General features: G+C 52.4%; 43 protein-coding genes, 1 tRNA gene and 5 pseudogenes (2 of these 49 cut by a window edge). 9 read left to right on the forward strand and 40 right to left on the reverse strand.

Features of this window, described 5'->3' with window-relative positions:
* The 8 genes and pseudogenes from larC (PCH05_RS28075) to uxaC form a co-directional block, all read right to left on the reverse strand.
* Positions 1-979 (reverse strand): annotated as a pseudogene (larC, locus tag PCH05_RS28075) (nickel pincer cofactor biosynthesis protein LarC) (it extends 245 nt beyond the left edge of the window).
* Positions 980-1090: 111 nt separating this feature from the next.
* Positions 1091-1333 (reverse strand): annotated as a pseudogene (larC, locus tag PCH05_RS28210) (nickel insertion protein); the annotation flags it as partial.
* Positions 1314-2087 (reverse strand): nickel pincer cofactor biosynthesis protein LarB, encoded by a 774-nt coding sequence (gene larB, locus PCH05_RS02050; RefSeq protein ID WP_127600159.1) that lies wholly within the window; start codon positions 2085-2087, stop codon positions 1314-1316. The gene larB and the pseudogene larC (PCH05_RS28210), both read right to left, overlap by 20 nt.
* 27 nt (positions 2088-2114) lie before the next feature.
* Positions 2115-3604 (reverse strand): annotated as a pseudogene (locus PCH05_RS02055) (gluconokinase).
* Between the two features lie 28 nt (positions 3605-3632).
* Positions 3633-4436, reverse strand: a complete 804-nt coding sequence (gene larE, locus PCH05_RS02060; RefSeq protein ID WP_127600161.1) for an ATP-dependent sacrificial sulfur transferase LarE — start codon at positions 4434-4436, stop codon at positions 3633-3635.
* 26 nt (positions 4437-4462) lie between these two features.
* Positions 4463-5233 (reverse strand): annotated as a pseudogene (locus tag PCH05_RS02065) (SDR family oxidoreductase).
* Between the two features lie 3 nt (positions 5234-5236).
* Positions 5237-6520 carry a nickel pincer cofactor-dependent isomerase, group 22 gene (locus PCH05_RS02070; RefSeq protein ID WP_127600163.1) on the reverse strand — a complete coding sequence of 428 codons (1284 nt, stop codon included), beginning with the start codon at positions 6518-6520 and terminating at the stop codon, positions 5237-5239.
* 17 nt (positions 6521-6537) lie between these two features.
* Positions 6538-7944, reverse strand: coding sequence for a glucuronate isomerase (uxaC, locus tag PCH05_RS02075; RefSeq protein WP_127600165.1), 1407 nt, complete (start codon positions 7942-7944; stop codon positions 6538-6540).
* Between the two features lie 218 nt (positions 7945-8162).
* Between uxaC and PCH05_RS02080 the strand changes: the two genes are divergently transcribed.
* A complete protein-coding gene (locus PCH05_RS02080; RefSeq protein ID WP_127600167.1) occupies positions 8163-9332 on the forward strand; it encodes an ROK family transcriptional regulator in 1170 nt (389 codons plus the stop codon).
* A gap of 99 nt (positions 9333-9431) precedes the next feature.
* Positions 9432-10319, forward strand: coding sequence for a fructose bisphosphate aldolase (locus tag PCH05_RS02085; RefSeq protein WP_127600170.1), 888 nt, complete (start codon positions 9432-9434; stop codon positions 10317-10319).
* 237 nt (positions 10320-10556) lie between these two features.
* Here the strand turns inward: PCH05_RS02085 and PCH05_RS02090 are convergent, their stop codons facing one another.
* From PCH05_RS02090 to zwf, 6 genes and pseudogenes are all read right to left on the reverse strand, one after another.
* The gene (locus PCH05_RS02090; protein WP_127600172.1) at positions 10557-11471 is read right to left on the reverse strand and encodes an NAD(P)-dependent alcohol dehydrogenase; all 915 of its coding nucleotides are present in this window, start codon (positions 11469-11471) and stop codon (positions 10557-10559) included.
* A 114-nt stretch (positions 11472-11585) separates the two neighbouring features.
* Positions 11586-11927, reverse strand: a complete 342-nt coding sequence (locus PCH05_RS28080) for a response regulator transcription factor (RefSeq protein ID WP_371860504.1) — start codon at positions 11925-11927, stop codon at positions 11586-11588.
* A gap of 30 nt (positions 11928-11957) precedes the next feature.
* A pseudogene (locus PCH05_RS02095) lies at positions 11958-14278 on the reverse strand (winged helix-turn-helix domain-containing protein); the annotation flags it as partial.
* A 155-nt stretch (positions 14279-14433) separates the two neighbouring features.
* Positions 14434-15852 (reverse strand): NADP-dependent phosphogluconate dehydrogenase, encoded by a 1419-nt coding sequence (gene gnd, locus PCH05_RS02100; protein WP_127600175.1) that lies wholly within the window; start codon positions 15850-15852, stop codon positions 14434-14436.
* A gap of 33 nt (positions 15853-15885) precedes the next feature.
* A complete protein-coding gene (fsa, locus tag PCH05_RS02105) occupies positions 15886-16551 on the reverse strand; it encodes a fructose-6-phosphate aldolase (protein WP_127600177.1) in 666 nt (221 codons plus the stop codon).
* Between the two features lie 67 nt (positions 16552-16618).
* Positions 16619-18166 (reverse strand): glucose-6-phosphate dehydrogenase, encoded by a 1548-nt coding sequence (gene zwf / locus PCH05_RS02110; protein WP_127600179.1) that lies wholly within the window; start codon positions 18164-18166, stop codon positions 16619-16621.
* 150 nt (positions 18167-18316) lie between these two features.
* On the opposite strand from zwf, the gene PCH05_RS02115 reads away from it, so the two are divergent.
* A complete protein-coding gene (locus PCH05_RS02115; RefSeq protein ID WP_127600181.1) occupies positions 18317-19195 on the forward strand; it encodes a LysR family transcriptional regulator in 879 nt (292 codons plus the stop codon).
* 93 nt (positions 19196-19288) lie between these two features.
* Here PCH05_RS02115 and PCH05_RS02120 read toward each other — a convergent pair whose 3' ends face one another.
* The gene (locus PCH05_RS02120) at positions 19289-21154 is read right to left on the reverse strand and encodes a beta-L-arabinofuranosidase domain-containing protein (protein WP_127600306.1); all 1866 of its coding nucleotides are present in this window, start codon (positions 21152-21154) and stop codon (positions 19289-19291) included.
* Positions 21155-21318: 164 nt separating this feature from the next.
* Entirely contained in the window at positions 21319-23073 is a 1755-nt protein-coding gene (locus tag PCH05_RS02125) for a glycoside hydrolase family 2 protein (protein ID WP_127600183.1), read from the reverse strand.
* Positions 23074-23237: 164 nt separating this feature from the next.
* On the opposite strand from PCH05_RS02125, the gene PCH05_RS02130 reads away from it, so the two are divergent.
* On the forward strand, positions 23238-24155 hold the full coding sequence (locus PCH05_RS02130; protein WP_127600185.1) for an ArsR/SmtB family transcription factor: 918 nt from the start codon (positions 23238-23240) through the stop codon (positions 24153-24155).
* A 120-nt stretch (positions 24156-24275) separates the two neighbouring features.
* Here the strand turns inward: PCH05_RS02130 and PCH05_RS02135 are convergent, their stop codons facing one another.
* From PCH05_RS02135 to PCH05_RS02185, 11 genes are all read right to left on the reverse strand, one after another.
* Complete coding sequence (locus tag PCH05_RS02135; protein ID WP_246049327.1) at positions 24276-24434, reverse strand: hypothetical protein; 159 nt, start codon at positions 24432-24434, stop codon at positions 24276-24278.
* Positions 24424-25860: a PAS domain S-box protein gene (locus PCH05_RS02140; protein WP_164766511.1), complete on the reverse strand. Its 1437-nt coding sequence runs from the start codon at positions 25858-25860 to the stop codon at positions 24424-24426. Before PCH05_RS02140 ends, PCH05_RS02135 begins: the two co-directional genes overlap by 11 nt.
* A 233-nt stretch (positions 25861-26093) precedes the next feature.
* Positions 26094-27899, reverse strand: a complete 1806-nt coding sequence (locus PCH05_RS02145) for a glycoside hydrolase family 30 protein (protein WP_164766512.1) — start codon at positions 27897-27899, stop codon at positions 26094-26096.
* 362 nt (positions 27900-28261) lie between these two features.
* On the reverse strand, positions 28262-28666 hold the full coding sequence (locus tag PCH05_RS02150; protein ID WP_127600191.1) for a PH domain-containing protein: 405 nt from the start codon (positions 28664-28666) through the stop codon (positions 28262-28264).
* A gap of 147 nt (positions 28667-28813) precedes the next feature.
* Positions 28814-29362, reverse strand: coding sequence for a GNAT family N-acetyltransferase (locus PCH05_RS02155; RefSeq protein ID WP_127600193.1), 549 nt, complete (start codon positions 29360-29362; stop codon positions 28814-28816).
* 57 nt (positions 29363-29419) lie between these two features.
* Entirely contained in the window at positions 29420-30289 is an 870-nt protein-coding gene (locus PCH05_RS02160) for an MBL fold metallo-hydrolase (RefSeq protein WP_127600195.1), read from the reverse strand.
* 206 nt (positions 30290-30495) lie between these two features.
* A complete protein-coding gene (locus tag PCH05_RS02165) occupies positions 30496-32643 on the reverse strand; it encodes an alpha-amylase family glycosyl hydrolase (protein ID WP_127600197.1) in 2148 nt (715 codons plus the stop codon).
* 357 nt (positions 32644-33000) lie between these two features.
* Entirely contained in the window at positions 33001-34410 is a 1410-nt protein-coding gene (locus PCH05_RS02170) for an S-layer homology domain-containing protein (protein WP_127600199.1), read from the reverse strand.
* Complete coding sequence (locus PCH05_RS02175) at positions 34355-35533, reverse strand: Ig-like domain-containing protein (protein WP_127600201.1); 1179 nt, start codon at positions 35531-35533, stop codon at positions 34355-34357. Before PCH05_RS02175 ends, PCH05_RS02170 begins: the two co-directional genes overlap by 56 nt.
* A gap of 21 nt (positions 35534-35554) precedes the next feature.
* Positions 35555-36688 carry a response regulator gene (locus PCH05_RS02180; RefSeq protein WP_127600203.1) on the reverse strand — a complete coding sequence of 378 codons (1134 nt, stop codon included), beginning with the start codon at positions 36686-36688 and terminating at the stop codon, positions 35555-35557.
* Positions 36685-39786 (reverse strand): hybrid sensor histidine kinase/response regulator, encoded by a 3102-nt coding sequence (locus tag PCH05_RS02185; RefSeq protein WP_164766513.1) that lies wholly within the window; start codon positions 39784-39786, stop codon positions 36685-36687. The genes PCH05_RS02180 and PCH05_RS02185 overlap by 4 nt, the downstream gene beginning before the upstream one ends.
* Positions 39787-39977: 191 nt before the next feature.
* Between PCH05_RS02185 and PCH05_RS02190 the strand changes: the two genes are divergently transcribed.
* The 3 genes from PCH05_RS02190 to PCH05_RS02200 all read left to right on the forward strand — a co-directional run bounded on the left by PCH05_RS02190 (position 39978) and on the right by PCH05_RS02200 (position 43074).
* Entirely contained in the window at positions 39978-40940 is a 963-nt protein-coding gene (locus tag PCH05_RS02190) for an iron-hydroxamate ABC transporter substrate-binding protein (RefSeq protein WP_127600207.1), read from the forward strand.
* A 110-nt stretch (positions 40941-41050) separates the two neighbouring features.
* Positions 41051-42064 (forward strand): FecCD family ABC transporter permease, encoded by a 1014-nt coding sequence (locus PCH05_RS02195; RefSeq protein WP_127600209.1) that lies wholly within the window; start codon positions 41051-41053, stop codon positions 42062-42064.
* Entirely contained in the window at positions 42061-43074 is a 1014-nt protein-coding gene (locus PCH05_RS02200; RefSeq protein WP_127600211.1) for a FecCD family ABC transporter permease, read from the forward strand. Before PCH05_RS02195 ends, PCH05_RS02200 begins: the two co-directional genes overlap by 4 nt.
* Before the next feature lie 235 nt (positions 43075-43309).
* Here PCH05_RS02200 and ptsP read toward each other — a convergent pair whose 3' ends face one another.
* From ptsP to PCH05_RS02230, 6 genes are all read right to left on the reverse strand, one after another.
* The gene (gene ptsP, locus PCH05_RS02205; RefSeq protein WP_127600213.1) at positions 43310-45022 is read right to left on the reverse strand and encodes a phosphoenolpyruvate--protein phosphotransferase; all 1713 of its coding nucleotides are present in this window, start codon (positions 45020-45022) and stop codon (positions 43310-43312) included.
* The gene (locus tag PCH05_RS02210; protein WP_127600215.1) at positions 45015-45287 is read right to left on the reverse strand and encodes an HPr family phosphocarrier protein; all 273 of its coding nucleotides are present in this window, start codon (positions 45285-45287) and stop codon (positions 45015-45017) included. Before PCH05_RS02210 ends, ptsP begins: the two co-directional genes overlap by 8 nt.
* 74 nt (positions 45288-45361) lie before the next feature.
* On the reverse strand, positions 45362-46813 hold the full coding sequence (locus PCH05_RS02215; protein ID WP_127600217.1) for a glycoside hydrolase family 1 protein: 1452 nt from the start codon (positions 46811-46813) through the stop codon (positions 45362-45364).
* A 5-nt stretch (positions 46814-46818) separates the two neighbouring features.
* A complete protein-coding gene (locus PCH05_RS02220; protein ID WP_127600219.1) occupies positions 46819-48066 on the reverse strand; it encodes a PTS sugar transporter subunit IIC in 1248 nt (415 codons plus the stop codon).
* A gap of 12 nt (positions 48067-48078) precedes the next feature.
* Positions 48079-48399: a PTS sugar transporter subunit IIA gene (locus PCH05_RS02225; RefSeq protein ID WP_127600221.1), complete on the reverse strand. Its 321-nt coding sequence runs from the start codon at positions 48397-48399 to the stop codon at positions 48079-48081.
* A gap of 2 nt (positions 48400-48401) precedes the next feature.
* Positions 48402-48719, reverse strand: a complete 318-nt coding sequence (locus tag PCH05_RS02230; protein WP_127600223.1) for a PTS sugar transporter subunit IIB — start codon at positions 48717-48719, stop codon at positions 48402-48404.
* Between the two features lie 252 nt (positions 48720-48971).
* Between PCH05_RS02230 and PCH05_RS02235 the strand changes: the two genes are divergently transcribed.
* Positions 48972-50882: a BglG family transcription antiterminator gene (locus PCH05_RS02235; protein ID WP_127600225.1), complete on the forward strand. Its 1911-nt coding sequence runs from the start codon at positions 48972-48974 to the stop codon at positions 50880-50882.
* Positions 50883-50956: 74 nt separating this feature from the next.
* On the opposite strand, the gene PCH05_RS02240 is transcribed toward PCH05_RS02235, so the two are convergent.
* Positions 50957-51029 (reverse strand) — tRNA-Ala (locus PCH05_RS02240).
* 263 nt (positions 51030-51292) lie between these two features.
* A complete protein-coding gene (gene nrdR / locus PCH05_RS02245) occupies positions 51293-51766 on the reverse strand; it encodes a transcriptional regulator NrdR (RefSeq protein ID WP_127600227.1) in 474 nt (157 codons plus the stop codon).
* A 194-nt stretch (positions 51767-51960) separates the two neighbouring features.
* On the opposite strand from nrdR, the gene PCH05_RS02250 reads away from it, so the two are divergent.
* Positions 51961-52179: an alpha/beta-type small acid-soluble spore protein gene (locus PCH05_RS02250; RefSeq protein ID WP_127600229.1), complete on the forward strand. Its 219-nt coding sequence runs from the start codon at positions 51961-51963 to the stop codon at positions 52177-52179.
* 72 nt (positions 52180-52251) lie between these two features.
* On the opposite strand, the gene PCH05_RS02255 is transcribed toward PCH05_RS02250, so the two are convergent.
* From PCH05_RS02255 to polA, 5 genes are all read right to left on the reverse strand, one after another.
* Positions 52252-52815 carry a lytic transglycosylase domain-containing protein gene (locus PCH05_RS02255; protein ID WP_127600308.1) on the reverse strand — a complete coding sequence of 188 codons (564 nt, stop codon included), beginning with the start codon at positions 52813-52815 and terminating at the stop codon, positions 52252-52254.
* 5 nt (positions 52816-52820) lie between these two features.
* On the reverse strand, positions 52821-53417 hold the full coding sequence (coaE, locus tag PCH05_RS02260) for a dephospho-CoA kinase (protein WP_127600231.1): 597 nt from the start codon (positions 53415-53417) through the stop codon (positions 52821-52823).
* Between the two features lie 14 nt (positions 53418-53431).
* Entirely contained in the window at positions 53432-54121 is a 690-nt protein-coding gene (ytaF, locus tag PCH05_RS02265; protein WP_127600233.1) for a sporulation membrane protein YtaF, read from the reverse strand.
* Between the two features lie 198 nt (positions 54122-54319).
* A complete protein-coding gene (gene mutM, locus PCH05_RS02270; RefSeq protein WP_127600235.1) occupies positions 54320-55150 on the reverse strand; it encodes a DNA-formamidopyrimidine glycosylase in 831 nt (276 codons plus the stop codon).
* A 51-nt stretch (positions 55151-55201) separates the two neighbouring features.
* A protein-coding gene (gene polA, locus PCH05_RS02275; RefSeq protein ID WP_127600237.1) for a DNA polymerase I crosses the window boundary here: on the reverse strand, positions 55202-57671 show its 3' portion. 197 nt of this gene lie beyond the right edge of the window; only the last 2470 of its 2667 coding nucleotides appear in the window; its start codon lies beyond the right edge, outside the window; the stop codon is at positions 55202-55204.

Genomic DNA, 57671 nt, shown 5'->3' on the forward strand with positions numbered 1-57671 from the left:
TGGTCGTCTCGCGGAAAATGATCTCCTTCATCCGTTCGACCAAATCGTTTGGGCAAAGGAGCTGCAGCAGCGTTCCCGGCCTGTTTTTTTTCATATAAATCGGGGTATAGTACACGTCATTCGCTCCGCTTTCAAACAGCAGATCCATGACATATCCGAGCCACTCTCCAGGAATATCGTCAAAATTCACTTCCATCTTGATCATGTTTTCGTCGATATGCTCATGATTCGGAGGTCGTTTGGCGTTCATATGCATCCTCTCCTTCGAAGGAATATCAAAGCGGCGCTTGTGCTTCGGTCATTTAACGGGTTATTCGCCAATAATTACCCGCAGTACATTCGGATGCTCCGCAAAGGTTTTGGTGCCCGCCCCGTATCCGATCGCATTCACTTTCATGGAAGGAATCGGGCCGTACGCCTCGGCAAGCACGGATACAATCGCCGCCCCTGTCGGAGTCGTCAGTTCCCCGCGGATATCCGATTGCTCCAGCGGCGTTCCTCTGAGAATTTCGAGCGTGGCCGGGGCGGGGACAGGATATACGCCATGGTCGATTCGTATTTTCCCCTTGCCAACGGGGACCGGCGAGGATTGAACGGATTCAATGCCCAACTGGCGGAGCAGGATCGCAGCGCCTACGATATCGATAATGGAATCCACGGCACCGACCTCATGAAAATGAACGTCCTCCACAGGAACGCCATGAATTTTCCCTTCCGCTTCCGCGATTTTCTTAAATATTCGAAGGGCGAGCGCCTCAACGGGCTGTTCAAACCCGGCATGCTCAATGAGCCTGGCAATATCCTTGTAAGATCGGTGTTCATGATGATGGTGATGCGAATGTCCATGATCGTGACTATGACTATGGCTGTGGCTGTGATCATGCACATGCACATGTCCGTGCGTATGTTCGTCATGCGTGTGGTCATGGGCATGCTCATTTATATGTGCGTGGTCATGTTCATGGACATGGCTATACATACGTTCATGGTCATGGGCATGCGTATGTTCATGCCTGTGCTCTTGATGTAAGTGACTATGACTATGGCTTTGTTCCTGAGCATGTTCGTGCTCATGACTATGTTCATGATCATGCGCTTGATTGTGTTGATGTTCATGCGTGTGCGCGCCGCCATCTTTCAGCAGCACATCGAATTTGGTGGAAGTGATGCCGTTTTTGTTGACCTTTCCCCATTTCAATTCATATTCCTTATCCATCTGAAGCTTTTTCAGCTCTTCCCCAAGCTTGCCCGGATCCGCTCCCGCATCGATCAATGCGCCGATGAACATGTCTCCGCTGATGCCGGAAAAACAGTCAAGGTATAGTGTTTTCATGCCGGTTTCCCCCTTTATGTACAAGCTGATGTATCAGTGCCGCATTGTAGCCCCCGCCGAATCCGTTATCGATATTGACCACGCTGATTCCGGACGCGCAGGAATTCAGCATCGTCAATAACGCCGAAAGGCCGTTGAAGCTGGCCCCATATCCGATGCTCGTCGGAACGGCAATGACCGGATGGGAGACCAGTCCCCCGACGACGCTGGGCAGCGCGCCCTCCATGCCGGCCACCACCACGGAGACGGTCGCGTTTTGAATGTCTTCCGCATGGCTCAGCAGTCGGTGGATCCCCGCAACGCCGACGTCATAGATGCGCCGTACCGGGCATCCCAGCACTTCTGCGGTGACCGCGGCTTCCTCTGCGACGCTCAGATCGGACGTACCCGCAGCAATGACGGCAATATATCCTTGCGGAGCTTCTGCGTCACCTGCTTCCTTTTTCCAAAACAATATGCGCGCCGTTTCATCGTAAAGGTAATCAGGACACGCCTTCTGAACGGCCGCAGCCTTCTCCTTCGAAATTCTGGTGACCAGAACGCTCTGGTTTCGGGCCTGAAGCGACTGCGCAATCGAAATAATGTGATCGGCGGTTTTGCCTTCCCCATATACGATTTCGGGGAATCCTTGGCGTTTGCTCCGGTGATGATCCACTTTCGCAAACCCGAGATCCTCGAAGGTAGCCAGCTTTTCTTTGGCATCCGCCACACTCAGGGTCCCGTTTTGAACCTGCTCCAAAATGTGCTCCAGCACTTGCCCTCATCCCCTGTCAGCCTGTATTTAAAACAGTCCGGTGACCGCTTTCACTGTTTTTTCGTATTGTTCATACACATGCTTATACCGTTTGCGATTCTCCGGATTCGGCTTGACGGCCTCACCCATCGGGATATTCCGTTTGATTTCTTCGAACGAGCTTACTTTCCCTGTAGCTACCAGTGCCGTCCAAGCCGCGCCCCATGCGGCACTGTGATGATTCTCGGAAACATAGATATCCGCTCCGAACACGTCTGCCATCATTTGCAGCCAGACTATGGACCTGGACAAGCCCCGTTCACGTAGATTTTTTCCGGTTCGCCCGCGATGCTTTCCAGCGCTTTACCGATTTGATAAAGATTGAAGGTGATGCCTTCGAGCACGGCACGGACAAAATGCTCCTTCTGGTGCGTCATGGCAATGCCGTAAAAATTACCTTTCGCTCTCTGATTCCAGATCGGTGCCCGCTCGCCATTGAGATAAGGCAGGAAAAGAAGCCCCTCCGAGCCTGGCTCCACCTGCTCCGCCGCCTTCAGAAATTCCGTGAAGCTGCCCCGGTCCTGGAGCAGGTCCTTGAGCCACTGCAGGGCAATGCCGCCGTTGTTCGTCGGGCCCCCGATGATAGCCGTATCCTTGGTAAAGGAGTAGCAGAAGGTTTCCTGGGTTTCGCTGACCTTCATGTGGCTCGTTAATTGTCTGATGGCCCCGCTTGTGCCCACGGACACGGCGACTTCGCCCGGCAAAATCGCGCCGATCCCGAGGTTGGCCAGCTGCCCGTCCGCCGCTCCGATCACAAACGGGACATCGCCTTGGATTCCTGTTTGCGCCGCGATATCCGCGGCGAGACCATGCAAAACCGTCGTGGGAGGGACCAGCTCCGAGAGCTGCGCTTCCGTAATCCCCGTCATGTCCAGCAGCTCCCGGTCCCATGTCAGCGACGCCGGATTAAACAGACCCGTGGCCGATGCCATCGAATAATCGATCATCCGCTCGCCGAACCAGCTGTAGATCAGATACTCCTTGACCGACATGAAGTAAGCGGCGTTCCGGTAAGGCTCAAACCCTGTTTCCTTCATCCACAGCAGCTTCATGAACGGCGTCATCGGATGAATCGGCGTCCCCGTTCTGGCGTATATATCGCTTTTCGCTTGCGCGGTCATCCGATCCGCCTGTGCTGCACTTCTTCCATCGGCCCAGATCAGGGCCGGCGACAAAGGCTTCACCTGCTCATCTACGGCGACTAGCGAATGCATGGCCGCCGAGAATCCGAGCGCTATGAGCTCATCCTTGCCGATATCCGCTTTCCGGACCGCCTCCCGAACCGCCAGCACGGCTGATCTTTCGATGGCGGCCGGGTCCTGCTCGACCCAGCCCTGCTGCGGATAGTGAAAGGCGTTCATCTCCTCGGCCTCCGCGATCAGCTTGCCGTGAAGGTTAAATACGCATGCTTTCACGCTTGTCGTTCCGATATCCAGTCCCATGACAAGCTCTCTTGGCATTTTCATCTTCCTTTTCATTTTCGTGATGAGAATTTATCTTTAACTTTTAAAGGGATAGAACTTTATTCATGCTGCCGCTCTGGTATCCGACCAGATCCATCGTCACGTATTTGTATCCGTACTCCTGCAGCCTGCGGACGATCGCTTCATGATGGGCAAGCACGGTCTGCATATCCTTCGGCTCCACTTCGATGCGCGCCGTTTCCTGATGCGTGCGCACCCGGACCTGGCGAATCTGAAGGGATTTCAGATAGGCTTCCGCTTTTTCAACCTTGTTCAGCTTCTCTTTGGTGATATATTCGCCGTAAGCGATCCTGGAAGACAGGCAGGCAAAGGATGGCTTCTCCCAGGTAGGAAGGCCGAATGCCTTGGACAGCTCGCGGATCTCCTCTTTAAACAGCCCCGCCTCCAGCAGCGGACCGCGAATGCCGCGCTCTTTGGCCGCCTGCATGCCGGGGCGGAATTCATTCATGTCGTCGGCGATAACCCCGTAGACGATATTTTCGAACGAATGCTCGCTGAGCACAGGCGCCAAATGGTCAAACAGGCTGCTTTTGCAAAAGTAACAGCGGTTTTTCGTATTTTCCGCGTATCCCGGGATGGCAAGCTCGGAGGTTTCGATCACCTGATGCCTGGCGCCAATCAACGCTGCGAGCTCCTTCGCCTCTTCCAGCTCCGTGGTGGGATACGTTTCCGAATCCGCGGTGACCGCAAGCACGTGGTCCGTTCCCAGCGTAACGACGGCAGCCTTCAGCAAAAAGGTGCTGTCCACCCCTCCCGAAAACGCCACGACAACCGTGTTCATTTCTCGAAGGATGGACTGTAATTTTTCGTATTTTTCGGCTAGCACGGTGTTTCCCTCCTTCCGCTTCCGCGTTAAATCGTCATGCTTCCGAATCCGCCGTCCACGCGCAGCAGCGTGCCTGTAACGAAGCTTGAAGCCTGGTCCGAAGCGAGGAAAACAGCGGCGCCCTTCAGCTCCTCCGGCGTACCGAAGCGGTTCATCGGGGTATGCTTCATAATGGACTCGATCCGGTCCGGACTCAGTATTTTACGATTTTGTTCCGCCGGGAAGAACCCCGGAATGATAGCGTTCACACGAATGCCTTCAGACGCGAACTCCCGCGCCAAAAACTGCGTCACGCTGTTCAGTCCCGCTTTGGAGACGGAGTACGTGAACACTTTGGACAGCGGCGTGGTGGAAGATACCGAAGAAATATTGATGATGCTTCCGTTTCGTTTTTGCTCGATCATGCGCCCCGCAAAGATTTGGCAGGTGATGACGATGCCCTTCAGGTTCACGTCCATGATGTCATCCCATTCCTCCATGCCGAGCTCGAAAAAAGGAGTGGAGCTATTTTTGCCCGGCGCGTTCAACAGAATATCCCATCCCCCGGACTAGGCCTCGATTTCCGAGGCGACCTGAACCAGCGAATCCCTGGAGCTTACATCCGCCTGAAAAGCTTTTGCCTCGCCGCCGCTGCTTTGAATGGCCTTCACTACGTCCTGGGCCTTCTCAAGATTGCGTCCCACGATGGCCACTCTGGCCCCATGCTCGGCAAAGCCCATGGCGATGGATGATCCCAGTACGCTGTTCCCTCCGATCGCAACCGCCGTTTTTCCCGTCAAATCAAATAGATTCGCCATCGTTTACTCTCCTTTGTGTGGTATCAAGTTCCCTTGTTCATTAAAGGTAAAATCATAAGGCTCGGAGCACAGCTCCATCTGGGGATGACCCTTTACGTATTCGAATAATGCCTCTGACACTTCGATTTCGCTGAGTACCAGCGTATTTTGGATGCGTACTACCTTGGCCTTGTTAAAATCGAGCACGTTGCTCGTTTTGATCGCCGCCTGAATCGCTTCGCGGTCGTTCGGCAGCGTGGTGGCGATCTTCGTCGGCGCGACGACGGTCGATGTTAAGCCGTTGGCGTACGTCACTTCCCGGTCCATTTTGTCCACCAGCCGCTGTGTCGTAAAATCCGCCGTCCCTACGCCGTTCGCATTGCCTTCGGTTTGCGGAGTCAAATCGAGGACCACCATTTTATTGACGTCCGGACCTCCATGCGCATAGGGCGTCGGATAGCGGCCTGTAATATTCGGGTCCATGCCGTCACCGCTAATATTTTTACCGATCTGATCGATGACGAGCACTTCGAGCTGGTCGAAAAACAGCTTCGGCAGCAGCTCCTTTGCTTTCATCTGCAGCTCCGGTTCTTTCTCGATGATCTCATCCGGCGTGAGCACTTCGACCACAGCGATTTTGTCAAAAGCGTTCTCCACAGTGGCGACGCCGAACAGCACAGGCTTCTGCTCCATGATCATCTTGGCCATCGCGGGGACATTTTCAGCCATATACTTAAAGCCCAGCTGATGGCACGCCTCCGCCCCTTTTTGTTTGCCGAGGCCGATGCTGATCATCTTCATGATGCCGCTTTCCACCGGTCCCCGAAAAGCCGTATGCGGCTTCACGCGGTTAATGACGACGATGCCGTCCGCTTCCGAAGCGTATTTGTCCAAGTAAACCGGAAGTCCGTTCGGGAGCTCGCCCAGCTTTACGACTTCCATCGAGGAACGAATCTCGCAGCCGGCGCTTTCTTCCGTAACGCCAAGATGCGCCAGAACTTCACGCTGCCCTTCCGCCGTAGCGCCGCCGTGGCTTCCCATGCTGGGAACGATGAACGGCTCCGCTCCCGCATCCTTCAAAGCCTTCACGGTCACGGCCGTGAGCTCCACGATCCGGTCCAGTCCCCTGCTGCCGACCGCAATCGCGATCTTCATGCCGGGCTTGATCTTTTGCCGAATCCGTTCCTGCCGCAGCTTTGCCGAAAGCGCGCTCCCCAGATCATCAATCTGTCGATCGTCAAAATTCACTTTCACTTTGGCCATCTTCGGAATCGGAATATCTTTTAACAGCTCCTGCAGAATGCCCATGACTCATTCTCCCTTCCTTAAGGCCGATCCAGAAAAAATTTCTCGGCATTACCGTAGCCGATATTTCGAACCATCCGCTCCAGAGATTTCATGTCGTCCGGTACGAGACCTTGTTCCGCCCATTCCCCGAGAAGATTGCACAGGATACGGCGGAAATACTCATGACGGGCATAGGACAGGAAGCTGCGCGAGTCCGTCAGCATTCCGATAAAATGACTCAGCAAACCGACGTTTGCCAGATCCTTCATCTGCTTCTCCATGCCATCGATATGGTCGTTGAACCACCAGCCCGAGCCGAATTGGATTTTCCCTGGAATGCCTTCCTCGTAATAATTCCCCATCATACCGGCGAGAACGGCATTGTCCTTTGGATTCAAGTTGAACAGCACGGTTCTGGGCAGCGCTTCCTCCTGATCCAGCGCATCCAGGAAACGGGCAAGCCCCGGCGCGAAATTCGTTTCACCAACAGAATCAAAGCCGGTATCCGGGCCGATCCGCTCCTTCATTTTCGTATTGGTATTGCGAAGCGCGCCCATATGCAGCTGCATGACCCACCCTTTGCCTGCGTACATCTTGCCAAGCTCTTTGAGCATAAATGACCGGTAGGCCGCAATTTCGGCGTCCGTGAGTTGATGGCCCTCCATGCGTATGTTGAAAATCTCCGCGACCTCTTCCTGGGAAGCAAGAACGTAATCAAGCTGCGGAATGTCATGATCGGAAGCACGGCCGCCATGCTCGGCAAAATAATCTACCCGGCTTTGCAGCGCCTTCAAAAAAGCATCCAGGGAACGGATGGCCTGACCGCTGACCTCCTCCAATTTCCCGATCCATTCGGCGTACGTAGGCCGTTCAATGAACAGAGCGCCGTCCGGACGGAACGTCGGGGCAATGATGGCTTTAAAGGATTCATCGCGTTCCAGCTTCTGATGGTATTCGAGGTTGGATAACGGATCGTCCGTTGTGCCGATGAACGCTACCCGGGCTCTTTCGATCAGCGATCTCGGCAAAAATTCAGGTTCCTGCAGCTTCCGGTTGCACGCCTCCCAAATTTCGCCCGCCGTGTCCGGACTCAGGATCTTTTCGATGCCAAATACGTTTTTCAGCTCCAAATGCGTCCAGTGATACAGCGGATTGCCGATCAGATAGGGCATCGTTTTGGCCCAAGCCCGGAACTTATCCCGGTCATCCGCATCCCCTGTGATATAACGCTCGCCAATACCATGCATGCGCATCACGCGCCACTTATAATGGTCCCCGCCCAGCCACAGCTGCGTAATGTTCCGGTAAGGCTGGTTCTCCCACACCTCTTTGGGATCCAGGTGGCAGTGGAAATCGAAGATTGGCAGCTCCGCCGCCACATTCTCATACAATCGGACGGCCGTATCGGTGTTTAACAGAAAGTGCTCATCCATGAAGCGTTTCATCATCCATACTCTCCTCTCACAAGAGCCGATTTGAAATTGTAACCCTTTACAATTATTAATTTGTTTAATAAACTAACTAATTATAAGGGTAACTTACCAACTGCCAACGCATTTGTCAATCGACAATATGGAGCCGCTCCAAGGCTCTTTTTACCCGCGTTAAAATGATATAATATCGGAATACTATATTCGATTCGTTTGCTATTAGGAGGATATGAATGATTACGGGTGACGCCTCATATATCAAAAAAATCAACCGGGCGCTGATTATTCGCGAGATTCTGAAGGAAGGTATGATCTCCAGAGCAGACCTCTCGAAAATAACGGCTCTTACGAAAGCAACCATTTCGGCCCAAGCGGCCGATTTGCTGGAGGAGGAGCTGATCGTTGAAACCCAGCTTGAGCACAGCGCCGTGGGACGCAAGCCCATCATGCTTTCCTTGAATGCCGAGGCCGGTTATGCCCTCGGGATCGATCTGGATTTTGGACAAGTATCGTTTATGCTCTCCAATCTGTCAGGCGTCCCGGTATTCACGGAAACGATTCCTCTGGACACGGAAGACTATACGGAAATTTTGCAGCTGCTGATTCAATATATAACGACCTGCCAAGCAAAATATTCGGACAGCCGTTACGGCATCATCGGCATCGTCATTGCCATTCACGGTCTGGTGACGACGGACGAGACCATCCAATACGTTCCCCGCTTCCAATGGGCGAGCGTCGATTTAAAGGCTGATCTGGAGAAGGCTGTCGGCACCCGCATCCATCTGGAAAACAACGCGAATCTCAGCGCTTTTGCCGAGCGGGCGTTCATTCATCATCAGACCGATAATCTGCTGTGCGTAACCCTGTACTCCGGGATCGGTCTGGGCATGATGACGGACAATAAATTTTTCCGCGGCCATGACGGCTTCGCCGGTGAAATCGGCCATATGATCGTTGTCCCAAGCGGCATCCCCTGCGCCTGCGGCAATCAAGGCTGCTGGGAAAAGTATGCTTCCGAGACGAGCGTATTCGAACAATTATCCGAGCGTAAGCAAGTCGAGCCGGTCACCTATGAACATGTAAGGGATTGGCTGGAGGAGCAAGACGCAGATACGCAGGAAACGATGGAGCAATTCATCTATTACCTGGCGATCGGATTAAATAATATGATCAATATGTATAATCCCGACGTGGTCGTGATCGAGAGCGAGCTGCTGCGGCTCTATCCGGCATCGCTGCCCAAAATCCACAGCCACCTTCACTCCAAAATCAGCCATTACCGTGAGCTGACGCTGTCCGGCATGGGACACAGCTCCTGTGTGATGGGAGCCTGCGCGCTGGCCATATCCCGCTTCCTCGATGTGCCGGTGCTGAATTTGCCGTATGGGGACGAAGCGTGATTCGCTGCACAGCCTCGATTATATGTCTGGAAATAAAAGTGCTATAATGAGAGGGTTCAAGATGTCATTTCAGTCCACAACGAGGAAGGAGAAGCATTCATGAATACAACGCAGCTCAATCGAATCCGTACGGGAAAAGGTTTCATCGCAGCTTTGGACCAAAGCGGCGGCAGTACGCCTAAAGCTCTGCTGCAATATGGCGTTCAAGAGGACAGCTACTCGAATGAAGAAGAAATGTATGCCATGGTACATGAGATGAGAACGCGCATTATCAAAAGCCCGGCGTTTAGCTCCGAGCACATTTTGGGTGCGATTCTGTTCGAAAACACCATGGACCGTACCATTGACGGGCAATTCACCGCCGATTACCTGTGGGAACAGAAAGGCATTGTGCCTTTTCTCAAGGTGGATAAGGGTCTCGCCGAACTGGAAGACGGCGTTCAGCTCATGAAGCCCATGCCGGATCTGGACGATCTGCTGAAGCGCGCGAACGAAAGACATATTTTCGGTACGAAAATGCGCTCGGTCATTCAAGAAGCCCATCCCGCCGGCATCCAAAAAGTCGTGGAGCAGCAGTTTGCCGTCGGCAAACAAATTGCCGCGATGGGTCTGGTACCGATTATCGAGCCTGAGGTCGATATCCACAGCGCGGATAAGGAAGCTTCGGAGAAACTGCTTAAGGAAGCCATTTCCGCCCAACTATCGGCTCTGGATCCCGATGTGAAAATCATGCTGAAGCTCTCCATCCCGACTGTCAACGACTTCTACAGCGATCTTATGGAAGATCCGCATGTCGTGCGTATCGTGGCGTTATCGGGCGGCTATTCGCAAGCGGAAGCGAATGACAAGCTCGCGCACAACCATGGACTCATTGCCAGCTTCTCCCGTGCCTTGTCGCAGGGACTGACTGCCGCTCAAACCGACGAAGAATTCAATGCCATGCTCTCGGAATCCGTCCAAGCGATCTATGAGGCATCGATACTATAACCATTGCAGGATGATAACTCTATCAACATATAAGCAGCCTGTCATGCTTCATTCAAGCAGGACTCTCATTGATCTGAACCCTAATATCGTACGCTTCTAAAATGAAGAAACCCTGACCTTGAATACGGCAGGGTTTCTTTGACATACGGACTCGGATTTGTTGTTATGAGCGTAAGAGGTCATGTAGAAGAGGATATTTCATGCTCAAAGGCAGCAACTGTACTTCACATCGCTTCCTTAGCTCACGGTGATGATTACGGATCCTACCTTATGCCCTTCATCCACATACCTGTGCGCTTCCGGGATATCCTCCAACCGGTAGCGCCGATCGATGACCGGCTTAAATCGACCTTCCTCCATCAGCGTTTTCAGCAGCTTCAAATCATCTCTGCGTACTTTTGCTACTTCCAGGCCCTCCACCGTAACGAATGTTCCGTTTGGCGCCAGCGCCTTGCTGCACTTGGATTTTGAAATTTTACCGACGGCATCAAAAATGATATCGTACTGCTCTCCGCTTTTCGTAAAATCCTCTTTGGTGTAATCCGTCACCCGGTCGGCCCCCAGTGATCGGATCAAATCCACATTTTTAGGCCCGCAAACTCCGGTCACTTCAGTCCCGTAGTACTTGGCAAGCTGAACCGCGGCAGTCCCTACCGCTCCGGAAGCTCCGTAAATGAGCACCTTTTGCCCCTTTCCAATGCCAGCCTTCCGGAAAAAATGCAGCGCCGTTGTACTCCCGAAAGAAAGGGCCGCGCCATCCTCGTAGGACACACCATCCGGCAGCAAGAGCGTAAATCCGTTTTCGGGCAAGCTGACATATTCGGTGTACGTTCCACCAGAATTCATTCCCATGAATGCAAACACCCGATCACCTGCCTTAAATCCCTTTACGTCTTTTCCAGTCGCCTCGATTTCCCCAGCCAGCTCCACCCCAAGTATGGGCTGCTTCGGCCTCCGGAAACCTAGGATGAACCGCATCGGAATCTGGAGTAAAAGAGGTGCTCTCAAACCTCTGATTCTGCAATCCCCCGAATTTACCGTCGTTGCCGCTATTTTCACGAGAACTTCATGATCTCGGGGAACAGGCTTAGCGATCTCTTTCAGCTTCAGCACATCCGGTGCCCCATATTTCGTGCATACGATTGCTTTCATGGGCTTCCTCCACAACTCATTTTGTAATGAGTATAACTGGAGCGAGGGATGAACTTGAAGATACTAAAGTATGGTTTTCTCTATTCAAGTCCTAGCTTGGCGGTCCAAAGAAGCTTACAGCAGCCCCAGCTTACGGGCATGGGCGACGGCTTCGGTCCGCCGCTTGACCTGCAGCTTGTCGAATATATTGCGGTTATGTCCCTTCACCGTACTCAGCGCAAGGTAAAGCCGTTCACTGATGTCCTGGTTGGAAAGCCCTTGGGCGATCAACCGCAAAATTTCAAACTCCCGGTCGCTCAAGGGTTCAATGAGCGTGTCCGAAAGACGCCCAGCCGAGTGCTCACGACAGCCTTGTTCTTCATCATTCGCGTCTTGGCTGACAAAGGCTTTCAGCAGCCGGTTTAGATACTCCGGCATAAGTCCTTGGGCGGCTGCGTCCCGAAGCAGCCTTTCCATCGGGTTGCCCCCATCGAGGAAGGTTCTGATAAAGCCGCCAGGGCAGGCAACCGCAAGCACATCGGATAGCAACTTCCGCGCTTTATCCTTTTCGCCGTCGGCGTACAGCGCAGCGGATTGTAAAACCATTATTCGGACCCGCTCATCTTCCCAGCCTCGCTCTTCCGCTTGGCCCCGCAACGAATTCAAGATTGCTATAGCCGCAGACGTTTCCCCTTTTTTCAAAAGGACCCGTGCTTGAATGATCCCCAAACCGTGGTTTTGCGCCAGTTCCGCAGCTGCTGCCAGATTCCCCTGGCGTAGGAGCGCAAGCGCTTGAATTTCAGCAATACCGGGAATTTGGTTCAGAAAGTGCTGCTGACGGGCGGAATGCTCGGTCTCAGACAGCAGAAGACTTGCGGTACCGAAGTCTCCCTGCACCAGTTTCAACCTGGCAAGAAACACCTCTGCCGCGACGGCACGGTCCAAATGTTCAAACTGCCGTGCCAGCTCACCGCGAACTGAGCATGGTGCTCTGCGGCCATCAAGTCATTCCATTCGTAGTTGATCCAGGCCAGACCCAAGTGTGCGTCGCAAGCTGCCGGCAGCGGCGGATCTCCCGCCAAATCCAGCACGCCACGATAGGTATCAGCCGCCGCAGCTAGCCGATTGGCTGCCCGCTGCATGTTTCCCTGCCCAAGCATGGCCATGATGGTAATCATAAGATGTCCAATTTTCCGGCTCTCCGATAAGGCATCCGCGTAAGCTTTGCCGGCCGCAGCTCGATCTCCCTGCAATTCATACGCATATCCCAGCGCCCATGTCGTCGCGGTACGGACAGGAAGGTTATCCGGATACAGGTATTCCAGTGCACGGAGGGATTCGGCCATGATCGTGTCCGCCTCATGCCTGCTGACCGCAAGGGTCGCGCGGATGGAGGCGATATGCCCGATGAGATCCCGGGCCTTGTCGTCCTGCCTTGATGATTGAAGCGCTTTTTCGGCAGCTTGCAGCCGGGGTTCGACGCCGCTGATTCGCCCCACCATCAGAAGTGCCGAAGCATGCATGACGCCAAGCGAGGGCCGGGCGTCCACTTCCTCCCCGGGCAAGGAATCCAGCCATTGCACGATCGGAAGGACGGCACCGCGGAAAAGCAGGGGCATCCCGTTCCCCTCCAGTAAACGACCGGCCCGGTCCAGATCATGCGCAGCGGCAGCGTGGCGGAACGCCTCCAAATCAAGTCCTTGGTCTTCAAGCCATTCACTTGCGCGTACATGTAATTCGGCGATCCCCTCATGCCCGTCCCTGGAGCCGCTCATGCTTTGACGTAAGCGCTGCTGCAGCAATTCAGCAAACAGATGATGATATCGGTACCACTGCCGGTCATGATCCAGAGGAACGATGAACAAATGGGCTCGTTCGAGAGCCTCCAGCATTTCCTGCCCCGAGGGGGCGGATTCCGCTGTCATTCGATCCTTATGCCTATTGAAAAGGGCATCGCACAGCGGACCGCACAACCGGTCAACAATAGATGTGCGCAGCAGAAACGCCTGTATGTCCGCAGGCTGCTGCCGTAATACTTCATCGACCAAATAATCCAGAACATAGCGGTGGCTGCCATGAAAGGATGGAACGAAGCTCGAAGCATCCTCTTGCCCCTGCATGGACAGCGCGGCCAACTGCAAGCCGGCAATCCAGCCTTCCGTTTGAAAATGAAGCACGGATATATCTTCTTCCGAAAGGCGGAGGCCCATGACCTCGCGCAAAAATTCGGATGCTTCGGAAGAAGTGAACCGTAAATCGGCAATTCTCGTCTCCGTGATTTGATCACGGACCCGCAGCCGGGCAATGGGCAGTTCCGGCTCCTCGCGGGACGCGATAACCAGATGCATCTGCGGCGGCATATGCTTCAGCAGAAGAGCTACGGCTTCGCGAATCAGCCTGGATTCGATCACGTGGTAATCATCAAGAACAAGAACGAAGGGGTCTCGGATCGTGCAGATCTCATTGATGATAAAGGTCATCATAGGCTCAGGTTGAAACGGCTGCAGAGCCGAAAGTCTCCCCGGCATCCGGGCGCCCCAATCGGCTCCGACATTCTCCAGAGCAGCGCAAAGATATGTCATGAAACGCTCCGGGTCGTTATCCCCTGCGTCCAGCGACAACCAGGCGGCCGGTCGGGGGCAGCCGGTAAGCCACTCGCTGACAAGCGTCGTTTTTCCGCAGCCCGCAGATGCGGCAACGAGCGTGAGCTTGCGGTGCAGCCCCTCGTTCAGTCGAGCGATCAAGCGGGAGCGCTGCACGATTTTGGCCCGCAGAGGAGGAATCGTTAGTTTGGTGTACAATAGGGACTCCGTCATGGGTACCACCATTTCTGCGCCGGTCTCGGCAGCGGTATAATATGTACAAGTATGTTCGACGGCTTAAGGAAATTCTCCTGTCGATTCGCCTGCTACCCGCTGCCGGGAGGCAGACGAAAAAGAGCGCCCAGACCTGTAAAGTCTGAACGCCCCAAGCTTAGAATCGGTTATTCGCCGGATTCCATCCATTGAAAATGGAAGGTGCCTTCCTTGTCCACGCGCTGAAACGTATGCGCGCCGAAATAATCGCGCTGTGCCTGCAGCAGGTTGGCCGGCAGCCGCTCCGTGCGGTAGCTGTCGTAGTATGCCAGGGCCGACGCAAACGCCGGTACCGGAATGCCGCGCTGAATAGCGATCGATACGACGTTTCTCCACGCTTCCTGATGGTTCCCCAGTACCCAGCCGAAATAATCGTCGAGCAGCAGGTTGGACAGCTCCGGATTTTTGTCGTAGGCTTCCTTGATTTTTTCGAGGAAACGAGCCCGAATGATGCAGCCGCCCCTGAAAATCATCGCGATGCCGCCGAAATTCAGATTCCAGCCGTACGCCTCGGAAGCGGCTTTGAGCTGGGCGAAGCCTTGCGCGTACGAAGCGATTTTGCTCGCATACAGCGCTTTGCGCACCGCTTCGACGAATGCCTTCGCATCCCCCTCGAACGGCTCTGCTTGCGGTCCGCTGAGGACCCGGCTAGCGTGCACGCGCTCTTCTTTCATTGCGGACAAGAAGCGGGCAAATACCGATTCCGTCACGATGGACAGCGGCACGCCGAGATCCAGCGAGCTTTGGCTCGTCCATTTTCCCGTTCCCTTCTGCCCTGCGGCATCCAGGATCACATCAACCATCGGGCGTCCGGTTTCCGGGTCCTTCTTGGAGAAAATATCGGCCGTGATTTCGATCAGGTAGCTGTCAAGCTCGCCCCGGTTCCATTCCGTAAAAATGTCATGAAGCTCCTCTGCTCCAAGATTCAGTACATCCTTGAGCAGATGGTAAGCTTCCCCGATCAGCTGCATATCGCCGTATTCAATGCCGTTATGCACCATTTTGACGTAGTGGCCGGAACCGCCTTCCCCGATGTACGTCGAGCAAGGATCGCCGTTGACTTTGGCGGAAATCGCCGTAAGAATCGGTTCGACAAGCTCATAAGCATCTCTTTGTCCGCCCGGCATGATGGCAGGTCCTTTGAGCGCGCCTTCCTCGCCGCCGGATACGCCCGCACCGATAAAGCGAATACCTTTGGCCTGAAGCTCCTTGTATCTGCGCTCGGTGTCAGGGAAATAGGCGTTTCCGCCATCAATCAGGATATCCCCCTCCTGCAGATGGGGTACCAGCTGCTCAATCAGCGCATCGGTCGGCTCACCGGCTTTGACCATCATCATGATTTTACGCGGCGATTCAAGAGATTGTACAAATTCATCGATGCTGTACGTGCCGACCACGTTTTTGCCTTCGGCCTCGGCCACAAGCTCTCTCGTTTTTTCGGGTGAACGGTTATATAAAGCGACGGAGAAGCCCTTGCTTTCCATGTTTAGCGCCAGGTTCTTCCCCATGACCGCGAGTCCGGCCACGCCGATTTGTTGTCTGCTCATTGCTCTTCTTCTCCTCCCGGATTCCTATGCTGATTACTTGATGCTCTTTTGCCAGTCGGCCGCGAACTTCTCCAGTCCTTGGTCGGTCAGCGGATGTTTGGCCAGCTGGGCAATGACGGAGAAAGGTACCGTCGCAATATGGGCCCCTGCCATCGCTACGCGTGTTACATGGTCCGGATGGCGGACGGATGCGGCGATGATTTGCGTATCCAGCCCGTGCGTGCGGAACAGCTGCGCAATTTTGTCCACCAGCAGCACTCCGTCTTCGGAAATGTCATCCAGCCGTCCGAGGAAAGGCGAAACATAGGTTGCGCCGGCGCGGGCTGCGAGCAGCGCCTGATTAACGGTGAAAATTAACGTGACGTTGGTTTTGACGCCTTTGCGGGACAAGTAACGGCATGCTTCCAGTCCTGCCAGGGTCATCGGCAGCTTGATCGTGATTTTATCGTCATGGTTGTTGATTTTGATGAGCTCATTGGCCTGCGCGATCATTTCTTCCGCGGTTTCGGCATCCGGTGTCACTTCTGCGGAAACCGACTCGACCTCCGGCACGAGCTGCAAAATTTCGGCAATGCGGTCCTCGAATTTTACGCCCTCTTTGGCGACAAGGGACGGATTCGTGGTAACGCCCGACAGCACACCGATTTTATAAGCGGACTCAATATCCTTTACGTTAGCGGTATCAATAAAAAACTTCATTGATCATAACCTCCCGAAAGTATGATTTTGGTCTTAATTCCTCTTCAATCTTGAGTAACATGGAACATCAGACGACGGTCACTTCTTCCACATTTGCAGCCTGTTCCGGCTCCGCTGCGTTTGCCGATGCAGAAGCTGCGGATTCGGACGGTTCATCAAACCACCAGTGGTATCCGTCCCTGGCCAGCAGCGCAGCGGCCGCATCCGGCCCGTGAGATCCCGCCTCATACGGATAAAGCGGCACTTCATTTGCGGCAAAGGCTTCGAGAATCGGCTGAACCCACTGCCAGGACAGCTCAACCTCATCCCAATGCACGAAGAAGGTGGAGTCGCCGTCAAGCGCATCCTGGATCAGCGTTTCGTAAGCCTCCGGCGCTTCCGCCCGGTCCGGGTATATGTCGATGTGAACCGGCTTAAACTCTCCTTTGCGCTCAGGGTCTTTGGTATTCAGCTGGAGCGTGATGCCTTCGTTCGGACCGATCTCGATCACGAGCAGATTCGGAACATACGTATGATCCGCAGGAGCGCTCGAGCTGAGCGGTTCCTTAAATTCGATCACGATTCGGGTGCTTTTCGCCTTCAGGCGTTTCCCCGTCCGGATATAGATAGGAACGCCGCGCCAGTGATAATTATCGATATGTAGTCTGCCGGCGATAAACGTATCGTTCATCGAACCTGGCGCAATGCCGGGCTCCGAAGCATACCCTTGAACCGGTTTGCCCTGAACTTGTCCGGCCGCATATTGTCCACGCACGATTTGCTCGTGCACATCCGGGCGGTGCAGCGGATCCAGCGCCTCAAGAATCTGCTTTTTCTTCAGGCGGATGTCCTCCGCTGAGGCCATGTTATGCGGCGCATGGATCGTCAGCATCATCAGCAGCTGAAGCATGTGGTTCTGGAACATGTCGCGAACGGCTCCGGCTTGATCGTAATAACCGGCGCGTTCCTCTACACCGACGGTTTCATCCGCGGTAATCTGGACGTTGGCGATATTTTTGTTCGTCCACAGCGCCTGAAGGACCGGATTCGCTTCCTTTAGCGCCTCCAGCTGCTGCACCATCGATTTGCCGAGATAGTGGTCGATCCGGTAAATCTCTTCCTCGCGGAACGCCTGACTGAGCTGACTGTTGAGCTCCCGCGCGGAAGCGAGATCATGGCCGAAGGGCTTCTCGATGACGAGTCTTTTCCATCCCGATACGGTGCCAAGTCCGCTTTTCTCGATCTGGGATGCGATCATGCCGAAGAAATTCGGTGCCACGGACAGGTAGAACAATCGGTTGGCCTGGCCGTCGATTCCCCGCTCCCAGCCTTCCACCCGCTCCTTCAACCGGACAAAATCCCCGGTATGATCAATATTGAGAATGTTATAGCCGAACAGTTCCGCAAAAGCCTGCAGGGTGTCGTCCTCTTGGACCTCCAGCCGGTAAAAATCGCGCAGAGACTGCTTCACATGAGCCTGAAACGTCTCGTCGGTAAATTCCTTGCGTCCAAGTCCGATCACGGAAAAAGACTCCGGCAGCTGGTTATGGATATATAGATGATAGAGGGCAGGGTAGATTTTGCGCTTGGCCAAATCCCCGGTTGCTCCAAACAATACAAATGTTGTAGGGTTCATTCGATTTGCTCCTTCCTTCCGATTCGCGATGGCGGAAAAGAGTGGTTTTCCTCCCGCGAAACTCTGGTATCTACTTATGGATTTCACTATAATACAAATATGAGCCATGCATGTAATTAATATATTTTCGAGGAGCTATAGACTGCATCTATGACTAATAATTACGAACTATATAAAGTTTTCTATTGGGCCGCCAAAATGGGAAGTTTGACGCAGGCCGCCAAGGAGCTGTATCTGACCCAGCCGAGTGTCAGCCATGCGATCAAGCAGCTGGAGGAACGGCTTGGCATCACGCTATTTTACCGCAATGCCAAGGGTGTGGAGCTGACCCAGGAAGGCAAAGTGCTGTTCTCGTATATCGAGCAGTCGCAAATTCTCATTGCCTTGGCGGAAGAAAAAATGGTCGAACTGAAAAAGCTGGACAGCGGCGAACTGCGGATCGGCGGCAGCGATTCCTTGTTCAAGCATTACCTGCTCCCGTTCCTGGAGGAATTCCATACCCGCTATCCGGGCATCAAGCTCCATCTGCATCACGGCACGACGCCGGAAGTGATTACCTACCTCAAGGAAGGCCGGATCGATCTTGGCGTCGTACGGATGCCGCTCGTGGATTCGCTGCTGGAAGTGTCCGAGAGCATTCAGCTCCAGGATTGCTTTGTTGCCGGTGAGCATTACGCGCAGCTGAAGGGGCAGACCTTGACCATGGAACAGCTGATGGAGTATCCCGTGGTTCTATTCTCGCGAAATAGCCGGGTGCGGATGGCCATCACGGAGCTGTTCGAAAAATACGGTTACGAGCTGAAGCCGGATATCGAGGTGGGAAGCGTGGATCTGCTTATCGAATGTGCCCGCAGAGGTCTTGGTATTGCATTCGTCACGCGCGAATTCGTGTCCAAGGAGCTCAAGGAGGGTTCCCTTTTCGAAATTAAGCTGGATATCGACATCCCGCCTTCCAAGGTCGGTCTCATGATTATGCGCAACATGCCGATTTCCACCGCCGCCACGAAGTTCATCGAAATGGTTCATTGACCGAAAGTCCGACGTATCTTGAAACAGGTTTTGAAATCTAAAAAAGCTGTCCCCTCGTCTAGTCAGAATTAGACGGAGGACAGCTTTTGTTATTCACGGATAATCTCTTAGCGGAACCAGCGGAAATTCGGCGATTCTCAATTTGGCGCTGCCATAAGGAACGAGCTCCAGCGGTTCGAGCGGCGAACCGTTCACGTCCGGGTTCAGCGGCGGCGCGTCCGCATTGTTACCCGCCATCCGCCAATTCCGCACCAGCCGTCCTTTCGTCAGCAGCCGTACCGGAGCGTCCGCAGCCTTGAACGGCTGCGCCGGCATAACGGACAGCTTAACTTCAAAGCCAGCCCCTTCCTGCAGGCCATACTTCCATGGCGTGGCGGGATACACCTCCCAGTCATGAAACCGCTCGCGTTTGAGATGCAGCTGCCAGTTCTCGCCGACCGGAAGCGCGAACAGCAGAGGCCCCCTTTCAATGCTTGCCGCATGAGAACCCCTGGAATGCATTTGGGGTATCATCGGCAGATGGAGACGGATTTGATCCCCATCCCTCCATTCTCTCCGGATCGCGGCATACCCGCTCGTTGCCGTGATTTCCACTTCCTTACCGTTCACCTGAAGGACGGGGGCTGCGCACCACTGCGGAATGCGAAGCCTAATCGCAAAGGTCTCTGGACGCTCCATCTTCACTTCGATGGATATGGTATCCCGGAACGGATAATCCCCGCTCACGGTCAGCTCCGCCCTTACGCCTTCACCGACCCGGGCATTCACGCGGCAGGGGGCATAGGAAACGGCAGCAAGACCGCCGCTTCCGTCTCCCATCCACAGATGCGAGACAAACTTGGGCCAGCCTTGATGCATATTGGCCGTGCAGCAGCCGAAATTCGGCTCGAGCCCGAACAGGTTCGCATCGTCGCCGTTGCTCCAATCCCTCTCGGCAACATTGCACAGAATCTGATTGACCTGCTGATCGTACTGATGCGAGTTCCAATCCGCGGCAATCGCGGCTGGCAATGCGTTAAAGGCAGTCTTTTCCAGCATGTCTCCATAGGCGCCGTCACCGAAAATGCGAACAAGCTGCTCCATCGTGAACATGTATTCGACAACGGCGCACAGCTCAACCCCCTGGCTCGGATGCGTGCCTGACAGCCATTCATCCCCCGAGAAAAGCCCGTGCGCCTGCCCATGGTAGGTCATCAGGCTGCGGATGCCCCGCTGAACCGCTTCCCGATGCCGTGAATCTCCGGTTATTTCATAGAGGACGCCAGGCGTCTTGATACCCATCGCCACATTCACGACATGCGTTCGGTGATCCCATTGCTCCACTTTGCGCCAAAACGGAAAATCATACAGTATGCCGCTCCAATCCATAGTCTGGGACGCCACTTCCTCCGCGAGCTCAAGCAGGAATTCATCGCCGGTACGGCGATGCAGCCAGTGCAGGCTCAGGAGCATATCCGCTCCGCGCGCCTGCGCCCAATCCCGCAGCGGGTTGGCTTGAATATGCTCGCTGACGAAGCGGAAGAATCCGGTCATGAAAGGGATCACTCTGGCATCGCCGGTCGCCTCTTCATACTGCGTCATGACCTTAAGCATGATCATGTAATGCCACCAATCAAAACGCTTATCGATATCGTTATTGACGGTTACGATGCGTTCCGGCCCGAACAAGCCGTTCTCCTTCTGGCTGGCAAGCGCCCATTCGATCCAGCGTTCCGCTTTGGATATCAGGCGTTCATCCTCCAGCAGATAAGCGAGAGGAATCAGTCCGTCCAGATAATAGGGACCGCGCTCCCAGCTTTCGCCTTTTCCCCCGAGCCAGCCATTGTCCGGACCGACATCAGGCCAATGCTCCTCCAAATGCCCGGTCAAACCGTCCGCTTGGATCCGCAGCTGATCCTTCAGCCATGCGAGCGGTTTGATGCTGCCGAGCGGCAAGGCTTGGAATACGCTATGATGCATTGTCAAAAGGAACAACCCCCTTATATAGGCAAAAAATGGCTGACTTTAGATGATTTTACGGCTGCTATTATTCCTGCAGCACGTGAACCACACGGACAAATGAGATCCTTTTGGTTATCCGTTCATCTCGTTGACAACAGGCTTGATATCAAAAAAATCCTGCCTTAATCTTCAATCGCTGCCTTGCGGGAATTGATGCGGCGAATGACTTCAGGATCGAATTTTGGACGTCTGTCATAAGTGTACAGACCGTTCACTTCCTGCTCGACGTCATAGAGCTGGGTGTAGCAAAATCCGAACATCATCGGATGATCCAGCAGCGTGCTCGTGAGTCCCTCATAACGCGTAATAAACGCTTCTTCCGATGCCGGCCGGTCGCCGTAACCCCAAGCTTTGTCGTCCTTCTGGTCGGGATTCCACCATATGCCGCCATACTCGCTGATAAAATAAGGCTGCCCTCCGTAGGTCTGACGGTCCGGGAAGGTGTTATACACCTCGCCGCCGCTTTTCATCGCGTCGTATCTCGCCCGGAAGGTTTCCGGATTCTGATCATAGTCATGCAGATCGAAAATATCCGTTACGACATGAAAGTTGCCGCTGGTGTCAATCACCGGACGCGTCGGATCCATCCGTTTCGTCATTTCGTATACGATGCGCAGCACCTCGTTATTTTGCTTGGCGCCGTCCCGGTCCCAAGTCTCATTGAATGGGCACCAGCCGATAAGCGCAGGATGATTGTAGTCGCGCTCCATTCCCTCCATCCATTCCGGCAAGAACCGCGCCAGACTTTCCGTGGTGGTAATGTCCAGCCCCCAGTTCGCATGCTCTCCCCATACGAGGTACCCCAGCCGGTCAGCCCAATACAAAAACCGGGGTTCGAACATCTTCTCGTGCAGTCTTGCTCCGTTAAAGCCAAGCCCCAGCGAAATTTCGATATCCTTCCGGAGATCCTCGTCACTTGGAGCCGTATAGATGCCGTCCGGATAAAAGCCCTGATCCAGCACAAGACGCTGGAATACGGACTTTTCATTGATCCTGAACGCCATCCCGTCCAGCCGGACCGTCCGCAATCCGAAATATGAATCCACGGTGTCGCTTGCCTGATCCTGCTTGCTCAGGGTCAGCTTCAGATCATACAGCCGGCCATGCCCTGCTTCCCATAAATGCGTCTCCGACAACGGAACGGTCAATTGGACGGAGGGGCCTTGGATGAGCGCTTGGGCATCCCCAACGGGTTTTCCGTCATAGAAGGCAGAGGCTGTCAGCTTCGCTCCCGAGACGTTCCCGACTGTTTTCACCTCCAGATGCACGCATGCATTGCCAGGATCAGCCACTAATTTCATGTCCGAGAGATAGGCTTCAGGCACCTGCTCGAGCCATACGGTTTGCCAGATCCCCGTTGTCCGCGTGTAATCGCAGCCATGCGAGTAGAATCTTTCGCTTTGCTTTCCGCGCGGCTGACCGCCTGACCGGACGTCGTCCTCCGCGTAGACAGTTACCACGTTCGTGCCTGCCACAACATGCGCAGTTACGTCAAAGCTGAACGAGGAATAGCCTCCGCGATGCGTGCCGACGGACGTCCCGTTAACCCACACCTCGGTGTCGTAGTCCACGGCGCCGAAATGCAGCAGAACTCTTCCATTCATCCAAAGCTCCGGGACGGTAAATTCGCGTTTATACCATACGGCTGCCATAAAATCCTTGTACTCTACGCCGGACAGCTTGCTTTCCGGACAGAAGGGAACCGTGATCGTTCCCGAGAGGTCGTGCTCAGGCTGTTGATAGCCGCGCTGCTTTCCGCTTTTGCCATGATCGATTTCAAACTGCCATGATCCGTTCAGATTGATCCAGCTGTCGCGCACCCATTGGGGGCGCGGGTATTCGGGACGGGGTGTTGACACGCTGCTTCGTTCTTCCATCTGCGACTCGCTCCTTTAGTTAATCAAATGGTTAATTATTAATTTAATAATTCTCATGTAGATCTTAAAATAATCGGTATTTTTAGTCAATCATTTTCTTGTTTAGTTAATCATTTGGTTATACAATTAAACTATATCATTTTCATGCTAAGGTGGGTCCCGAAATGGAGATCAAGGTAAGCCAGGAAAATCTATCGTTATTTGTGGCTCTGGCCTCGGAAACCCGGATCCGGATGATTGAAATGCTCAGCAAGGAGAACCTCAACATCCGGGAGATGGCGCAGAGACTGAATATGTCATCCGCAATGATCACAAAGCACGTCCAGCAGCTGGAAGAAGCGGGTATCCTCCATACGGAGCACATCGCAGGCAAACGCGGAATGCAAAAGCAGTGCACGCTTCGTCTGGATCAGGCATCGCTCATCTTCAAACCGGATGAAGCCGGGGAAAGCGCCGAATCCGAGCTAGATGCGTATGACGTTAACATCCCTGTCGGTCAGTACTCCGCCTATCTGGTGAAGCCGACTTGCGGACTCGCCTCCGAAACCAAGCTGATCGGAATGCGCGACGACCCGAGGTATTTTGCGGAACCCGAGCATGTCAAAGCCCAGCATATCTGGTTCTCCAGCGGATATGTGGAGTACCGGATTCCGAATTATGTCTCCGGCAAAAGCAGTATCAGCGGCCTGCGGATCTCCTTGGAAATCGGCTCCGAAGCTCCGGGTTACGACGAGGATTGGGCGTCGGATATTACGTTCACGGTTAATGACGTTCCCGTATGCGTCTGGACTTCTCCGGGCGACTTCGGCAAAAACCGCGGAAAGCTTACCCCCTCGTGGTGGGAGCCCGGAAATACCCAGCACGGGCTGTTGAAGACGCTCTCGGTTACGTCATCCGGCACGTATATGGACGGTGTCCGTCTGTCCGACGTATCCATACAGGATATTCCGATCCTGCCAAGTGAAGAAATACGTTTTCGCATCCTCTCTCCGGAGGACGCAAGGAATGCCGGCGGTGTCAGCCTGTTCGGCCGACACTTCGGCAATTACGAGCAGGATATTCAGGTCAGGATCAGCTATTAGTCTCTGGCTGCAGCAAAAACGGTCATGAATTTATAACATGACCGTTCGGCTGTCTTCATGCCTGTACACGACGGTCGAAAAAAAGGAACCGCCCTAGGACCGTTCCTTCGAACTGACTATTCAGCGCGCCAGCATGCGCCACTCGAGCGGCGTCATGCCGACCGATTTAACGAATGAATCGTAAAATCGGCTGGGGAGGTGAAGCCGACCTCGGACGAGATCGTCTCGATCGCTTGATCGGTATGCTACGCTCACCAAGGCGTGTAAGTTAGGAATCACTTGTCAGCGGCAGCATGATGTCGAATGTCGTTCCCTTCGAGAGAGCGCTGTCGATGCTGATTTCACCTTTATGGTCGCCGATGATTTTGTAGCACATCATGAGCCCGAGGCCCGTCCCTTTTTCCTTCGTCGTATAAAAGGGCTCCCCCAGCCGCGGAAACTGCTTCTCGCTGATCCCCTCGCCCTGATCAATGAAACGAATCCGTACGCTTCCTTGGAGGACGCTGGCTTGAATCCGAATATCCCCTCCGCGGGGCATCGCCTCGATGGCGTTCTTCAGAATGTTTACGAATACTTGCTTGATCTCCATTTCCGAGCAGACCACCTGTGGAAAATCGTCGTCCGCTTCCGTGGCGATGTTGATATTGTTCAGCGCCGCCTGAGCCTCCAGCAGTGTAACCACACTCTGCAAAATCCGGACGAGATCATTTTTCTGAGCATTAGATTGATAAGGCTTGGCTATAACCAAAAACTCATTGACGATGCTGTTGATCCGATCGATTTTGGAGAGCATAATGTCGTAATATTCGCCCTTCTCCGCTCTTCCGGACTGCATGATCTGCAAAAATCCGCGCAGCGAAGTGAGCGGGTTGCGGATTTCGTGCGCCAAGCCCGCCGCCAGTTGGCCTACAGCGTTCAGCTTGTCCGCCTTCCGGTAGAAATCCTCCAATTTTTTGCGCTCGGAAATGTCCCGGGTAATGACGGTCAAAGCAATGATGTTTTCCTCCGCGTCCTGAATGGGAGCCAGCGTAAGAAAAACATGAATGTTTTCACCGTCTTTGCGCGGACGGATCGTCTCTAAATGGATCACTTTTTTGTTCGCATTCAGATGATTGTAAATTTCATCGATCCGGTTTTCCAAGTGGGCCGGAAACATGGGGGCCGGTCTGCCGATGAGCTCGGCATTCTTCCAGCCGTAGATGTTCTCAAACGCCTCGTTGATGCGTATGACACCGCCAGACGTGTCCATGATGCAAATGCCGTCCACGGAGCTCTCGAACAAGGATTCCAGCAGCTCCTTCGTTTCCGTCAGCTCTTTTTCGCTGACCTTGCGTTCCGTAATATCGACGCAGGAAGCGATCACCTCAACGACTTTCCCATGGCGCTTGACGGGACGGAGCGACGCGAGATAGGACACGCCGAGCAGCTCGCCCTCATAGCTCACGTCCTCCTTCCCCTCCCAGGCCTGGCTGTAATACTCCTCTTTGGCAGCCGCAAAATCCTCCCTCAAGAACTCCTTCAGCTCTCGCCCGACCACTTGCTGGGGCGTCAAGCCGATTTTGCCAAGCAGCTGGCCTGTGCAGAAAGTATGTATGAACCTGCCTTCAATCTTTTTAAATTTAAACGTCATGCCCTGCTGCTCCAGAAGCATTTCCATCAGTTCTTCCTGAGAATATTCCACGAGGCCGAACGTCGGTTTCCCCATATGCCCACACTCCCACGACGAATATATAGAAAGCATTTCACATTCATTCGACGAAACGATGCGGGCCTCCTTCCTTGAAGTCAGGCAGGCTTTCAATAATCGATATCAGCGCCGGCCCATTCACCCGTCGCTATCAGAAGGATTCGGCTTCGGTTTCCATATGTTCCGGTACTCTAAAAAAGGGACAGGCTCGGGAGCCTGCCCCTCTCTTCCTCTTCCAGCATGGACGCGAATCAGACGAGCGAATAAATGACCACTCTGGATACCTGTTTCTCCCAGGAGTCGCTGCCCGATAATTCAATCTTCAAATACTTCGTTCCTGCAGGCAGCTGCTGCACGGGCGTATACGTCTTCTGATACCATTTGCTGCCCGTGTAAACGCCCGGCGTGCTCGTATGCGCCACCTGCGTCCAGTTCTGGTTATCCGGCGAAGCATAAAAAGCCACGCCGTCCCACACGCTGAATTGATATAAATCCGCTTTGAACCGGGTCATGTTCGCAACGTTGTATACAAAGCTCTCGGTCGTTCCCGCGCTCCGCTTGACGCGGGACGTATCACCGTTAAAATAACCGCTGTTTGTCGTGTCCATACTCAGCCCGCCGGTATGGGAGAACGTCTTGGACCAGTCGCCTAAGTCGTCCGTCATGGCCTGCTCCTGGGGAACCGCCGAACCGTTCTCACCGACGTAAGTGACCACGCTTTTCGGCGGAATCGCCGTCTGGAACTTGCCTCCCGCCAGCGGGATATCGGGTCCGGCGGCAAGGTTCAAATCGCCGTTAGTCGTGTAAGGAGTCAATTTCCCTGCCGAAAACCCGCTCGGCACCAGATTCACCTGCGCGGTGGCATCGTTGTCGTTCACCGCCAAGATCGCAAACTTGCCGCTGGCCGGATCCTTATAAGCGGAGGTATATACGCCCGATTGCGGGCTGTCCGTTGCGCCGATGCGAACGTAACCCGGCTTGATGAATTTGCTGAAATTGCCGAAGGCATAATACCGTTTCGTCAGCTGGAACGTGCTCGTGGCCTTGTCGACATTGATCAGGCCTTCGTCGTTATTGCCGGGAATGGCGCCGGTCCAGTACATCCATGCGTTGACACCCGCTTTGGTCATGAAGGCATGCGTCTGCTTGGCGAATTTGAGCGCGGAGCCCATCCCCGGATCATAGGAGTCCACCTTGGACACTTCGGTCATCCATACCTTTTTGCCCTTGGAGACCGCGGTCGAAAACGGAGTCGTCGGGAGCTCCGTATTGATCACCGGAACGGGGTAGTTATGGCCGGCTACGATATCGAGCCTTTCTGCCGCAGCCGGATCGTTCAGCGAATCCTTGATCAAATCCTCCGACCACCACGACGATTCGCCCGCGATCACTTTGGTATTTTGGACACCTTCGTTAATCATCGCCTGCTTCAAATGGTCCTTCAGAAAAACTTCGAAGTTGGTCGAATTCCACTCGCTCGAATCCCAGGACAGGAAAGTCATCGAGTTGGGTTCGTTGGCAATGGACACCGCGTACAGATCGAGTCCGAACTGCTGCTTGTACGCTTTGATGAATTTGGACATCAGGAGGGCGTAATCGCCATAGTTCTCCTGCTTCAGGTAACCGCCGCTCGTCGTAGAGTTGTTCGTTTTCATCCAGGCCGGCGGGCTCCAGGTGCTCGCGATCAGCTTATCGACGCCGCGGGCCTTGGCCTGCTGCATGACCCAGACTTGATCGGGTCTTGCACTGAAATCATATTGTCCCGGAGCCGGGTTGAACTGAGGGAACAGCGCTCCGCGGAAAATGGATATGCCGATGCCGGTATCCGGCTTGAACAGCAGGTCCATGACCTGGCTGCGTGCCGGCTCCTGCAGATCGTAGATGGCATCGGACCATCCGGCTTGCGAGACACCGAATCCGTCGATGTCCTGCTTCACGTCGTTCCAGTTGACCGTGACGTCCGCTGCCGCATGTGCGGTAAGCGGTACCGCGACCGCCGCCGTCAATAGGGTGCATAGGGCAGCGCTCATCAGCTTTTTGACCATTTTTCTTCCCACGACAAAACCACCTTTGCTTGAAGATGATGTAACACCCGGGAACCAAGGTACGACTTGTGACGATTCGGCAAAATGCTTCGGCCATCCCCCCTTATCCGTGCACCTCTGCATGCTTACGCGACGATTATATAAAGCCACCGGAAAGCAGGCTACCACTTTAGTGACTTTTTGATCCTACGTTGATGACTGATTTCGATATGAGCTGCTAAGAACGTTGTAAAAGGACTCCGCATCCCGTTGCAACCACAATAAAGCCCGCGTCCCCAGGACGCGGGCCAATCGATGAAGCTTAGGTGTCACCCCGAACTTCCTCTCGCTATGAGCAGCTTATGATATTTTACATCCGCATTCCGCTAATCATTCTAATTCAGAAACTCTCCCTGGTTGACTGAACCCAGAATGCTGGCTGCCGTCCGCAAAGAGTTATTGCCTGCCAGACCGGTCACAATGCTGTCAATCTGGTCGTATACCTCGCGGGGATGCTTGATCGACTCCAGCACTTTGATGGGCGTATCGACATCGGCAACGTTCAAATGAATCGAACCGCAACCGAATACCCGCTGCCAAAACGGCAAAACGATACTCTTATCCAGCACTTTATAAAAATCCAACTCGTCTTCGACCAGGTTAAAGAACCCTCTTCTCGTGACCAGCCGCTTCTCATAAACAAAATATTTCGTAAAAGAAATCGGCAGACCGAAAATGGTGCATTTTCTCCCTGACCAGACTAATGCGCCCCGCGTTGCAGATCCTCCTTGATTCGACATTCATCCTGCCTCCCATATGGTACATATGCATATTTCAATTACTATTACGCAAATGATCCGGTTATGTTTCAGAGCGTGGGCGAAACGAACAATGCATTTCCGTTTGCAAGCAGATAAAAAATGCCTTGAATTCACTTTTTTTGAGAATCATAGAATGATTTTGCGCTTCAACACGCTTTCCAGCAAAGACCACCCTTCCATGCATTCGGGCGTCGTCAGCAAGGGCTCGAAGCCGAAGTTCAGATACATGTTGATCGCTTGGTAACTCGTCGTCTGCGTCGTCAAATAAGCGCGTGGATGATACCCGGCCAGGACCTGAAGCGCTTCCCCGAGCAAAGGCTTGGCCAGTTTCTGTCCCTGGTATTCCGGCCGGATGGCCACCCAATGAATTCTCCCGATCTTCTCTTCGCCCTGAATCGCACCGTACCACGCCGTCGTCGTTCCAATCGCTTCGCCGTTCCCGTTCTCGATAAACAAGCAGCGCGATTCCATTTCATGTGTATGGGAGCCGAATTCTTTGTTAAAATGCTCCAATGCTGCGCTCGCATCCGCAAACTCGCCTACACTTGCTTCAATCTCTGCCCAGATCTTTTCGTCTCCCGGTTGATAGTTTCTCACACGAAATGGGGAAGGAAACGTGTACTGCGGAATGTTGCCAAGATCCGGACGAATCATCGTTAACGGAATTCGCTTCATACGAATCTCTCCTTTCGGCTGCGTTTGGCCAGGTATAAGCTGTAGCCATTTCCGCCGCTATGATTTCACTGCACCCGCGGCCGCATAGATGAACCGCTCTCCTCGGGCCATGACATGAATCGGCAAAGAAGGAAAATGATCGTACACATAGTCCACAAAGTACCCCGGGCGCTCGGCATTGCCTGCAAACAGGTCATAGTGCATGGGAACGGTCATTTTGAAGCCGGCGCCATTCGCCAGCTCCGCAGCCTCCCGGTAGTTCATGTTTCCCACGATGCCTCGTTCACCGCGATAGAAGTCGCGCCCGTTGATCGGAAGGAGCCCCAGATCCACCTCTTCCTCGCGGAGTCTGGCCTGCAGGCCTTCGTAAATGAGGGTATCCCCTGCATGGTACAGAGTCACTCCATTCAAACGGATGATATAACCGACGTATTCATGAAATCCGTCCCGGTCGATGGATAGCTCTTCATGGGCCGCGGCGATCGGCTTAATGACTTCCTGTCCGCTGTATTCCTTGCCGGTATCCGCGATGTGTAACCGGTCTGCTCTCATGCCCCGTCCCAGCATCGTTTCCCTGCAGCATGCCGGTGCGAAAAACAGGGTCTCCCGCGCTTGTTCCGCCATGGCCTGAATGGTGTCGGGATCCAGATGGTCTACATGATCATGCGTAATGAGACAGTAATCGGCGTTCGTGATGTCTTCCGGCCTGACAGCCGAAGGATAAGCTCGGCGAAGACCGTGCCGGCTTTCGACCAACGCATCCTCTATCGTGAACGGATCGATATATATCGTCGTGGATCCGCCCTTCACAATGAAGCTTGCCTGACCCAGGCACCAAAGCGCTACCATGCCGTACGGCACGTTGGTTTCATCGATGTCCTGAATCAACGCGTTTCTAGCCTCGTTCGCTGCCTCTTTATTCCTCATCAATGGACTTGCCTCCTTCTCGTTGCTTCCTCCATCCAAGCAGGAGGATGATCCCTTTGAACGAATCATGTTCCAGAATGCTCTTCGAGAAAGGCGGGCTTATTTCCTTCTGCCGATCGCATGTTTTTGCCGCGGCGGATCAAAGAAGCGCCGCAAGCATGATTAGCTCGCGGCGCTGTTCGTGATAGCGGGGCAAACATCCTCCCCTACGGCTGCCAGTCGACGGTTACCGTCGCCGTGCCGCTTGCGGGAGTCGTAAACGAGTGGTTGGAGCCCCCCTCCCACGTGACGGCAGATCCGTTTTTCTTCATGAATTTGAACTGAATCGCCGTGCCAGCCGGCACGCTTACATCGTAATACCATGTCGGATAAGATTTAATGACGGCATTGAACATCGGGCCGATGGCGCTTGCCGGCGCCCAGTTGCCCAGCTCGTTGACGCTGCCCGCCAAATAGACGTTCTCGCCAAGCGCTGTCGTGGCATTGTTCACGATAAAACGTACGCTGACTTGTTCGCCCGTCAGTACGTTAAAGTTGCTGATCGTGTTGCTGTCGACCGCCCCGGATGTACGAACCTTGACCCCATATCGGCCAGCGGCAACGCTTGGCACGATCGCTTTAATCTCCGTATCCTCCCACGACACGATGTTCGCGCCGCTTACAGCCGTCGTACCGAAGTAAACGGTTCCGGCCGTGCTGCCGAAGCCTGTACCGTCGATCGTAACCGTCGTACCCGGCTTTTCCATCAGCGGACCGACATGGCCGATCACCGGAGCCGTTGCCGCCTTCGTGTAAGACCAGACGCCTACGCCGCCGGCTTGCAGTGTGAAGGTGTTGACTGCGCCGCTGCTGCCTACGGTAATGGAATTGCCGCTGAGCGAATTCGCCAGAACGTCCGTGTACGTTCCACTTGGCAGGGACGTATTGAGTCCCGCAATCGAGTAAGAGCTGGTCAGGTTTTTATTAATGGCCACCACTGCCACGTTATTACCGAATTTGCGCTCATATATGTAGACGTCGTTGTTGATCCAACGCTGCTGCGTCGTACCATAGGCAATCGCAGGGTTCGACTTGCGCAGCGGGGCAAGCTTGCTGATCACATTATAGGCGGTCGTCGACGTGGAGAACGAGGACATTTTCGCCCGGTTGTTCGGATCGCCGTTACCTGTCATGTATTGCTCCGTGCCATAGTAGATTGCGGGGACGCCGCGGGAAGTCAGCGTCAGCGCCAATGCCTGCTCCAGCTTGCGGCCATTCGCGCCGGACACCTGGAAACGGTCCATATCATGGTTGTCCAGGAACGTGACCTGATCATTCACTGAATAATAATCCGCCGCCGTCGATGACAGCATGGAATCCAGGCCGTACATCGTATCCGACCCATCGCGGAAGACTTGGCGCACCTTCTGGCTGAAACGGAAATCGAGCAGGCTCATGCCGCTTTCATTCGCAAAATACGTGTTGTTGGCATCGGTTTCGTTCGTGCCGAGGAACCATTCGCCGAACGTGAAGACCGGCTTGTAACTGTAAATGGACGACATCCAGTTCTTTTGCCAGCCAAACGGCATATGCTTCACTGCATCCACGCGGATACCGTCGATGCCCATATCGAGCCACAAGCGGATCGCGTTCTTGAAATACGTATCGATCGTGCTGTTGTTATGGTTGAGGTCGGCGAGATCGTACAGATTTTTATAAATGCCGTTCTCGAGCGTAGAGAAATCCGTGCCGCCGTTATGATGGAAATAACCATTCGTATCGCCCGTATAACCGCCGAGCAGCGTGCCGTTGTCATACAGCTTGCCGTTCTCGCCGAAGGAAGCGTTCGTCTCCATCGCCGGGGACGTGTGGTTCGGCGCGAAGTCGATGACGACTTTAATATTGCGGCTGTGTGCTGCTGAAATCAGATTGGCGAAATCCGTCATGCTGCCAAATGCGGGATTCGTCTTCTTGAAATCGCGTGCCCAATAGCCGTGATAAGCCGTATTGTTCACGCCTGAGTAGTTGATGACGGAATATATATTTTCGACGGGCTGCGAAATCCACAATGCCGTAATGCCCATGCCCGTAAAATAACCGTCGTTGATTTTGTTCATGATGCCCTGCCAGTCGCCGCCGCAATACAGCTTCAGGTTCGTGCTGCAGGTGGCATCATAAGCGGAGCCTGCCGGATTGTTCGCCGTATTCCCGTCCACGAAACGGTCCGTTACGATCTGGTAAATGACGTCTGTGCTAAAATTCTGCTTATTGCTGACGGACGTGGCCGGCGCTGCTTCCGCAGGCGCGACACTTCCAAAGGCTATGGCAGCCAGTAAAGCGATCAAAGCCGGAATGTTCAACCATTTCTTGTTCATCAGTACCCTCCGATATTTTTTCATTTGTGAATCAAACAGTCGTCCAAGCAAGAACGAGCAATCAAATGATAGCGATTTCATAAAACTGCTGGTTTGCGTTCTCCTTTTCTTCACACCCCCTAGTCCAAGCTTGGGGAAAACACAAACAACCCCGGCTTCTCCACAGGAGATACCGGGGTTGTTTCAAACCGAATATGTCGGCTTAAAAAGCATAGCCCTCAAGTTGGCATTGTCTTCCACTCGTATTTTAAACGCAACTTATTTTCGTTGTCAACCATCGAATTGACTTGTATAACGGCTGGGGAAAGGGAATGATTCATGCGGGGTGACCCCAACTTTCATTGAAAGTTCTAATCGTTATTTCCCTGTTTGAGCTAATCTATTCAGCAGAACCGTTACAGCCTCCGCTCTGGTCGCTTGATCTTGCGGTGCAAACCGGTTATTGCTTTTCCCTTGCATCAGACCTGCTTCCTGCGCATATAGGACGCCGCCTTTCGCCCAAGCCGCAATATCCTTGTCGTCCGCAAAGCGGGTGGCAGCATGGCCTTCGGTTGCCATCCCCGAAGCTTTAGCAAGCATGACGGCCATCTCTGCACGTGTAATCGGATCATTCGGATGGAAAGCGCCGTCTTGGTATCCTGTAACAATACCTGCTTGTACCGCCTGCGCGACTGCCGTCCTTGCCCATGCATCGATTGTCGCATCGTCCGTGAAAGACAGCGTTCCTGCTTCACGCTGCGGCTTCAACGCATTCATCAGCATCACGGCGAATTCTGCGCGCGTTACCGTCGCATTAGGCTTAAACGTTCCATCGGTATACCCTTTGACGATGCCGCTGGCGATCGCTCTTTGAATATTGGCTTCAGCCCAATGTCCGGCGATGTCGTTGACGTTGACGTTGATGGTCGTCGTTTGCTGAGTGGCGAGAACCGCAAACTTGGTGAAATGATTGACATCGACCGTAATTTTATTTCCGACGACTTTACCTCCGACTTTCACCCAATTCTTATTCGCTTCATCGTAATAGAAGACCGCGGCTTCCTGCTGATCTTGGATGAACGATGGGTCGAAAGCGAAGGTTAACGTAATCGGAGAATTGAAGTTTTCCGCAAAATTTTTCTCAAGCTCATACACCGGGCTGGCAAGAATCTCGCTATTTTTCAACAGATTGAGCGTATCCTGCACTTTTTTAATGATTAATTGCAGATCTTTCACCGTAGCGTTTGCCGGGATGGAGATTGTAATCCCGTTCCCGAGGCTAACCTCGCCTACTCGGCCTGCAGGAAGGGTTAGCTGACCATTATTCGAAGTAACGGGCGCATTGTTCGGCTTCGGCGAACCACCGCCGTTTGCTGACGGGGTACCGCCGCCCGTTGAAGGGGTTTCTGATGGTGTCTGTGCCGGACCAAGCAGCGAGACGGTATACGTTACCTGCGTCATCCCGTCTTCTGCTGTAACAAGGACTTTTTTGCCCGTATTCAACGTTTGTGCAACATGAGTCCCGTCCGCATCATAAACTTCAAAGACTGCATGCGCTGCCGGCGTAATCGCGGCTTTGAACACCGCAAGTGCCGTGCCATACGGGATGTCTTTAATCGTTTCCTGGCTTGTCCCGCCTGTACTCACTTTTCCAATGGCCGACGTCAATGTTGCTAATGTACTCACATGAACCTTCAAGGAGACCGCATCGGAGACACTGTCATAGAACGTATCATCGGGAGTGCTCGCCGATCCCCAGCCCTGAAGTTGTAAACGATGCCTTGCCATTGGACAAAGAAGCCTGGCCAATCTGCTCGTCCCCGTCCCGGAAAACAACGGAGCCTGTCGCTGTACCGCGATCAGCACTGCTTACCTCTGCCGTCAAGATGATCGGACCACCATGCATCGTTTCCGGGCTGCTGCTCGTCAAGCGGGTCATTGAGCTGTTCAGATCGACTATTTGTATATTGGCAGTTCCGCTGTCTGCGTGAAGATCATCGCCACGATAGACAGCGCTGATCAAATTCATCCCGGCAGGAAGAGAAGAGACAGCACGAAGAGTGGCATTCCCCTCATCATCCACAATAGCTGAGCCCAGAGGCTTCATCTCACCGTACATGAAGTCCACGGTTCCTGTAATAGAGTCCCCTGCAGAAGAGGTTACCGCTGCAACGAAATCGATAGGATCCCCCTTCAGCGAAGGATTGTGGCTTGAACTCAAATTGATGAACGACGGCATACGGCTTACGGTGTGATTCAGAACGGGCGATGTGCTCGCGGCGTGATTATTGTCTCCAGAGTAAACAGCCGTAATCGAGTGCCCGCCGATCCCCAGATCGGAAGTTGTAAAGCTGGCGGTAACCGGGGTACTCAGGAATTCACTCTTGCTCAACGTAATCGTTTTGTTCCCTTGGCCCCAGAAGATGATGTTGTCAGCATCCGTCGTAATCTGCCATAAATAACGGGCTCCCCCTTTCGCCCATTGCTTAACCATGTTACCGGACGCATCGTAAGCGACGATCAGCATGGACTCGGAATTGTCCGAGGCACTGTACGCCCAATAGGTGTATTGTCCCCATTGAATAATGGGGCAAGGAGCTTGAGCCGTGCCATTGGGACCAGGTATACAACCATTTTTATAACCGGGAGGAATTTCCGCTGTTGTCGTTGCAATCTTAATCTCGGGTTCGGTTGCGGATAATGCAACGGTTGCAAGAATCTGATCCCCATCCATGAAGGTAGCTGTCCCGGTAGGAGATGTTCCATCGATTGCCGGATCGGCTACAGTCGCAGTGAAGGTAACGTCCTTCCCATAGGTCGAAGATGGAGAGCTTGCCGAAATCTCCGGTATCGTCACACCCTGTGCAAGAGCCGTGCCCGTCCCGGCATCCATCAGTGTAGGTACCGCCACAGTACCTACCGTGTTCGTACTTCAATTGAATTGGCGTAAAGGTTCGGAGGCAAGCCGTCTGAAATCGAACTCCGATGCCTCCTCATCTTGATCGAGCAGATCCCGAACAATCTCATAATAAGACCTGGCGTCGTCTTCCCTGTTCATCAGGAGTAATAGCGAGATCATTTTGGCATGAAGCCGCCCGCTCAAGGGATTCAGCTCCGCCCATTTGCGCATCGGATTCAGCGCCATATCGTAACGCTGCTGCCGCACGTAAACATGAACGATGGCTTCAAGCAGCTCCAGGTAACCCAGCTCGAGTTCGGCTTGCCGCGGCGTCGCCCATACGTATCCGCTTCCCGATAAATAGCCCTCTCCGTATAATTGGACGGCCTTCAGCGCGTGCGTCAATGACGATTTACGCTTAAATAACCGCATTTCCTCCTCATAGGAATCGACATCAGCGAACGATGTCCGCCAATGCAGGCTGTAACTGCCGCCCGCCGTTTTCGTCTGTGAAATCAGATCGGATAACCCCCAAGCCTCCAGATCCTTGCGAAGCTGATAAATCGTCGTGTATAAGTTGGCTTGCGTCCGCTGCTCGTCCTGCCCGTGCCAAATGACTTCTATGATTTGCGCTTTGCTGACCGGTTTCCCGCGATGATGGTGGAGATACGCCAGAAGCTCTTTGGACTTGGAATTACGAAAACGGATCATGTCGCCATTCTCCGTCAGAACGTTGAAGGGACCGAAGCGTTGAACTGCAATTCCCCGTACTGGCTGATCTGCAGCCTCATCCCCGCTGCCTGTGCGCTTCACGAATCTTCGAATCGTGCGATCCAGGTCATTCTGCAGGATGGGCTTCAATAGAAAATCGATCGCCTCCACATCAAAGGCATCCTTGGCGAACTCCTCGTAGGCTGTCAAAAACGCGATATGAATCTCCGGCCTGCATTCGCGAAGCCGTCGTGCCAGCTCCAGACCGTGCATCGCAGGCATCTCCATATCGACCAAGGCAAGATCGATTCGATCGGGCTCCGTTAACATATATTCCAAGCAAGCCGTCGACTTATCGAACAAGCCGGCCACGTGAACTTGCGGGAATTGTTCCAACAGCTTTTCAACCCTGCGAAGCGCCGGCTGCTCGTCGTCGACCGCGATGATCCGAATCATGAGCTCCCCTCCTTTATTGTGTCTTTAGGGATGCGTATAGTGACTTTCGTGCCACCCTCTACACCCGAACCGATCTCAACGCCTGTTCCGAACAGCTTTACCAATCGGAGATGGATGTTGCGCAGCCCTATGCCCCCTTTCGGCTCTTCTTCTTTGGAAAGCAGGGTCCGAGCCCCATCGGGCATGCCTATGCCATCGTCCTCAACAGTTAGAAGCATGAAGCCGGAATCTTCTCTTACCGATATCGTCACCGTGCCGCCGTTTTCTTTTGTCGTAATGCCATGCCGTACCGCATTCTCGACAAGCGGCTGCAGCATTAACGGCGGAAGCATGCCATCAGCCTCTTCGTCCACCTCGTATCGGATTCGAAGCCGTTCACCGAACCGGGCCTGCTCGATCCGGAGATAAGCTTCGGTTAGTTCCAATTCACGCTGTAAAGAAACCAGTCTCTCCTTGCTCTTGAAATCGAAGCTGCCCCGTAAATACCGTCCGAGGTTCAGCAGCAGATCCTGCGTCATCTGCGGGTCTTCCAGCGAGAAGGTAACGATCGTATTCAGGGCGTTATAGAGAAAATGAGGCTTGATTTGTGCTTGCAAAAATGCGAGCTCCGAACGGACCGCGTCTTCAGCGGAGCGTTTCATCTGCAATAGCGTTCGGGTGCGCGCCCGCAATTCGTAAGGCTGGAAGGGCTTGGTCAAGTAATCGTTGGCTCCAGCCTCGAACCCGATCATGACGTCCGACGGATCATTGCGTACGGTCGTCAGTAAAACGGGCAGCTCGCTGAGTGAATACGTCTTGCGAATTTGCCTGCACGTTTCAAAGCCGGATTGCCCGGGCATCATGACGTCAAGAATGACCAATCCGATTTTGCTTCCGAACCGCTCCAGCATATCGAGCGCCTCTTTTCCGCTGGACACCGCAATGAATTCAAAGGGCTCGTCCGCCAATACCGCTTGAAGCACCCTTAAATTTACCGGATCGTCATCGACGGCAAGAATGGCGTGCTCCCGTTCCACTCCTGCTCCATCATTCGGCACGGCGGCTGCCGTGACCGCGATCTCGCGCAAGCCGGACGACATGATCGAAGCAGCTTGAGATTGCTCGATCGAACGCGATTCCGCCTTCCGGTCAAAGGGATTCCCGCTCACCGGAAGCGAGACGGTAAAGACGGAACCTCGACCCAATTGCGATGTTACCGAAATCCGGCCACCGTGCAGCTCGACCAATCTTTTGGTAATGCCAAGACCTAAACCCGCACCGCCATATTCTCTCGCCACGGAAGTACCCACTTGCTCGAACGATTCGAAAATGGCATCAAGCTTATCCTCCTCGATGCCGATCCCCGTATCGGCGACCGCCATATGCAGCATCCCGCCTTCAGCCCAAGCCGAAACCGCAACCTCGCCTTCAGGGGTAAATTTGATCGCGTTCCCGATCAAGTTATACACCATTTGCAGCAGACGGCTCTCATCGGCATACACACGGGGGAGCGCCTCCGGCCAATCAAAACGCAAAGCGACAGGCTTGTCCCCGATATAGTGAAGAAATACGTCCCGCTGCGACGACACGACGGCGCGAATATCGACAGCACCGAGCTCCAATTGGATGCCGCTGTTTTTGAGGCGCGACAAATCGAGAATATCGTTAATCAAATTGGACAAGCGGCGGGCAACAGCAACGACGACTTCCAGTTGTTCCCGTTGACGTTCGTTTAAAGGTCCCGACCTCTCTTCGGTCAATGCAAGCGAAAGATTCATGATGCCGTGCAGCGGCGTCTTCAGTTCGTGTGAGGTATTGGCAAGAAATTCGTCCTTCATCCGATTTGAAGCCAGCAATTGCTCCGACATATCGCCGATCACGCGGTAGGCGTTCGTAAACCGGCGCGCAAGCTCCAATGCTTCGATAAACACAAGAAGAATGAATCCATAAGGAACGAGCTGAATATCGCTCCAGATGACCTGATCTACACTGTATAAAATATCATGGAGAGCCGCCCCGATGAAGATGAGCCAACCGATTAGCTGGAGCACCGCTCCTCCCCGTCCCCGCCAAAAGGCGAGCACGATACCAAACAAAATATACGCCAAGCTTACGATTGAGACATATTTGTATCCTTCCATGAAGCGCGTATACCACTCGGTCGGCAAAAGCAAAACGGTGCCGATAAAACCACAGCCTATAACGGCTAGCGATTTCGTGACCGCCGTGTGATACTCCTTGGGATAAAGCTCCTTCGCGAATAATAACGCAGCGGTTACGCCGCCGTAGAAGGTCAAATACTCCAAGAAGATCAGTGCGCGAATATCTATATGAGGATATAACCGGACGATATACATCTCCCCGACCGCACCAATCCGAATGGCCCCGAGAAGGCAGCAGATGCCAAAATACAAGGTCGAGCGATCCGACCGGCGCATCGCGTACAACGCGATCTGATACAAACCGAGTAATGTGCAGCCACCGAAAACGGATATTTCCACAATATCCGTACGTTGCTTTAAGAACAGCATCGAATGCTCGGTACCCAGCGTCAAGCCAAACCAAATACCGCCCTCAGGATATAATTCATTCGCAATCTGAATATAAAGGTCGAACGTTCCCCCGGGGGGATCGAATGAAATGGTTTGAGGCAAATAAGCCGCTTGTACGCTTGCCCGTTCGGACGACACGACGCCGGTTTCTGCGATTAACCGATCATCAACAAACAGGCGGTAAGCGGGAGATATTGCGGGGATTCGCAGCGCTAACGTACCATCGTCTCCTGATGTACGTATGGTCAGACGGTACGTTGCATAGCCTCGCCCCGGCAGCCCGTTCTTTTCCCACTCGCCGGGTACTTCTGCGAATATCGGCTTGGTGGCATCCGCCCGGGCCATTTCCGGTTTCGTTAGTAACTCCTTCCAGTAGAGAGACCAACGACCGTTGATCTGAACAGGACCCTCATCCTTCAAACTCCAGTGGGTCAAATCAAGTATTCCATCCACTGCGCGAGGATTCTTTTTGGCAGAAACAGGGTCCGTCATAGGTATAAACAAAGCCCCCGCTATGAGGAACAGACCTACCAGGACGGCAAGCTTTTTACGCCAGCCTTGAGACATTGAAATTCCGTCACCGCCTTTAAGCAATCGCATATTCAGTTCCCATTGTAGCATAGTCTCTCGTTTTCTCGGGGGTTCATTAAATCAATGATTGACAATTCAAACGGTTTGAGGTTACATTTTAATAGCAGCTTAATTGATAATGATTATCATAATCAATAACTACATATTCAAGAAGGAGATTACAAGAAATGAAGAAATGGTTGTTGCCTCTTATGATGGTGATCGTTCTGGTATTAAGCGCTTGCGGTAATAAGGCGAACAATAACACCGATGCTCCGGCAAGCGCAGGCGGCTCAGCAAGTCAAAGCGCAAACGGTTCTGCGGAAGACAGCGGTTCCGGTACCATTACCTATCAATCGGAGAGTGGTCCGATCGAAGTTCCCGCGCATCCGCAGCGCGTTGTCGTCCTCTCCGGATATGCGGGCAATCTGCTGGCGCTCGGCATTCCCCTCGTCGGCGTCGATTCATGGACCAAAGCCGATCCTAATTTCCAGGATCAATTGAAGGACGTCGCCGAAGTATCCGACGAGAACGTGGAGAGCATTCTGAACGTTAAGCCGGACTTGATCATCGCCATGACGGACATTAAAAATGCGGATAAACTGAAGCAGATCGCGCCGCTCGTTACTTACACCTACAACAAGGTTGATTATCTGACACAGATTCTGGAGATTGGCAAAGCGGTGAATCAGGAACAGAAAGCCGCGGACTGGATCGCCGATTTCAAGAAACGTGCCCAAAAGGCAGGCGAAGAGATCAAAGCCAAGATCGGCGCTGACAGTACCATCTCCATTATCGAGGGAGATTCCAAATCGCTGTACACCTTCGGTGACGCCTGGGGACGCGGCACGGAGATCGTCTATCAGGCTATGGGCTTGAAGATGCCGGACAAAGTCAAAGAAATGACGGCCAAAGAAGGCTATTACAATTTGTCTCTGGAAATCCTACCGCAATACATGGGGGACTACGTCATCTATAGTAAAGACCCGGCGGCCGATGCCTCCTTCCAGCAGACGTCGACTTACAAGAATATCCCGGCCGTCAAGAATAATCATGTCTATGAAGTAGACGCCAATACGTTCTATTTTAACGACGCCCTGTCTCTCGACTATCAGCTTGATTTCATCACCAAGTCGTTGCTGGGAAACTAACCGCAAGCTCAACAATTAAATGAATGGAAACGATATGCCAGAGAAAAGAAGGAGCGCTCTTTGCGTTCCTTTTTCTGCAGATAAAGAAGGAACGGATGATCACGATGATAATGAAGTCTCGACTTAAACCGTCAAGCTCGATTGCGCTCAAGATACTCGTTAGCTTTGTCATACTCGTCGTTATGTTCGCCCTGGCCGTCATGCTAGGCGCTAAGAATGTCTCTCTAGCCGATATATGGAGCGCCATAAGCAATCCGCATGCGACGGGTGAGGATATCTCCGTCATTCGCGAGCTCCGGCTTCCCCGTGAAGTGGGCGGCGTGCTGGTCGGCTCGGCGCTAGCCGTTGCCGGGGCAATCATGCAGGGTCTGACCCGTAACCCACTTGCCGACCCGGGATTGCTAGGCGTAACTGCGGGCGCCAACGCTGCGCTGGCCGCTGCTTTCGCGTTCTTTCCCGCCGCCAGCTATTTCGGCACGATGGTGGCTTGTTTTATTGGAGCTGCATTCAGCGTGATGCTGGTATTCGGCGTAACCGCCCTGCGGAGACGAAATCTATCGCCCCTGCGGATGGTGCTGGCTGGATCAGCCGTTTCGGCACTTCTCGCGGCCGTAGCCGACGCCATTAGCATCCATTATAAAATTGCCAAGAACGTCTCGATGTGGACCGCCGGCGGGCTCATCGGAACCACCTGGGGGCAGATCGCGACGATCGCTCCGGTCATCGTAATCTGCCTCATCGCTTCCGTTCTGCTGTCCCGGCAGTTGACGATCCTCAGCATGAATGAAGAAACCGCGGTCGGACTCGGACTTCGAACGACTCAGGTCCGAATTGCGCTATACGCCCTGATTACGCTCCTGGCAGGCGCAGCCGTCGCTCTCGTCGGCAATCTGGCGTTTATCGGCCTCATGATACCGCATCTCGTGCGCGTCTTCGCCGGAACCCAGTACCGTACCGTTCTGCCGTTGTCCGCGATTGCGGGCGGCACTTTTATGGTGTTCGCCGACACGCTTGGCCGGATGATTAACGTCCCGTACGAAACGCCGGTCGCTTCTATCGTGGCGATTCTGGGTCTGCCTTTCTTCCTGTTTATTGTCCGCAAAGGGGTGCGCTCGTTCTCATGACAAAACTACAGCTTTTTAGTCGACAGCAAGTCGTTGTTGCGGGCCTGATCCTTCTGATTCTGGTCACCGCCTTGATCGGCTTGGGGATCGGCTCGTTCCCCGTTTCGTATGACAGGCTGATTCCGACGATTACGGGCCATGGAACGTTCGAAGACCGTTTCGTGCTGTTCTCCGTTCGACTGCCCCGGATGCTGATTACGCTGTTGTCGGGCATGGCGCTTGCGTTGTCCGGCGCTATTCTGCAGGGGATTACCCGCAATGAACTGGCCGATCCGGGCATCGTCGGCATTAATGCGGGCGCGGGAGTCGGCGTTACCGTCTTCTTTCTGTTCGCCCCGATTAAAGTCGGTTCGTTCGTATACGCGATTCCGCTTATGGCCTTTGCCGGAGGTCTCGGTACCGCCATTCTGATTTATGCGTTTTCTTACGCACGCGGCAAAGGCCTCCAACCGATCCGGCTCATCCTTACCGGAGCCGGGTTATCCTTGGCGCTCTCCGGAATCATGGTCGTGCTCATGTCTTCGGTTGACCGGACCAAGGTGGATTTCATCTCCAAGTGGCTGGCCGGAAACGTATGGGGAACGGATTGGCCGTTTGTCCTTGCCTTGCTACCCTGGCTGGTCATCCTGATTCCCTATGCGCTGTACAAATCCAGGGCTCTGAATTTGCTGGCGTTAAACGAACCGACGGCCATCGGGGCCGGCGTAGCGATCCACAGGGACCGGATCCTGCTGATGCTCGCGGCGGTCGCACTGGCAGCTTCGGCTGTCTCGGTTACCGGAGGCATCGCATTCATCGGCTTGATGGCGCCCCATATTGCCAGAGCGCTGGTTGGTCCCGGACATCAGCGGATGGTGCCGGTGTCCCTTCTGATCGGCGGTTGGCTGCTGCTGCTGGCCGACACGATCGGCCGGAACGTATGGGAGCCGGAAGGCATCGCGGCCGGGATTGTCGTTGCTTTTATCGGCGCCCCTTATTTCCTTTATCTTTTATTATTTAAAGACGAATAAGCTGTCATGCCGTGACCCGATAGCTCCATTCAGAATGATTCCCGCTATTATTTCCAATCGTAAAAACCCGTTAAACAAGAGGAGTCTCTGGTGTTTAACGGGTTTTCTCATGATTTGCTTAAGGGAATAGGCCCTCGCCTAATGAACTATGCCTCTGGTTAGCTGAGAAAGATAAAGATTGCTACTCAGCCATAGAAGGCAGCTTTAAAAATCATGCCCTAATCGAATCATTGGCTTATATGTCCATTCGTTGAACGAGTGTGACCACTTCTTCCGCCGTGCCGCAGCCTAACGCTTTCGCTGCGAGCATGCGCGTCTCTTCCGCTGACAGCTTGGACATTTGGCTGCGAGCCGGAAGAATGGAACTGGCGCTCATGCTGAACTCGTCCAGCCCCAAACCGAGAAGCAGCGGGATCGCGGTGGCATCCCCGGCCATCTCGCCGCACATGCCCACCCATTTGCCCTCCGCATGTGCAGCGTCGATGACCATTTTCACAAGACGAAGGATAGACGGGTTATACGGCTGGTACAGATAGGAGACTCGCTCGTTCATGCGGTCCGAGGCCATCGTATATTGAATCAGATCGTTGGTCCCGATGCTGAAGAAGTCTACTTCCTTGGCGAAAAGGTCTGATAAAACCGCGGTAGACGGAATTTCGACCATGATGCCCAGCTGGATCTCGCCGGAAACCGGAATATCCTCGGCCTCAAGCTTCGCTTTCTCCTCAAACAGAATCGTCTTGGCTTGACGGAATTCGCCTAGCGTTGCGATCATCGGAAACATGATCCGAAGGTTGCCGTAGACGCTGGCCCGAAGGAGTGCGCGCAGCTGTGTGCGGAAGATGTCCTGACGCTCCAGACAGAGGCGGATGGCACGGAAGCCCAGGAAGGGGTTCATTTCCTTCGGCAGTTCAAAATACGGCAGCTCCTTATCCCCGCCAATATCCAGGGTACGGACAACGACGGGTTTGCCCTCCATCCGCTCAAGGACAGCCTTGTAGGCCGTAAACTGTTCCTTTTCCGAAGGCATGCTGTCCCGGCCCATATACAGAAATTCCGTCCTGAACAACCCTACGGCTTCTCCCCCGTTCAACAGAACGTTTGCCACGTCCGCAGGCGTGCCAATATTAGCCGCCAGCTCGACGTGTTTCCCGTCCTTCGTAACGGTAGGCACATGCCGAAGCTTGGCCCATTCCGCCCTTTGGGCTTCATACTGCTCTTGTTTGAGGCGATATTCAGCCACGGTTGCGTCATCAGGATTCAGCAGTACGGTCCCCTTCATTCCGTCCAAAATGAGCAGATCCCCGTCCTTCACCTGCTCCAGAACTTCCTTCGTGCCTACAACGGCTGGAATCTCCAGTGAACGGGCCATGATGGCTGAATGCGAGGTTTTGCCGCCGACGTTCGTAGCGAAGCCTTTGACATAATTACGATTAAACTGCGCCGTTTCCGAAGGTGTCAAATCCTCGGCGACTAGAATGATCTCCTCATGGATCGCTGCCAGATCCAGTACTTTGGCGTTGAGGAGATGGGAAAGTATCCGCTTCGCCACGTCCTTCATATCCGATGCTCGTTCCCGCAGGTAAGGGCTCTTCATATTTTCAAACATGGAGATGAAGCCAGCGGAAACTTCATGCAAGGCGTATTCAGCGTTGATGCCTTCCTTTTGGATTTTGTCTTCGATCGGACCCAGCAGCTCCGGATCGTGCAGCACCAACAGGTGAGCTTCAAAAATCTCCGCCTTCTCAGCTCCAAGCTGCTCCAGCGTCCGCTGCTTCAGCTTCTCCACGTCCGCGATGGACCGAGCCAGAGCCTCCCGAAATCTGGTTATCTCCATATCTCCATCCTGAACGGTACGCTTCTCTACGCTAAGCTCGGTACTTTCCAGTACCAACGCTTTGGCGATGGCATAGCCCGCTGCCGCTGCGATTCCCTTGATGTTAAGCATGAGCGATTCCTAAGCTTTCCTTGGCGAAAATTTCGTCGAGTGCCTCAAGCACCTCGGACGCATCTTCTCCTTCCGCAATGAACGTGACGAGATCTCCGGGTTCCAAACCGAAGGAGAGAACGCCAAGGATGGATTTCATCGTAACCTTGCGGTTGTTTGCTTCTGCGAATACCTCTGATTTGAACTTGCTTGCGGTGTTTACCAGTGCTGTAGCCGGGCGCGCGTGAATACCGTCTTCATTGGTGATTTTATAGGTTTTTTGCATGGAATTTCACACTCCTATGATTACTCATTCTATATAGGTGTTTATTTAAGCCGAGTTAACGATGGAATGAACCTTTAAACTTCTGACCCGTTGGATGCAATAACCTGCTTATACCAATAAAAACTATCTTTTCGGATACGTTCTCCGGTTCCATTGCCTTCATCATCGAGATCGACGTATATAAAGCCGTACCGCTTGGACATTTGCTGCGAAGAACAACTAATAATATCGATGGGTCCCCAGGCACAATAGGCAATGACGTCAGCGCCATCATAAATGGCACGTCCTACCTGCTCAATATGACTTCCCAGATAGGATATCCGATAATCATCATGAACGGAGCCGTCTTCAAGCTTGTCATACATCCCGAATCCATTTTCGGCTATGATCATAGGCTTGTGGTAGCGATCCCAATATTGGGAGAGTGCATTGTATAATCCTTGCGGGTCCACATTCCAGCCCCATGGGTTCGCTTCTAGATGGGGGTTTACGCTGGTAGAATCGGGTTTATTCACATTTTTGGCGGAATCCACCATTTGCGAGAAGTAGTAGGAAATCGCCAAGTGATCCATGGTATTCTCTTTCAACAGCTGCAATTCCTCTTCCGTCATCTGCAAATCATAATGATGTTCCCGGAAGTAATTCAGCGCAAATTTCGGATACTCCCCCAGAAGTTGAACATCGGTGAAAAGGTACTGCATACGGTTATGCTGCATCGCGAGCACCACATCATCGGGCTTGCAGGAATTAGGATACACCGTGCCGTCAGCAACCATCGTCCCAATCTGCAGATCATAACTCAGCGTTTTGGCATGCTTTTGAATTTTAGCCGAGGCCACCATTTGATTATGCACGGCTTGATATAACGCTTCTTCCGTCGAATCATATTGATCGCTGCATATGCCGAGAGACAAAAACGGTTCGATTTGTATCATATTGATTTGATTAATGACGATCCAATACTTCACGCGATCTCCAAAACGGTCCAGCAGCACGTTGCCGTAACGTTCAAACATATCGATCACAGCTTTATTTTTCCATCCGCCATATTGCAATGTGATGTGTATTGGAGTCTCATAATGCAGCATAGTGATAATGGGCTCAATGCCGAGCGATTTCATTTTATTGATCATCTTGTCATAATGCATTAAGGCCGCCTCGTTAGGCTCCTTCTCATCCCCCTTAGGGAACACTCTCGACCAATCAATGGAAGTTCTAAACGTTGTAAAGCCCATTTCCGCAAGCAGCTCTAAATCGCTTTCAAACGTGTGATAGAAATCAATGCCGAAGCGTTTTGGAAAATAGTGCGACGTATCCACCAGGTTGTTTTTCACCTGTTCCAACGTCATCCCCTGCATCTCCAACTGCTGAATTTCCATATTGGATAAACCTTTTAGGTAGGGCTGAACATCGGATGAATTGGGCAGCTTGCCATCTTCCGTGTATGCACCATCTGCTTGGCTGGCCGCAATGGCCCCTCCCCATAAGAAGTCTTTTGGAAAAGCCGGATAGTTATTTTTACGCATCGGTTTTATTCCTCCTCTAACAGTTCCATATCTTGTTTGACCGCCTGCTTATCATAGATCTTGAAAAATGGATAATAAATGAGCCAACTGATAACAAACAAAATAACGACAAACAATATGCCACGAACGGATTCCGTTATAATCCAGCCTTGGATCACCGTAGGCAAGTACCAGAGCTGAAATGGCTTATGCGGAACCGGAACAAACCCGATTTTCATGACAAGCCAGGTTAACACCGGCCCTACGATCCCGTTGATCCACATCGGAATCATCAAAATGGGATTGAAAGCGATCGGTGCACCAAACACAACCGGTTCGTTAATATTGAAAATAGCCGGGATCAGGGAAGCTTTGCCTATCATTTTTAACCGCTGTGATTTAGCCATAAATGAAAGCATGATGACCAGAGCCAGCGTCGCACCGCCGCCACCGATCAAGAACAGCGCTCCCGCCTCATTCGTGAAAATGCTGGTAGCCGCTCTGCCTGCCTCAAAGTTGGCCTGATTCGCGGCAATAGCAGGCAATGCAATGGCACTCGAGACCGGATACAATACCCAGCTCGAAATCCCGAACGTATACAAGAATGCAAAACCCAGGAAGTTGATAAGTACAAATCCCCAGAAACCTTGCCCCAAATGAATGAGCGGCGAAAAGATGGAATTGACCACATCGTACAAATTAATATTTAATTCAAATGTGAATAGCCAGCCGATTAACAAAATTAAAGTAATGGGAATGAGCGTATTGAACCACGTTGCAACAAAATCCGGAATCGGAGAGTCTTCACCGATAATTTTCCATTTAGAGAACAGGTTCATGATCATACCTACAAACAGCCCCGCAATCAGAGCGGCAATCATGCCCGCTGTACCGAACGTGTTGAGATCAAAGCTGATCCGGCCTTCCGCGGTAATCGAAGGAAACACCAGGATGAGAAAGAATGCTAATCCGGCAAGACCGGCTTGTTTGGAAATGCCTTTGTGCCCCTTATTGTTCATGACAGCTTCCGGAATCAGGTACGCAAGAAACAGCGAGAATAGTCCGAATGAAAATGTGCTCAGCAGCGAAAGGTCCGGAAATCCCTTCCAATAATCTTTAACAATAGACAATATCGTTGCGAACGAGCCGATGAAAATCATCGGCATCGCCGTTAGAATGGCGCTTTGGACGGAAGTGACCCAAGGATTCTTTGCAATCTTATTTACCTTTGGCGCAAAAACATCGGTCATCCAAGACATCAACTTATCGAACATCTTTGCTCCTCCTTAGAGTCTCTTGTACAACTTGATCATTTCCCGCATGATGTTCATTTCTGATTTCACGGTCATCATCGTATCTTGCGCATGGGCGAATAAGGGTGAGAACGGAAATTCAACACCGTCCGCTTCTTTTTGCAGCGTCTTGGTTTGAGCTTTATGGGCAATGACGATTTCTTTGTTTGCTTCATCCATCAGCTGATCTGCTTCGTCAAACTCCCCTGCCGATGCTTTGTCCACCGCTTGAAAAACATAATCGCGAGCGGTACCGGCATGCATAATCACATTCATGGATATGGTGGCGAGTTCCTCAAGTGTGATTTTTTCCATCGTTATTTATCCCCCTCCAAGAAATCCTTAGCGACATTTACCAATCCTTGACCATCCAAAGAACCGTATACTTTTTGCGGGATAATGCCATATTTAACGCCTGCTGCTTCACATACGTCTTTAACCTCTTCAATCATGTACTTCAAATGCGGTGCTACGAGCAGCAAATCAACACTGCTTAAATTCTCTGCAAGTTCAGCCTCGCTCTTCGCTTTAAACTCTATATCTTCACCTGTTTTTTTCACGGCCTTCCGCGCAGCCGCGGCCATAAAACCGGATGATGCTCCTGCTCCACACACCAACAACACTTTTTTTGTCATGATCGTTAGCCTCCCTTTGGTTTACACGTTCAGTATGCCATGTTCCGAAAAGCCAAACTAATATGAAACTTTCCTACCCCTAGGAAAGCCGGAATCGCTTCGCTTCCTTTGCGCTCTTCTTATCAGGAATGTCCGTGTTACACCAAAAACTTTCCTAAGGGTAGGAAATTTCTAAATCCCGAGTATTTTTATGTCTGGATTATACTAATACTATGAAAAAATACATCCAGAAATAATAAGGAGGGTTAGCTGGTGAAAAGTGCTAAATTAACAGCTTTTCTTAACTACCTGGAAGCACAAAATGACTGGGTCACTGCTGCCGCCTTAGCCAATTATTTTAAAGTGTCCACCAGAACGATTCGCAATTATGTAAGCACGATCAACGATGAAACCCCCATCATTGCATCCAATTCAAATGGATATAAATTAATGATGCAGGAGAAACGAAACGTGACCGCTTCCCTGCAAACTCAAGATACGCCGTCCAAACGAATGAACATGATGTTGAAGGAGCTCATTGTAAACACGGAAGGGCTCGACATGTTTGATTTGAGCGAAAAGATCTTTGTCAGCACATCCACCATTGAAAGCGATATTATGAGCGCCAATCATCTCATTCTTCCATTTCATATGAAAGTGAAACGCAGAGGCAATAGGCTGATTTTGGAGGGAGAGGAATCGGAAAAGCGCAAGCTCATGAGCCACATCATTACCCAGGAGGCCTCGCCGCAATTTTTAAGTACGGTTAGCGTTCAGGAGATTTTCGAGGAGTATGACATCGATCTATTAAAGCGTATCGTTACGGGTATTCTGGAGAGGTATAATCTTCTAATCAATGAATACACGATTAACAGCATCCTCTTACACTTGGTCATTACCATGGACCGGATCAGAAACAACCAATCGATTGAACAGACGCTGCATGCAAGAAGCGTGAAAAGCAATCTGGAGATGAACGCGGCAATCGATATTGCGGACAGGATCGGAGCCGAGTACGGGATCGTTTTTAATGAAGCCGAAAGATATTATTTAATGCTTCTGCTTTCGAGTAAAACGACATTGTTAAACTATCAGAGCCTCACGCCCGAGACGCTGCCCAATTTTGTGGACAAGCACTACATGGATCTTGTTTATACGCTGCTGGAAAAAGTGAAAGAATCTTATTTTATCGACCTTTCCGAAGATGAGTTTATCGTTAAATTCACGCTTCATATTCGAAATTTGATATTCAGGGCGAGAAACAAACAGTGGTCAAGAAATCCGTTAACTTACAGTTTTAAAGATACCTACCCGTTAATACATGAAATATCCGTCTTCATCTCAAACGAATTGCAGAAATTGGAGAATATTTCGATTGTTGAAGATGAGATCGCGTTTATTTCTTTTCATATCGGCTCCTTTTTTGAGCGAAAAAAAGAACTTGAGACCAAAATTTTATGTGCTGTCGTATGCCCGAATTACTATGGTATGCAATTGAATCTCGTTCAAAAAATCGAAACGAAGTTCAAAGATGTCATCGAGATTATGCAAGTCGCTTCGGAAATTGATCATTTGCATCATACCAACAAAATTGAATTTATCATTTCGACGCTTCCTACGAAGTCGCTGCACATTCCAACGGTATTTGTCCATCCGTTTATCACGACAGAAGATTTCGAGCAAATCCAGAAAGTGATTGTTAAATTAAGCGAGCGGAAAAATATTTTAAACGTGAAAAATTATCTTGAGATGTTTTTTGACGAGGACCTGTTCCTGAGAAACATTTATTTAAATAGCGCTGAAGACTATATTAAGTTTATGTCCCAAAAGCTTCTGGAAAAGCACTACGTAAAAGAAGATTATTGCGAGTCAGTATTGGAACGGGAGAGAATGTCTTCGACAGCCTTTAACAACAACGTGGCCGTGCCTCACTCCATCACGATGGATGCCAATCGAACGGGGGCATGCATCATTATCAACGAAAAGCCCGTCAGATGGGGAGAAGAAAAGGTCCAAATCATCACCATGATTGCAATCAATAAAACGGAAAGGCAGCTATTTAGCCATATCTTTGAAAGCTTTATAAACATTCTTTCGGAATGGGAAAATATCAAGGAATTAACCAAAGCAAAAAATTATCAAGACTTTCTAAATCAAATTACGCTCCTCATGGATGAAATATAAATTAAAAAAAGCGCTAAAATAATAGCGCTTTTTATAAAACAAAAAAACCTTGATTCCTCAAGGTTTTTTATCTATGGAGCCTAGGGGGATCGAACCCCTGACCTCATCGCTGCCAGCGATGCGCTCTCCCAGCTGAGCTAAGGCCCCTCATTATGTATTTCGCTCTCAAAAAGAGCACTCCTATAATATAGCATAGGGAGCAGGCTTGCGCAATACTTTTTTATAAAAAAGCAGGAAGTTCAAATATAAAAAAGGACGCCTGCAAAGTCCGGTACAGACGATATCGCAGCGTCCTTTCATGCTTCGCCCTTAGGCCGTGCAAAAATTCAATTCCTGGCACAAGAATCTCCCCTTTGCATCGCTGAAGAATTCAGGTTTCCTCAGTGGTTGTGTCACTTGATACTCATTTCCTACTCGTCATCCGCCATCGTGTTTTTGGACAGCAGTCCTTTGAGCTCCTTCATGAACATGTTGATGTCCTTGAACTGGCGGTACACCGATGCGAAGCGCACATAAGCGACCTCATCCACGGGATACAGCTGCTCCATCACCAGCTCGCCGATCTGACGGCTCTCCACTTCCGCTACCGCCGTATTGCGGAGCGCCTTCTCCACCTCGGAGACGATGGCTTCCAGCTGTTCCACGGACACGGGACGCTTCTCGCACGCACGGATCAGGCCGCGCAAAATTTTGTCCCGGCTGAACTCCTCCCGGCTGCCGTCTTTTTTGATGACCATCAGCGGTGTTTCCTCCACCATTTCGAACGTCGTGAAGCGCCGGCTGCACTTTTCGCATTCGCGTCTGCGGCGGATGGATTTGTTGTCGTTGGCCGGACGGGAATCCAGCACCTTGGTCCCTGCGTAGTCGCAATACGGACATTTCATGGCAAACTCACTTCCTTTATTCTTTACATGGGATAAATCAATCAGATGATTGACTTCAAAACAACTGAATGCCGCTCCCTGCTTGGGTTCACAGGTTATGGCTAATATTTCCAGTTAAAATCCTTCGAAAACAGTTATGAAGATTCAACATTCGAGACATAATACTTTTACCAACAGCGAGGAGGTGAACATCAATGGCTCAAAACAACAGTTCAAACAACCTGGTAGTATCCAAAGCTACTGCAGCCCTCAACCAAATGAAATATGAAGTTGCTCAAGAACTGGGTATCTCCATCCCACAAGACGGATACCAAGGCAACATGACTTCCTATGAGAACGGTTCGCTCGGGGGATACATCACGAAACGTCTTGTAACCCTGGCTGAACAACAACTGGCTGGTCAATTCAAATAATACATGCTTTTATCAAAAGGAGTATTGGAGCAGCCCGTAAGCTGCTTCAATACTTTTTTGCTTTATCAGCAGCTAAAAATCGCTGTAAATGCGCGTGTATTGATTGTAATAATAAATCACCCGCTGAATGTAATGTCTCGTCTCACCGATGGGAATATCCTTAACCGATTCCAGCTTTCCGTCCCAGACCCCTTTTTTAAGCCAGCCTTCCACCTTACCCGGCCCCGCGTTATATGCGGCTATGACCGCGATCCGGTTTCCTTTGAACTGGTTGTCCAGACTCCTCAGGTACCAGGTTCCGATTTCAATGCTAGCCTCCGGCTTATGCTTGATGTGATCCATCGTCACTTCGGGGATCTTCGCTTGTTCCATCGCCCATTGGGCCGTATCCGGCATGAGCTGCATCAGACCGAGCGCCCCTTTTTTCGATTCCTTGCCCAGCTTGAAGTTCGATTCGACGCGAATAATGGAGGCAATCAGGAACGGGTCAACATCATACCGCTCTGCCTGCTCCCTGATGTTCTCTTTATAATAAATCGGGTAGAACCATGACATCCAGTTGGTGTTGAAGAACAGCACGACGACAAAGCCAAGAAACAGCACGAGAAGGACTCTCTTTTTGCGAAGAAAATGCAGCAGCTTCATGCAAAATCCAATCGGAGCCAGAATTCATCGATTTGCCGCTGCGTCTCTTCGGCGCTGCCGCTATTGTCAATGATAACATCCGCCTTCCGCTTCTTTTCTTCAATATCCATCTGCGAGTTGATTCGAGCCTCTGCCTCTTCTGCAGTCAGTTGGTTGCGGTTCATCAAGCGTTCCTTCTGGATCGAAGCTGGTGCATATACCAGCATAACCCGCTCAAACATCGATTCCAGTCCCGATTCAAACAACAAAGGGATATCCACGACGACAAGCCGCTCCGGATGCTCACGCTCCAGCGACTCCATCTGCCGGCGGATTTCCAAGCGGATGGCTGGGTGCGTAATTTCATTCAACGCTTGGCGCTGGGCCGGTTCGCGGAATACGATATCCCCCAGCTTTTTACGGTCCAGCGTCCCGTCCGCAAGCAGCACGGCTTGTCCAAAATGCTCGGCAACCGCCGCCAAAACGGGATGACCCGGGAGCATGACTTCCCGGGCGATCACATCGGCATCCACGAGCAGCGCTCCCTTCCGGATCAAGAGCGCGGACACGGTGCTTTTTCCAGTTGCTATACCTCCGGTTAACCCGATAATCATGTGCAAAACTCACCTCATAACAGCTTTATTATTCCCATGGCTATTAATAATAACGCCGGAAGCGCGGTAAAATGCCGCATCCACGATCTGGACGCAAACCTGAAGCCGGTCTTCATGCCGAGTACCAAAAAGGTACCGCTGAACAGTGCAATGACCAGAGCCGTCCATACGGGCGAAAATCCCAGCAGTGCAGCTCCCAGTCCTGCGCCGAACGCATCCAACGACAGCGCTATGCCGAGCCACATCGCTTCAATCCCGGAAATGCTTCCGGATTTATCGATATCCGCGGAGGAAGGCGTCCGCAAAATGCGGATGACCAGACCCAGCTTACGGATCTCAAGCGAAAACACGGTTTGCTCGGCTTCCGCCACCCGAGCGGGTTCATGTACGGATCGGATCACGGCCGTATCTTTATCGTCACGATTCTTTTCTTTCTGCATCAGCAGCTGAATCAAAGACCAGGAGCCCATAATAATCAAGATAACGGCTCCGACAATCGAAGCGGCATGGGGCGATACGACTTTGGCCAGCAGCACGCCTACCTGCATCGAAATATAAATGATGATGCCGGAGCACATGGATATGATTACGACGGACAGCGGTGAGATTTTCATCTGCCTAAGTCCATATGTAATCCCGACGCCAAAACTGTCCAAACTTAATGCGAAAGCAAGCAGGAGCAGCGTAAAAACATGACTGAGCACCCCTGGATTCCCTCCCCTTGATGAAACGGTCCATTCAAAGGCCGAGTGGTAAGGGCCCTGACGTACCGCTTCCCCTGAAGTCCAATTCTGTATCAGTATATGGAAGGGTCGAGCTAGGGGTGCACGCCTATGCTTTTATTTCATTATTCTGAAGAAGGATCCGCATTCGTCGTGAGGCATGATCCTGCTTCCAGCTCGTTACTTGATCGTCTGGCATACCGGGCAATAATGCGTGCCGCGTCCGCCGACGACAGACTTCTCAATCAACGTTCCGCAAGTAAGGCAGGGCTGGTTCTGACGCCCGTAAATCTTGAGCTGATGCTGGAACATGCCCATCTCGCCTTGTCCGTTAACATAAGACTTGATGGAAGAGCCGCCAACTTCAACCGATTCGGATAAAGTCTCAATGACCGACTGATGCAAGGCGCGGAGCTGCTCGTCCGTCAGCGTGTTCGCCAGCTGCTCGGGATGAATGCCCGCCCGGAACAGGGACTCATCCACATAAATATTCCCGATGCCCACGACATATGACTGGTTTAGCAGCACCGCCTTGATTTTTGACGTTTTGCCCGCCAGCGCCGCCTTGAACTTCTCCAGGGTAAATGCCTCATCCAGCGGTTCTAGCCCCAGCTTGGATAACGGAGGAACGGTAAATTCCTCTCCGGGGCTAAACAGATGCATCGTTCCGAACTGGCGCACATCCTTATACCGCAGCTCAGTTCCATCATTGAAGTGGAAAATGACATGCGTGTGTTTTTCCACCGGTTCGGTGCTTGCATACATCCCGTAGCGTCCTTCCATCCGCAGATGCGAAACGAGAACCAGGTCATCCAGTATAATGCGCAAAAACTTACCGCGGCGTTCCACACCTTGAATGGTATGTCCGGCCAGCATAAATGCAAACTGATCTATATCGTCAGGGCGCTGGATAATCCGCGCCAAATTTACGGTAACATGGTCAATCATTTTCCCTTTGACCAGCTGATTCAATGTTCTTTTGACTGTCTCGACTTCCGGTAATTCCGGCATGATGTCTTCACCTCATCCCCATTATAACGGAAGTTTGTCCTCTATGGGGCATTATTTCGCTTCATACCAATTGGTACCATAACTGACCTCGGCTTTGAGCGGCACGGACAAGGCAAGAGCCTTTTCCATCGTCTCCGGCACAAGCTTTTTCATCAGCTCCAGCTCGTCCTCCGGAACCTCAAACACAAGTTCGTCATGCACCTGCAGCAGCATGCGGCTCTTCAGCTTTTTCTCCGCTAGCGCCGCGTCCATGTGAACCATGGCCAGCTTGATGATATCGGCCGCCGTACCCTGGATCGGCGTATTCATCGCGGTGCGTTCCGCGAAAGAACGCAGATTGAAGTTGCTGGCATTGATTTCCGGCAGATACCGTCTTCGTTCCAGCAGGGTCGTCACGTAACCGTCCCGCTTCGCATCCTTGACGATCTCGTCCATGTAACGGCGAACACCGCTGAACGCATCGAAGTATTGGTCGATAAAACGCGCGGCTTCCTTCCGGGTTATGTTCAGGTTCTGCGACAGGCCGTAATCGCTGATGCCGTATACGATGCCGAAATTGACCGCCTTGGCCGAGCGCCGCATATTCGAATCCACTTCGTCCGCCTGGACGCCAAACACGTCCATCGCCGTCTTGGTATGAATGTCCATATCATGCAGGAAGGCATCCTTCAGTCCGGCATCATCGGAAATATGCGCCAGCACGCGCAGCTCGATCTGCGAATAGTCCGCCGCGAGAATGTACCAGCTTGGATCGGATGGAACGAATACTTTGCGGATCTTGCGTCCCTCTTCCAAACGGATCGGAATGTTTTGCAGGTTCGGATATTGGCTGCTCAGGCGCCCCGTTGCCGCAATCGTTTGCCGGTAATAGGTGTGCACCTTGCCGGTTTCCGGCGAAATTTCCTTGAGCAGGCCTTCCACATACGTGGATTGCAGCTTGGCAATCGTGCGGTACTGGAGAATCAGGCGGACGATATCATGATAAGGCGCAAGCTTTTCCAGCACCTCGGCGTCCGTGGAATAGCCGGTTTTGGTTTTTTTGACGACAGGCAGCCCCAGCTTCACGAACAAGATTTCGCCCAGCTGTTTGGGTGAATTCAGGTTGAATTCGGTGCCGGCAATATCGTAAATCTCTTTGACAAGATCATTGATTTGGGCTTCGAATTCCTTGCCGAGCCCGACCAGATCATCCTTGTTGACCGAGATTCCCTGCTTCTCCATATCGGCCAGGATCCGGGATAACGGCATTTCGAGATCATGGAAAAGCGACTTCATTTCGTTGCCCTCCAGCTCTCTTTCCTGAATCGGGATCAGATCCATGATCGATGCGCTTTTGGCAGCCAGGTGCTTGCTGAGCACATCGGCTTCAGGCACCTTGTATTTCGCTCCCTTGCCGAATACGTCATCATCGGAGGCAAGCGTCTGCAGGCCGTACTTGGAGGCCAGGGCATGAACGTTCTGGTTCGATTCGGTCGGGTCCAGCAGATACGCCGCAAGCTGTACGTCAAAGGATGCACCGGCGAACTCGATGCCCTTCCAGTGAAGGGCCAAATCCGTCCGGTGCAGGTCATAGCCACGCTTCGGAACATTCGGGTCTGCCAACCATGCCCGCACCGGCTCCGCCGCTTCCGACTTCAACAGCTCATATGGCACATAATAATGCTGCTCGGGCGAGGAGAATACGGCTCCAATCACATCGGCATGATGAGGATTATCCCCATTCGTCTCCACATGGAGCGCTTGAATCGCACCCAACGCTTCGATCAGCTTATCGATATCCCCTTCACCCAGGATTTCCACGTTGATTTCCTTGGAAGGTACCTGTTCCCGTTCCGGATGCTCGCCATGACTGCCCTCTGCTTTAAAGGACAGACGCTCAAGCAAGGACTTGAATTCAAGCTTGGCAAGCGCCGGCCCTGCCGTTTCCTCCTTCAAGCCGTTAAAGACCATCTCGTCGAATGACTTGTCCAGCGGAACCTCCCGGAAAATGGTCGCCAGCTTCTTGCTCATGACGGCGTCATCCGCATGCGTCTCAATCTTTTCTTTCATTTTCCCTTTCAGTTCGCCGGTATTTGCCAGCACCTCTTCCACCGAGCCGAACTGATGCAGAAGCTTCAGCGCCGTCTTTTCGCCGACGCCCGGTATGCCCGGAATGTTGTCAGAGGCATCGCCCATCAGCCCCTTCAAATCAATGATTTGCAGCGGTGTCAGGCCGTATCTCTCCTGAATCTGCTCGGGAGCGTACGTTTCGATTTCGGTCACGCCTTTTCGCGTCAATCCAACCTGGACATGGTCCGAAGCCAATTGAAGCATATCCTTGTCCCCGGTCACGACCAGAATTTCTTCGCCCGCTTCCTCCGCGATCCGCGACACGGTACCGATAATATCATCCGCTTCGTAGCCGCTCAGCTCGAACTGCGAAATGCCGAAGCCCTGCAGCAGCTCTTTGAGGAGCGGAAACTGTTCGGACAGCTCGGGTGGAGTCTTTTCGCGGCCGCCTTTGTATTCCTGATAGCCTTCG

The organism is Paenibacillus chibensis, assembly GCF_004001045.1.
Taxonomy (GTDB): Bacteria; Bacillota; Bacilli; order Paenibacillales; family Paenibacillaceae; genus Paenibacillus_AQ; species Paenibacillus_AQ chibensis.

Coding starts and splice junctions, on each gene's coding strand:
- PCH05_RS02085 (WP_127600170.1), top strand. CDS start 9,432: ATGAATACAACGCAGCTCAATCGAATCCGTACGGGAAAAGGTTTCATC.
- PCH05_RS02125 (WP_127600183.1), bottom strand. CDS start 23,073: ATGGAAGAACGAAGCAGCGTGTCAACACCCCGTCCCGAATACCCGCGC.
- ptsP (WP_127600213.1), bottom strand. CDS start 45,022: ATGCTTAACATCAAGGGAATCGCAGCGGCAGCGGGCTATGCCATCGCC.
- PCH05_RS02150 (WP_127600191.1), bottom strand. CDS start 28,666: ATGTCGAATCAAGGAGGATCTGCAACGCGGGGCGCATTAGTCTGGTCA.
- gnd (WP_127600175.1), bottom strand. CDS start 15,852: ATGAGCAGACAACAAATCGGCGTGGCCGGACTCGCGGTCATGGGGAAG.
- PCH05_RS02130 (WP_127600185.1), top strand. CDS start 23,238: ATGGAGATCAAGGTAAGCCAGGAAAATCTATCGTTATTTGTGGCTCTG.
- PCH05_RS02210 (WP_127600215.1), bottom strand. CDS start 45,287: ATGCAAAAAACCTATAAAATCACCAATGAAGACGGTATTCACGCGCGC.
- PCH05_RS02160 (WP_127600195.1), bottom strand. CDS start 30,289: ATGAGGAATAAAGAGGCAGCGAACGAGGCTAGAAACGCGTTGATTCAG.
- PCH05_RS02190 (WP_127600207.1), top strand. CDS start 39,978: ATGAAGAAATGGTTGTTGCCTCTTATGATGGTGATCGTTCTGGTATTA.
- PCH05_RS02180 (WP_127600203.1), bottom strand. CDS start 36,688: ATGATTCGGATCATCGCGGTCGACGACGAGCAGCCGGCGCTTCGCAGG.
- PCH05_RS02120 (WP_127600306.1), bottom strand. CDS start 21,154: ATGCATCATAGCGTATTCCAAGCCTTGCCGCTCGGCAGCATCAAACCG.
- PCH05_RS02195 (WP_127600209.1), top strand. CDS start 41,051: ATGAAGTCTCGACTTAAACCGTCAAGCTCGATTGCGCTCAAGATACTC.
- nrdR (WP_127600227.1), bottom strand. CDS start 51,766: ATGAAATGTCCGTATTGCGACTACGCAGGGACCAAGGTGCTGGATTCC.
- PCH05_RS02090 (WP_127600172.1), bottom strand. CDS start 11,471: ATGAAAGCAATCGTATGCACGAAATATGGGGCACCGGATGTGCTGAAG.
- uxaC (WP_127600165.1), bottom strand. CDS start 7,944: ATGAAACGCTTCATGGATGAGCACTTTCTGTTAAACACCGATACGGCC.
- PCH05_RS02070 (WP_127600163.1), bottom strand. CDS start 6,520: ATGGGCATTCTGCAGGAGCTGTTAAAAGATATTCCGATTCCGAAGATG.
- PCH05_RS02115 (WP_127600181.1), top strand. CDS start 18,317: ATGACTAATAATTACGAACTATATAAAGTTTTCTATTGGGCCGCCAAA.
- PCH05_RS02155 (WP_127600193.1), bottom strand. CDS start 29,362: ATGAAGCGAATTCCGTTAACGATGATTCGTCCGGATCTTGGCAACATT.
- PCH05_RS02170 (WP_127600199.1), bottom strand. CDS start 34,410: ATGGCAAGGCATCGTTTACAACTTCAGGGCTGGGGATCGGCGAGCACT.
- PCH05_RS02185 (WP_164766513.1), bottom strand. CDS start 39,786: ATGTCTCAAGGCTGGCGTAAAAAGCTTGCCGTCCTGGTAGGTCTGTTC.
- PCH05_RS02220 (WP_127600219.1), bottom strand. CDS start 48,066: ATGTTCGATAAGTTGATGTCTTGGATGACCGATGTTTTTGCGCCAAAG.
- coaE (WP_127600231.1), bottom strand. CDS start 53,417: ATGATTATCGGGTTAACCGGAGGTATAGCAACTGGAAAAAGCACCGTG.
- fsa (WP_127600177.1), bottom strand. CDS start 16,551: ATGAAGTTTTTTATTGATACCGCTAACGTAAAGGATATTGAGTCCGCT.
- PCH05_RS02230 (WP_127600223.1), bottom strand. CDS start 48,719: ATGACAAAAAAAGTGTTGTTGGTGTGTGGAGCAGGAGCATCATCCGGT.
- PCH05_RS02080 (WP_127600167.1), top strand. CDS start 8,163: ATGATTACGGGTGACGCCTCATATATCAAAAAAATCAACCGGGCGCTG.
- PCH05_RS02225 (WP_127600221.1), bottom strand. CDS start 48,399: ATGGAAAAAATCACACTTGAGGAACTCGCCACCATATCCATGAATGTG.
- zwf (WP_127600179.1), bottom strand. CDS start 18,166: ATGAACCCTACAACATTTGTATTGTTTGGAGCAACCGGGGATTTGGCC.
- PCH05_RS02140 (WP_164766511.1), bottom strand. CDS start 25,860: ATGGGGAAACCGACGTTCGGCCTCGTGGAATATTCTCAGGAAGAACTG.
- PCH05_RS28080 (WP_371860504.1), bottom strand. CDS start 11,927: ATGGAAAGGCTGCTTCGGGACGCAGCCGCCCAAGGACTTATGCCGGAG.
- PCH05_RS02250 (WP_127600229.1), top strand. CDS start 51,961: ATGGCTCAAAACAACAGTTCAAACAACCTGGTAGTATCCAAAGCTACT.
- PCH05_RS02200 (WP_127600211.1), top strand. CDS start 42,061: ATGACAAAACTACAGCTTTTTAGTCGACAGCAAGTCGTTGTTGCGGGC.
- mutM (WP_127600235.1), bottom strand. CDS start 55,150: ATGCCGGAATTACCGGAAGTCGAGACAGTCAAAAGAACATTGAATCAG.
- PCH05_RS02215 (WP_127600217.1), bottom strand. CDS start 46,813: ATGCGTAAAAATAACTATCCGGCTTTTCCAAAAGACTTCTTATGGGGA.
- PCH05_RS02165 (WP_127600197.1), bottom strand. CDS start 32,643: ATGAACAAGAAATGGTTGAACATTCCGGCTTTGATCGCTTTACTGGCT.